This window comes from Candidatus Schekmanbacteria bacterium (assembly GCA_016219965.1).
Taxonomy (GTDB): domain Bacteria; phylum Schekmanbacteria; class GWA2-38-11; order GWA2-38-11; family J061; genus JACRJM01.
Window position 1 is genome coordinate 57672 of the sequence record JACRJM010000001.1, and the last position, 57671, is coordinate 115342.

General features: G+C 40.7%; 59 protein-coding genes and 1 tRNA gene (2 of these 60 cut by a window edge). 41 read left to right on the top strand and 19 right to left on the bottom strand.

The window, feature by feature from the left end:
* The 3 genes in view from HZA77_00275 to folD are tightly spaced (at most 16 nt apart) and all read left to right on the top strand, a layout consistent with a single transcriptional unit that may run on beyond the window.
* Positions 1-1069 carry the 3' portion of a Do family serine endopeptidase gene (locus HZA77_00275; GenBank protein MBI5373839.1) on the top strand. Its footprint begins 320 nt before the window's first position, so 1069 of the gene's 1389 nt are visible here — the last part of the coding sequence; its start codon lies off the left edge, out of view; the stop codon is at positions 1067-1069.
* Positions 1066-1494 carry a hypothetical protein gene (locus HZA77_00280; GenBank protein MBI5373840.1) on the top strand — a complete coding sequence of 143 codons (429 nt, stop codon included), beginning with the start codon at positions 1066-1068 and terminating at the stop codon, positions 1492-1494. The genes HZA77_00275 and HZA77_00280 overlap by 4 nt, the downstream gene beginning before the upstream one ends.
* 16 nt (positions 1495-1510) lie before the next feature.
* Positions 1511-2368, top strand: coding sequence for a bifunctional methylenetetrahydrofolate dehydrogenase/methenyltetrahydrofolate cyclohydrolase FolD (gene folD, locus HZA77_00285; GenBank protein ID MBI5373841.1), 858 nt, complete (start codon positions 1511-1513; stop codon positions 2366-2368).
* A gap of 18 nt (positions 2369-2386) precedes the next feature.
* On the opposite strand, the gene HZA77_00290 is transcribed toward folD, so the two are convergent.
* From HZA77_00290 to HZA77_00310, 5 genes are all read right to left on the bottom strand, one after another.
* Positions 2387-3811 (bottom strand): PAS domain-containing sensor histidine kinase, encoded by a 1425-nt coding sequence (locus HZA77_00290; GenBank protein ID MBI5373842.1) that lies wholly within the window; start codon positions 3809-3811, stop codon positions 2387-2389.
* Positions 3812-3837: 26 nt separating this feature from the next.
* Entirely contained in the window at positions 3838-5358 is a 1521-nt protein-coding gene (locus HZA77_00295; GenBank protein ID MBI5373843.1) for a hypothetical protein, read from the bottom strand.
* Positions 5359-5409: 51 nt separating this feature from the next.
* Positions 5410-6810, bottom strand: a complete 1401-nt coding sequence (tilS, locus tag HZA77_00300; protein ID MBI5373844.1) for a tRNA lysidine(34) synthetase TilS — start codon at positions 6808-6810, stop codon at positions 5410-5412.
* A gap of 13 nt (positions 6811-6823) precedes the next feature.
* Positions 6824-6897: transfer RNA gene (locus HZA77_00305), tRNA-Met, on the bottom strand.
* Positions 6898-7168: 271 nt separating this feature from the next.
* Complete coding sequence (locus tag HZA77_00310; GenBank protein MBI5373845.1) at positions 7169-7813, bottom strand: hypothetical protein; 645 nt, start codon at positions 7811-7813, stop codon at positions 7169-7171.
* 474 nt (positions 7814-8287) lie between these two features.
* Here HZA77_00310 and HZA77_00315 point away from each other — a divergent pair, with 474 nt between their 5' ends.
* From HZA77_00315 to wecC, 9 genes are all read left to right on the top strand, one after another.
* On the top strand, positions 8288-9364 hold the full coding sequence (locus HZA77_00315; GenBank protein ID MBI5373846.1) for a hypothetical protein: 1077 nt from the start codon (positions 8288-8290) through the stop codon (positions 9362-9364).
* A gap of 227 nt (positions 9365-9591) precedes the next feature.
* Complete coding sequence (locus HZA77_00320; protein ID MBI5373847.1) at positions 9592-9747, top strand: hypothetical protein; 156 nt, start codon at positions 9592-9594, stop codon at positions 9745-9747.
* Positions 9748-9809: 62 nt separating this feature from the next.
* Entirely contained in the window at positions 9810-9971 is a 162-nt protein-coding gene (locus HZA77_00325; protein MBI5373848.1) for a hypothetical protein, read from the top strand.
* Between the two features lie 47 nt (positions 9972-10018).
* A complete protein-coding gene (locus tag HZA77_00330) occupies positions 10019-13234 on the top strand; it encodes a hypothetical protein (GenBank protein MBI5373849.1) in 3216 nt (1071 codons plus the stop codon).
* Positions 13235-13398: 164 nt separating this feature from the next.
* Complete coding sequence (locus HZA77_00335) at positions 13399-14493, top strand: DegT/DnrJ/EryC1/StrS family aminotransferase (GenBank protein MBI5373850.1); 1095 nt, start codon at positions 13399-13401, stop codon at positions 14491-14493.
* A 110-nt stretch (positions 14494-14603) separates the two neighbouring features.
* On the top strand, positions 14604-15539 hold the full coding sequence (locus tag HZA77_00340) for a hypothetical protein (protein ID MBI5373851.1): 936 nt from the start codon (positions 14604-14606) through the stop codon (positions 15537-15539).
* A gap of 3 nt (positions 15540-15542) precedes the next feature.
* Complete coding sequence (gene rfaE1, locus HZA77_00345) at positions 15543-17009, top strand: D-glycero-beta-D-manno-heptose-7-phosphate kinase (GenBank protein ID MBI5373852.1); 1467 nt, start codon at positions 15543-15545, stop codon at positions 17007-17009.
* 29 nt (positions 17010-17038) lie between these two features.
* Entirely contained in the window at positions 17039-18154 is a 1116-nt protein-coding gene (gene wecB, locus HZA77_00350; GenBank protein MBI5373853.1) for a UDP-N-acetylglucosamine 2-epimerase (non-hydrolyzing), read from the top strand.
* Complete coding sequence (wecC, locus tag HZA77_00355; protein ID MBI5373854.1) at positions 18154-19398, top strand: UDP-N-acetyl-D-mannosamine dehydrogenase; 1245 nt, start codon at positions 18154-18156, stop codon at positions 19396-19398. Before wecB ends, wecC begins: the two co-directional genes overlap by 1 nt.
* Here the strand turns inward: wecC and HZA77_00360 are convergent.
* On the bottom strand, positions 19391-20521 hold the full coding sequence (locus HZA77_00360) for a DegT/DnrJ/EryC1/StrS family aminotransferase (GenBank protein MBI5373855.1): 1131 nt from the start codon (positions 20519-20521) through the stop codon (positions 19391-19393). The two genes, wecC and HZA77_00360, sit on opposite strands and share 8 nt — an antisense overlap.
* A gap of 122 nt (positions 20522-20643) precedes the next feature.
* Here HZA77_00360 and HZA77_00365 point away from each other — a divergent pair, with 122 nt between their 5' ends.
* The 5 genes from HZA77_00365 to HZA77_00385 all read left to right on the top strand — a co-directional run bounded on the left by HZA77_00365 (position 20644) and on the right by HZA77_00385 (position 25907).
* Complete coding sequence (locus HZA77_00365) at positions 20644-21675, top strand: Gfo/Idh/MocA family oxidoreductase (protein ID MBI5373856.1); 1032 nt, start codon at positions 20644-20646, stop codon at positions 21673-21675.
* Between the two features lie 7 nt (positions 21676-21682).
* Positions 21683-22390, top strand: coding sequence for an N-acetyltransferase (locus tag HZA77_00370; protein ID MBI5373857.1), 708 nt, complete (start codon positions 21683-21685; stop codon positions 22388-22390).
* Between the two features lie 18 nt (positions 22391-22408).
* The gene (lhgO, locus tag HZA77_00375) at positions 22409-23620 is read left to right on the top strand and encodes an L-2-hydroxyglutarate oxidase (GenBank protein ID MBI5373858.1); all 1212 of its coding nucleotides are present in this window, start codon (positions 22409-22411) and stop codon (positions 23618-23620) included.
* Between the two features lie 63 nt (positions 23621-23683).
* Positions 23684-24712, top strand: a complete 1029-nt coding sequence (gmd, locus tag HZA77_00380; protein MBI5373859.1) for a GDP-mannose 4,6-dehydratase — start codon at positions 23684-23686, stop codon at positions 24710-24712.
* 64 nt (positions 24713-24776) lie between these two features.
* On the top strand, positions 24777-25907 hold the full coding sequence (locus tag HZA77_00385) for a nucleotidyltransferase family protein (GenBank protein ID MBI5373860.1): 1131 nt from the start codon (positions 24777-24779) through the stop codon (positions 25905-25907).
* A gap of 8 nt (positions 25908-25915) precedes the next feature.
* Here HZA77_00385 and HZA77_00390 read toward each other — a convergent pair whose 3' ends face one another.
* A complete protein-coding gene (locus HZA77_00390) occupies positions 25916-26317 on the bottom strand; it encodes a putative toxin-antitoxin system toxin component, PIN family (GenBank protein ID MBI5373861.1) in 402 nt (133 codons plus the stop codon).
* On the bottom strand, positions 26314-26532 hold the full coding sequence (locus HZA77_00395) for a ribbon-helix-helix protein, CopG family (protein MBI5373862.1): 219 nt from the start codon (positions 26530-26532) through the stop codon (positions 26314-26316). The genes HZA77_00390 and HZA77_00395 overlap by 4 nt, the downstream gene beginning before the upstream one ends.
* A gap of 230 nt (positions 26533-26762) precedes the next feature.
* Between HZA77_00395 and HZA77_00400 the strand changes: the two genes are divergently transcribed.
* Positions 26763-27089: a HEPN domain-containing protein gene (locus tag HZA77_00400; GenBank protein MBI5373863.1), complete on the top strand. Its 327-nt coding sequence runs from the start codon at positions 26763-26765 to the stop codon at positions 27087-27089.
* Positions 27062-27382 carry a nucleotidyltransferase domain-containing protein gene (locus tag HZA77_00405; protein MBI5373864.1) on the top strand — a complete coding sequence of 107 codons (321 nt, stop codon included), beginning with the start codon at positions 27062-27064 and terminating at the stop codon, positions 27380-27382. Before HZA77_00400 ends, HZA77_00405 begins: the two co-directional genes overlap by 28 nt.
* Positions 27383-27561: 179 nt before the next feature.
* Here HZA77_00405 and HZA77_00410 read toward each other — a convergent pair whose 3' ends face one another.
* Both HZA77_00410 and HZA77_00415 read right to left on the bottom strand, forming a co-directional pair.
* Positions 27562-27882 (bottom strand): nucleotidyltransferase domain-containing protein, encoded by a 321-nt coding sequence (locus HZA77_00410; GenBank protein MBI5373865.1) that lies wholly within the window; start codon positions 27880-27882, stop codon positions 27562-27564.
* A 1-nt stretch (position 27883) separates the two neighbouring features.
* Positions 27884-28279, bottom strand: a complete 396-nt coding sequence (locus HZA77_00415; GenBank protein ID MBI5373866.1) for a HEPN domain-containing protein — start codon at positions 28277-28279, stop codon at positions 27884-27886.
* A 176-nt stretch (positions 28280-28455) separates the two neighbouring features.
* Here HZA77_00415 and asnB point away from each other — a divergent pair, with 176 nt between their 5' ends.
* The 13 genes from asnB to HZA77_00480 all read left to right on the top strand — a co-directional run bounded on the left by asnB (position 28456) and on the right by HZA77_00480 (position 41625).
* Positions 28456-31413 carry an asparagine synthase (glutamine-hydrolyzing) gene (gene asnB / locus HZA77_00420; protein ID MBI5373867.1) on the top strand — a complete coding sequence of 986 codons (2958 nt, stop codon included), beginning with the start codon at positions 28456-28458 and terminating at the stop codon, positions 31411-31413.
* 22 nt (positions 31414-31435) lie between these two features.
* The gene (locus HZA77_00425) at positions 31436-32887 is read left to right on the top strand and encodes a cobalamin B12-binding domain-containing protein (GenBank protein MBI5373868.1); all 1452 of its coding nucleotides are present in this window, start codon (positions 31436-31438) and stop codon (positions 32885-32887) included.
* On the top strand, positions 32884-34188 hold the full coding sequence (locus HZA77_00430) for a lipopolysaccharide biosynthesis protein (GenBank protein ID MBI5373869.1): 1305 nt from the start codon (positions 32884-32886) through the stop codon (positions 34186-34188). The genes HZA77_00425 and HZA77_00430 overlap by 4 nt, the downstream gene beginning before the upstream one ends.
* A 525-nt stretch (positions 34189-34713) precedes the next feature.
* Positions 34714-35637 (top strand): hypothetical protein, encoded by a 924-nt coding sequence (locus HZA77_00435; protein ID MBI5373870.1) that lies wholly within the window; start codon positions 34714-34716, stop codon positions 35635-35637.
* A 28-nt stretch (positions 35638-35665) separates the two neighbouring features.
* Entirely contained in the window at positions 35666-36799 is a 1134-nt protein-coding gene (locus HZA77_00440; GenBank protein MBI5373871.1) for a glycosyltransferase, read from the top strand.
* A gap of 21 nt (positions 36800-36820) precedes the next feature.
* Entirely contained in the window at positions 36821-38290 is a 1470-nt protein-coding gene (locus HZA77_00445; GenBank protein ID MBI5373872.1) for a radical SAM protein, read from the top strand.
* A 20-nt stretch (positions 38291-38310) separates the two neighbouring features.
* Positions 38311-39174: a glycosyltransferase family 2 protein gene (locus HZA77_00450; GenBank protein MBI5373873.1), complete on the top strand. Its 864-nt coding sequence runs from the start codon at positions 38311-38313 to the stop codon at positions 39172-39174.
* A gap of 64 nt (positions 39175-39238) precedes the next feature.
* Entirely contained in the window at positions 39239-39718 is a 480-nt protein-coding gene (locus HZA77_00455; GenBank protein ID MBI5373874.1) for a YdcF family protein, read from the top strand.
* Between the two features lie 116 nt (positions 39719-39834).
* The gene (locus tag HZA77_00460) at positions 39835-40068 is read left to right on the top strand and encodes a DUF2281 domain-containing protein (GenBank protein ID MBI5373875.1); all 234 of its coding nucleotides are present in this window, start codon (positions 39835-39837) and stop codon (positions 40066-40068) included.
* Positions 40052-40288 carry an antitoxin family protein gene (locus HZA77_00465; protein MBI5373876.1) on the top strand — a complete coding sequence of 79 codons (237 nt, stop codon included), beginning with the start codon at positions 40052-40054 and terminating at the stop codon, positions 40286-40288. Before HZA77_00460 ends, HZA77_00465 begins: the two co-directional genes overlap by 17 nt.
* Positions 40285-40686, top strand: coding sequence for a type II toxin-antitoxin system VapC family toxin (locus tag HZA77_00470; GenBank protein ID MBI5373877.1), 402 nt, complete (start codon positions 40285-40287; stop codon positions 40684-40686). The genes HZA77_00465 and HZA77_00470 overlap by 4 nt, the downstream gene beginning before the upstream one ends.
* Before the next feature lie 224 nt (positions 40687-40910).
* A complete protein-coding gene (locus tag HZA77_00475) occupies positions 40911-41231 on the top strand; it encodes a nucleotidyltransferase domain-containing protein (protein ID MBI5373878.1) in 321 nt (106 codons plus the stop codon).
* Positions 41232-41358: 127 nt separating this feature from the next.
* On the top strand, positions 41359-41625 hold the full coding sequence (locus HZA77_00480) for a HEPN domain-containing protein (GenBank protein ID MBI5373879.1): 267 nt from the start codon (positions 41359-41361) through the stop codon (positions 41623-41625).
* A 330-nt stretch (positions 41626-41955) separates the two neighbouring features.
* Here the strand turns inward: HZA77_00480 and HZA77_00485 are convergent, their stop codons facing one another.
* The 4 genes from HZA77_00485 to HZA77_00500 form a co-directional block, all read right to left on the bottom strand.
* A complete protein-coding gene (locus tag HZA77_00485; protein MBI5373880.1) occupies positions 41956-42114 on the bottom strand; it encodes a hypothetical protein in 159 nt (52 codons plus the stop codon).
* Positions 42104-42562: a type II toxin-antitoxin system VapC family toxin gene (locus HZA77_00490; GenBank protein MBI5373881.1), complete on the bottom strand. Its 459-nt coding sequence runs from the start codon at positions 42560-42562 to the stop codon at positions 42104-42106. The genes HZA77_00485 and HZA77_00490 overlap by 11 nt, the downstream gene beginning before the upstream one ends.
* 312 nt (positions 42563-42874) lie before the next feature.
* On the bottom strand, positions 42875-43234 hold the full coding sequence (locus HZA77_00495) for a HEPN domain-containing protein (protein ID MBI5373882.1): 360 nt from the start codon (positions 43232-43234) through the stop codon (positions 42875-42877).
* Between the two features lie 31 nt (positions 43235-43265).
* Complete coding sequence (locus HZA77_00500; protein ID MBI5373883.1) at positions 43266-43622, bottom strand: nucleotidyltransferase domain-containing protein; 357 nt, start codon at positions 43620-43622, stop codon at positions 43266-43268.
* 572 nt (positions 43623-44194) lie between these two features.
* On the opposite strand from HZA77_00500, the gene HZA77_00505 reads away from it, so the two are divergent.
* From HZA77_00505 to HZA77_00545, 9 genes are all read left to right on the top strand, one after another.
* Positions 44195-44473, top strand: a complete 279-nt coding sequence (locus HZA77_00505) for a UPF0175 family protein (GenBank protein MBI5373884.1) — start codon at positions 44195-44197, stop codon at positions 44471-44473.
* Between the two features lie 2 nt (positions 44474-44475).
* Positions 44476-44829 carry a hypothetical protein gene (locus tag HZA77_00510; GenBank protein MBI5373885.1) on the top strand — a complete coding sequence of 118 codons (354 nt, stop codon included), beginning with the start codon at positions 44476-44478 and terminating at the stop codon, positions 44827-44829.
* Positions 44830-44869: 40 nt separating this feature from the next.
* Positions 44870-45079 carry a DUF2281 domain-containing protein gene (locus HZA77_00515; GenBank protein ID MBI5373886.1) on the top strand — a complete coding sequence of 70 codons (210 nt, stop codon included), beginning with the start codon at positions 44870-44872 and terminating at the stop codon, positions 45077-45079.
* Positions 45080-45481, top strand: a complete 402-nt coding sequence (locus HZA77_00520; protein MBI5373887.1) for a PIN domain-containing protein — start codon at positions 45080-45082, stop codon at positions 45479-45481.
* A gap of 630 nt (positions 45482-46111) precedes the next feature.
* Entirely contained in the window at positions 46112-47416 is a 1305-nt protein-coding gene (locus HZA77_00525) for a DUF362 domain-containing protein (GenBank protein ID MBI5373888.1), read from the top strand.
* On the top strand, positions 47400-48800 hold the full coding sequence (locus HZA77_00530) for a phenylacetate--CoA ligase family protein (GenBank protein ID MBI5373889.1): 1401 nt from the start codon (positions 47400-47402) through the stop codon (positions 48798-48800). The genes HZA77_00525 and HZA77_00530 overlap by 17 nt, the downstream gene beginning before the upstream one ends.
* A gap of 61 nt (positions 48801-48861) precedes the next feature.
* On the top strand, positions 48862-51018 hold the full coding sequence (locus HZA77_00535; protein MBI5373890.1) for a bi-domain-containing oxidoreductase: 2157 nt from the start codon (positions 48862-48864) through the stop codon (positions 51016-51018).
* 9 nt (positions 51019-51027) lie between these two features.
* Entirely contained in the window at positions 51028-52644 is a 1617-nt protein-coding gene (locus HZA77_00540; GenBank protein MBI5373891.1) for an alginate lyase family protein, read from the top strand.
* A complete protein-coding gene (locus HZA77_00545; GenBank protein ID MBI5373892.1) occupies positions 52641-53858 on the top strand; it encodes a glycosyltransferase family 4 protein in 1218 nt (405 codons plus the stop codon). Before HZA77_00540 ends, HZA77_00545 begins: the two co-directional genes overlap by 4 nt.
* A gap of 1 nt (position 53859) precedes the next feature.
* Here HZA77_00545 and HZA77_00550 read toward each other — a convergent pair whose 3' ends face one another.
* The 5 genes in view from HZA77_00550 to HZA77_00570 are tightly spaced (at most 60 nt apart) and all read right to left on the bottom strand, a layout consistent with a single transcriptional unit that may run on beyond the window.
* Entirely contained in the window at positions 53860-55083 is a 1224-nt protein-coding gene (locus HZA77_00550) for a hypothetical protein (protein MBI5373893.1), read from the bottom strand.
* Entirely contained in the window at positions 55083-55772 is a 690-nt protein-coding gene (locus HZA77_00555; GenBank protein ID MBI5373894.1) for a nucleotidyl transferase AbiEii/AbiGii toxin family protein, read from the bottom strand. The genes HZA77_00550 and HZA77_00555 overlap by 1 nt, the downstream gene beginning before the upstream one ends.
* Positions 55750-56016, bottom strand: coding sequence for a hypothetical protein (locus HZA77_00560; GenBank protein ID MBI5373895.1), 267 nt, complete (start codon positions 56014-56016; stop codon positions 55750-55752). Before HZA77_00560 ends, HZA77_00555 begins: the two co-directional genes overlap by 23 nt.
* A gap of 60 nt (positions 56017-56076) precedes the next feature.
* Positions 56077-56961, bottom strand: coding sequence for a dTDP-4-dehydrorhamnose reductase (gene rfbD / locus HZA77_00565; GenBank protein ID MBI5373896.1), 885 nt, complete (start codon positions 56959-56961; stop codon positions 56077-56079).
* A gap of 26 nt (positions 56962-56987) precedes the next feature.
* Positions 56988-57671 carry the end of an SLBB domain-containing protein gene (locus HZA77_00570; GenBank protein MBI5373897.1) on the bottom strand. 1893 nt of this gene lie beyond the right edge of the window, so the window shows 684 of its 2577 coding nt (coding positions 1894-2577); the start codon falls outside the window, past its right edge; its stop codon occupies positions 56988-56990.

The following is a 57671-nucleotide window of genomic DNA, read 5'->3' on the forward strand; positions in this document are numbered from 1 at the left end:
GAACAACCACGTAGTGGAAGAGGCGACAAAGATTCGTGTGTCGCTCGCAAACGGCAGTGAATACGACGCAAAGCTTGTGGGGAAAGATGAAAAAACTGATCTTGCACTTATAGAGATCAAAGCCGAGGGGGATTTGCCTGCGGCAAAGATAGGGAATTCAGATGCGCTCTCCGTAGGGGAATGGGTCATGGCTATCGGGAACCCGTATGGTCTAGAGGAAACTGTTACAGTAGGAATAGTCAGCGCCAAGGGACGGGTGATGGGAGCAGGACCTTATGATGATTTTATCCAGACAAGCGCATCGATAAACCCGGGCAACAGCGGCGGCCCTCTTGTCAATATGAATGGGGAGGTAATCGGTGTAAATACACTTATTCTATCCCGCGGCCAGAACCTTGGTTTTGCCATTCCGATAAACATGGCCAAGAATATTTTTGAGCAGTTGAAAATAAAGGGAAAGGTTGTGAGAGGATGGCTTGGCGTCTATGTGCAGAAGGTAACGCCGGATATGGTTACTTTCTTCGGACTTGATTCTCCCAAAGGCGCTCTTGTCTCAGAGGCTACGCCCGGAGGTCCGGCTGCATCGGCAGGCATTTTAAGAGGAGATGTGATAATATCATTCAATGGTATACCAATAAACGATGTAAATGAACTTCCCCGAATGGTTGCTGGTTCTCCGGTTGGAACGAATGTAAAAGTCGGTCTCATAAGAAAAGGAAAGAAAATGGAGATTTCCATTGTCCTTGGAGAATTAAAGGAAGAGCTTTTGACAGAGGCCTATGAAAAGAAACTTCAGACTTTTGGTATGTCTGTTGATTATCTGACTTCTTCTCAGGTCCAGAAACTTGGCATTGGTGACGAGGCCGGTCTTTATGTCTTAGAGATGCAGCCAGGCCAGGCCAGTGAAAAAGGAATAAAGCGGGGAGACCAGATACTTGAAGTCAACCGCATTCGTATGAAAAGCATGGAAGATTATGAGAATATTCTTAAAGACAAGAATGCCAATGTGATATTGTTTCTTTTGAAAAGAGGAGATAATACATTCTTTGTAACCATGGAGAGAGAATGAAGATAACTGATGCTAACACTCACAGATTTATAAAGGTATTTTTTGCTCTGTTGCTGATTCTCATAAGTATTGCACCGGCGACTTCTTTTTCTAAAGAAAAGGGGAGTGCAAAAAAAGGAGCAAAAAATCTCAAGACCGGACAGGGTGAGACCAAGAAAAAAGATACAAAAAATAACGGCCACAAGAAAGTAAAAGGTATAGTCGAGGACATTGATTTTGATAAAGGGATAATAACCATACGTGATAAGAAGATGAACATCTATCATCTTGAAATGCAGGGGAGCAAGTGGGTGGATGAAAAGGGAGAGAAGATTGACAGAAAGAACATAAAGAAGGGCGAGAAGATAGCAGTAGATTATGATGTGATGAATGAGGGGAAGCTTGAGGCTGTTGAAATAAAGAAAAAACACGGGACCGGGCAGTAAGTAATAGGGGATTAAAATGAGCGCTATGATTATTGACGGGAAGAAAATCGCCGGAGAAATCCGGACTGAAATCAAAAATGAGGTAATGACCTATAAAGCACAGGGGAGAAGAGAACCGGCTCTCGCGGTTGTATTGGTAGGCGATGACCCGGCTTCATCGATATACGTTTCAGGAAAGGAAAAAGCCTGTATCGAAGCAGGCATAAAATCAATAGTAAAACGCCTTCCGTCAGATATAAGTCAGGAAAAATTGGTTTCCATAGTAACAGCGCTGAATGTTGATGATAGGGTTGACGGAATCCTTGTGCAGCTGCCGCTGCCTCATCATATTAATTCTGATATTGTGATGAAGTGCATCGACTCGTCAAAGGATGTTGACGGATTCGGAACAGACAATCTTGGCAAACTTGTGCTGAACAAACCTTTTCTTGTTCCATGTACGCCTGCGGGAATTATTGAACTTCTGAAAAGAAGCGGCTGTCGTATAGAGGGGACACATTCCGTGATAATCGGCAGAAGCAATATTGTCGGGAAACCCGTCGCACTAATGCTTATGCATCTTAATTCCACCATAACAGTCTGCCATTCAAAGACGCAGAATATCTCCGAGATAGCGAGGTCAGCTGATATTCTTATAGCAGCAATAGGAAAAGCTAATTTCGTAAGAGGAGATATGGTAAAGCCCGGCGCTTATGTGATTGATGTGGGGATAAACAGGGTGGACGGGAAGCTTTTAGGGGATGTCTGCTTTGACGAAGCAAAAGATATTGCCACGGCGATCACCCCGGTTCCCGGAGGTGTGGGACCAATGACCATTGCAATGCTCCTCAAGAATACGATTACCGCCTACAAGTCTAATGTAGGGATCTCATGATTTCTGATTTGACCGGTATTAAACTATGTTTTGTTTGTCCGGCTTTGCAGGCAGGTAAAAAAGAAATTTAGTTCCTTCGGCGATACGGCTTTCCACATTTATGACACCACCGTGGGCTTCTATTATTGATTTTGCAATTGCAAGCCCGAGTCCGGTTCCCTTTATCTTCCCTGATGTCTTTGCTCTGAAATATTTATCGAATAAGAGAGGCAGTTCACTTTCAGATATTCCGCTTCCGGTATCTGAAACGCTTGTGATGGCTCCTTCCTCCTGAGCTCGCACGTTGATGCTGATTGTGCCTCCCTTCTGGGTGAATTTTATTGCATTGTCGATCAGGTTGCTGCAGACACGCTCGATCTGGAGATGGTCTATTTCAAGGACAACCGGCTCAGGAGGAACTGTCACTTCAATATTTATCCCCTTGTTTTCCGCCTGTCTCAGGTGATTTTGTATTACATTCTTTATGAGATCTGCATAATTCACCTTCTGGAGATTGAGCTTTATTATCCCTGCTTCGATGCGTGACAGGTTAAGGAACTCATCAATGAGCTTAAGGATCTTCTTCCCGCTGTCACTGATCATCTTAAGGAATTTTTCAAAATTGTCTCCCTTGCCTTTCCCGTATTTTTCAATCAAAAAAGTAGAGTTGAGGATTATTGTGTTAAGGGGGTTCTTGATGTCGTGTGTGACCATTGATATGAAATCCGCTTTGAAACGCTCAATTTCTTTTTCTCTGGTTATGTCGCTCAACACTATTATGTTTCCCACAAGCTCGTTGGCAGTGCCTGCATTGCCTCCGGGAGGGTCGTCTTTAAGGGGTGAAACAGTCACCTTGTAAATATTCTCATCATTCTCATTTTTTATTTTAATTTCCTTGGTATGTTTTTGTTCGATTATAGATCCCATGATTTCGCGGATTTCAAAATTAGAAATAAGAGAGAATATGTCTTTCCCTGATGTGTCGGCGGCAGTGATGTAAAAAATATTCTTTGCCTGTGAATTAATGGTGAGGATCTGGTTTTTCCTGTTAAGTACCAGGATTCCTTCCGCCATGTTCTCGATTATTTTTTTTGTCTTCCCCCGCTCATGTATGATTTCCCTTGTGAACCGGTCAGACATCGAGATCTTTTCTTTTTCAAGCTCCGCTATTTTCTTTTCATAGAATGAGCGTGCCTGAAGCAGGTTGGTCGTATATGAAGCGATTGTTTCCGAGGGATTGTAGCGGTAAAGTGGATGTTGAAGCCCGCCTTCTCTCAGCAATATTCCTTTTTCTGCAAGCTCTTCAAGCTCATTTTCAATCTCAAATACATCCCTGTTTATCCATCGGCTCAAGCCTTCCGGTGAATCTATGGCGGATGGGTTCTCCTGATAGAATTTCAGGATGTCGAGTTTATTGGTGGATGTCGCCACCTTTTTTACGAAATCTTCGAATGATTTTATCATTAATTACCTTAAACTTCCCTTGGTTATTATTCCTCTGTTATCTTCTCTTTCCTTAAAGCCTTTTCATAAAGAGACATGTTCGCAAGTATTTCTTTTAACTGCATATCGACCTTTTTGGGAGAACCGCTCATCACTCCTTCGCGTCCTTCGAATTTGGTCATTACCTCGATTCCCCCGTTGTTTATCCTGTACTCGTGTATTCCCTTATCATGATCGGAGCCGCCGACTTTTATTACCGACAAAGCCCGGCGTATCTCACTTTCAAGTTCAACATAACGGAATGAGATTATTATTGGGATAAGACTGAACATCTCCCTGTGTCCTGATGCCGAATTTTCAAAAATCTCCTTCAGCTCAAGTGTAAAAAGTGCAGTTATCCTGTTCGTTGAAAAGAAGTCTACCAGAAAAAAAATAAAATTTTTAAGATAATTCTCATCCTTGATGGCATCTATGAGGTCATTCAATGAATCGAGCACGACTCTTTTAACCTCCATTTCCCTGCATATCTTCTTTATCGAATAGCCGAGCTCATCAACTATAAGGTCCATTGGCGAGCGGTACAGAATCTCGAATGTTCCCTCTCTCAAAGCATGATCGAGGTCAATGGAGTAAGATGTGGCAGAGTTTATTATCTCCTCGGGACGGTTATGAAGGGATATGAAAAGCCCTTTTTCTCCTTCTTCAAATCCTTCATTGAGAAACTGTATTCCCAGCGTCTTTTTGCCGGTCCCGCTTGAGCCTGCTATGAGAGCCGTCTTCCCTTCCTGAATGCCGCCGCCCAGCATTCTGTCCAGGCCGCTTATTCCGGTGCTTAAGCGTTTTATCATTCCTTTTGGTATGTCGCTTAAGTCATAGTTTTTAAGATAACATGAAGGGAATATATTTATTCCGCTTGTATCAAATATAAAAGAATGTTTTCCTGAAATATAATCCTGTCCGCGTGATTTCAGTATTTCCATGAATCGCTCCCTTTTCCTGTCACCGCTCGGCTCATAGCTCAGCCTGATTACGGTATCGACAACATAGTCTTCAACAGAGGAAAGGTTTTCCTGCGGGGACAACAGCAATTCTCTTGTCAATATGGTCGCAGATTCCCTGGCAGAGACTGCATATATGACCTTGTTTACCATTTCACGGTAATCGTTCGCTGTCTCCGATATCCTTTTGAACTGTGTTATGGAATCAATGAATATCCTTTTTATGCCGAGCTTTTCGTATATGCTGTTAAGATGGCTTTCAGGGTCTGAAAGCATGTCAAGAAGTGCCTTGGGGGATGTCTGTATTACATGGATGCTTCCTTCGCTTTCAAGCTTCTTCAGGTCCCATCCATAGTTGACGGCGTCGCGGTAGAGCATCTTCGGCCTTTCCTCAAGGGTGACTATGATACCTTTTTCATTGAATTTGGTTGCGCCGCTGACAATGAACTGGAGTCCGAATGTTGTTTTGCCTGAGCCGGCAGGACCTTCAAGGAGTATGCAGTTGTCGCGTGGAACACCGCCGAGGAAGATGTCATCTAACCCTGGTATACCTGAATAGAGAACTTCCATAACCCCCCCCCGCTACATTAATAACATTTTATAGAAATGAAGACTATAAAATCAAGAGATTATCTTAAGCTGAAGTACACGAGTGGTTTTATCATCAACTTTGAAATGTTCGCTTATCCTGAAACCACCTACCCATATAATATCATCACCTGAAAGAAAAATGGGTACTTTATTCCTTTTGTGACGGGGAAATTTTATGTCCACAAAAAAATCCTGTAGCTTTTTCTTTCCTCTGAATCCGAGCGGGGAAAAAAAGTCTCCTTTTTCCCGTCCTCTTATTTTTAATGGAAGCTTGAGTTTTCCGAGATCAATGAGAGCTGTATCAGAATCTGTTTTTAATGTCTTAAGGTCTTTCCGCTCTAATATCTTACCCTCGATTGTAATGCCCAACTTTTCAAGTGAGGTCTCTCCCGGAGGGGTGAAATAAACCTCAATCCCATTTACAGTTGACTTTCCTGTTTCTGCCGAGAACATTATCTTCTCATAATTGTTTGTTACCCTTACTCCTCCCGGCAGGTGGAGCATATCTCCGGGATTGGAATAAGAAATGAAGTCTATAATCTTTTTTATGTGAGCGCTTGTTATCCTTGTCCACGGTTTTTTGAATGCAGACAGGATACCGGCTACTGCTCTTCCGGCAATCGCTTTATCAACCGATGATAATGCGCTTTTCTCAACTTCAATCTCAACTTCCCCCTTTGGCTTTATCCAGTCATCTTTAAATCTCTGAGCCTCTTTTTTTATGAATTCATCTTCAATAGATGCAATCTCCATTGTCCTTTGCATTGATTCGTAAAAAGATGGAGCTAATTCAGAAATGACCGGGATGAGTTTTCTTCTTATCCGGTTCCTGATAAAATTGTCAGACAAGTTGCTTGAATCTGAGATGAAGTCTATTTTAGCTTCTCTAAGATAACTGCGGATATCATAAGCTCTTATATTGATTAATGGCCTTATTATCTTAAGCGTTTTGTTGTATGGAGAAATTCCCGTAAGTCCTGACACGCTTGTGCCGCGCAACAGGTTTATAAAGAATGTCTCTATACGGTCATCTAACGTGTGCCCTGTTGCGATCTTATCTGCCCCTGTTTTTTCCGCAGTTTCCTGAAAGAATTTTAGCCTTGCATAATGGCAGGCAGACTCAAGGGAAGTCTTGAGTCTCTTTTTCTCTTCCATGCCGTTTATTCTTCCAAATGTCCCTTCAATGCCAAGAGTGCCGGCTATATCCCTTACGAATGCCTCATCCCTGTCGCTTTCATCTCCTCTCAGAGAATGATTGAGGTGGGCTATATGGAGCTTAAGATTTAAAGGTTCCCTGAAATATGAATTCAATGCATGAAGGAGAAAGACAGAATCTGCACCACCTGAAACGGCAATGACGATTGTTTCTTCCGGCTCGATCAGGCTGTATTGAGATAGAGCCTCTCTGATTTTGGAAATGATATGGTCCATTTAAATGAAAAAATAGCGGTGCAGGGAATCGAACCCCGGACACTGCGGATATGAACCGCATGCTCTAACCATCTGAGCTACACCGCCCTGCAAAATGCAAAATCTGGCATTATACTTCGTCAGTGTCCGGTTCGCAAATGCTCACATACGGAAAAGTATGCTCCGCTTTGCTTACCGTCCACTTCCTCGTCTTCCGCTCAGATTTTGCATTTGCGGAAAACAGGGTTTTTCTAAAGGACGATACGGTATAAAATTTGCAACGGAAGTCTAAAGTTTTAAAGGCAAAAGTCAAGGAGATATTGAGAAATAAAAAAGCCCCGATTTTGCATCGGGGCTCCAAAAAGTCTTTTTAATTTTCTTATTCTGTTACAGTGAGAGTCCCTGAAATTGTCTCAACTACTTTGGTTCCCTTCTTAAGGAATGCATTCGCTGCTTCTAATGAATAATTATATGTGCCCACTTCCTGTCCTATTGTCCCGATAGCATCACTCTCCAATGTGCCAACAAGGATTTCAGAATCGATTTTTATTCCCTTGTTCCCTGCTTTTGCGAATGAGCCTGTTGCAGGATTAAAACTTACCTCTGCGACAGGATTACCATTTGAATCTGTTCCTTCAGCTTTAAAGCTTCCTGCTACTACCTGTACTTTTGTGATTTTGGTGCCAGCTGAGTTCACTGTTATCTTGACTTTTCCTGTGATTGTAACTTCTCTTGAATCACCTGTGGAAGCAAATTTCATTTCAAGGTTAGCCGTTGTTGTTGTCTTCTTGTTCCTGAGCGTACCAAAATTCATGGTAAGCACTGGGCGGCTGCCTGCAGGCTGAGAGATATTGGCAATGATTGTTTTGTCTGTTACGCCGGAAAGGCTAAGAGTTGTGGTGCCATTTTTAATATTTTTAATAACAAAATAACTGTTTTTTGCAAAGGCATCTGAACTTGAAAATGTGAATACAACACCGATCGCAAGCGCTAATAAAAGAACCAGACTTTTTCTTCTCATCATTTTCCTCCCTAATAATTTTTTAATATGGCTTACTTTATAAAATAACATTGCCTAATAAACAACAACTTCTTTTTACCACCCCCCTTTAAAATGTTCTTCAATATTTATTTCAATAAAAGGAAATTTGAAATGTTGTTTTAAAAATATGCATTTTTTTAAAATTTTGCCACACTTTAATTTTAACAATTCTATTCCTGCACATTATTATTCTTATGTCAAGTCCATTATAAATAATAAAACTTTATGTCAATTAGTGTTGTGCATATAGCATAGAATGAAATATTGCAAAATTTTAAACAACAATAAATTTCGTATTCCATGCTGTCAAGGCGTTTTTTAATTGCGAAGGTATTTTCCTGTTGACGCTATTAGCTTTTTTATGATAGCGAAACAGGCTTCCGGCGCTCCCTTCAAAACCTTATTATACATGGTGGGACAGAGGGGCTTTTATATATATAAAATGGAAGGAAACGTTTGGTACTCCGACAACTCCGTTATTATTTGTTGATAGTTTTGGTAATGATTACCGGTATTATTGCACTTCCTTTTACCGGCAATGCCATGGAACCTCCCGGAAAGCATTTTTCTCTCCAGCTTGACACTCCTATGGCTTACTCCCTCGGCAAGGGCGTTCTTGAGTTCACCCTCTTTACCGAGGCGATGAATGATACTATTGATGTTTTTGATTTTAAGCAACGCTCAGCAGGAGATAACCTTGACCTCAAATCCCTTGGAAATTTTGGAAACTATCAAAATTACGGCGGGATTTTTAATTTCGGACTTACCGACAGGATAATGCTGTCAGTGAAACTTGAGTTCCCCAAGATAGATTACGGTATTGATGACCTCGATATTACGAGGTTAAATGCAGGGCTTAAATGGACTTTCATGGAGGAAGACAACGTCCTTCCCGCGCTTGCCATTGGAGCAGGTTACAGGAATGACCGCGGGGACAATATAAAGAGACGCTTTAGTTCAATAACTATTAATGCTGAGGGCACTGAGCTTAACTTTAATTTTACCAATCCACAGACAATTACCATAAGCGGCGTAAAAGATGAGACGTTTATGGTAAACCTCTATGCAAGCAAGTATCTTTTTAATGACTTTGCAGTACATACTTTTGCAGGCTACGGCAAAACAAATGTCACGTCAGACTTTTCAACTTCCCTGAAAATAGACAAGGTTCAGAACCTGCTCAAGAACCTTGAGTATGACGAGGATGATTTTACGATAGGCCTTGGTTTCCATTATAAAATAACTGACTGGATGGTGCTTAACGGGAATTACAGGTTTGTCTACCTTGACCGCGACATAGATAGTGAGATAAGCAGCGGAGAGAAAAGGAATGACATAGTTGATGTAAAACTGAATTTCATCCTTGGAAAATATATTTCAATGACACTTGACGGCAAATATTTGAGACACAATTTTGTCGGAGAGATACCTTTTATTTATAACAAATTCACCGCAAAACAGTCATCCCATGAATACGGCTACGCCGGAGTCGGTTTTACAGTTCATTACGACTATACAGACCTTTTTGAATAAAAACTAAAAACGTTCTTATTTTCCCTTGACATAATTTATAATATTGTTAGTTAGAGTAACTATATAGCTGCTGCTGTGAAAAGTGGATATCACACTTTGATTATTGTTAATGCCGGACCTATTTCTGATGGGAAATAAAAGCAGAAGGGTCATGTGCAAAAAAAGGAAATATAGGAATAAAATGGAAAATAATAATCTTCACTAAATGTATAATATAGGGGAGGGCAATGGGAAAAGATAAAGAAACCAAAATCAATAAGTCCGAAAAAGAGAAGGAAAGAAAAAAGAAATTCTCAGAGCCTGAATTATTCGTATATGATAATCTGAGCGACATCACACTGTTTACAACTGCATCCAATGCAACAGGTACGTCATTTTTCTGATGATGTTCTTTATTTGTTTTTTTGCAGGAACTAAAACAATTTTATATGTTCCATGAAAGATTATGAAAAAAAATAAAAAAGAAAATCAGAAAATCCCATTGGAAAGAAAATCCGAATCAGGAAAAAAACAATTCCATGAACCATCTATCAGGGTTTACAGCAAACTCGAAGACATAACACTTTTCACCTCAGTGTCCAATGTTAGCGGGACTACGTTCTTTTAATATAAATATGACAGTTGAAAATAAAGAATTTATTTTAGGGGGAGGTTATGAAAAATAAGTCCGGATTATTTGTTAAGTTCTCAATATTTTGTTTGTCTTTGGCGGTGATACTCTCTGCCTGCGGAGGCGGGGGAGGTAGCGGAGGAAGCGGAGGAGCTGATTCCTCAAAGGGGAATGTCAAGACTTCATCGAATAAGTCTATACCCTATGGGACCTTCCGTGCTGATGTTAACGCTGCGACTGGAACAATCACTTTTTCATACCCTGACAGCAAAAGCTCAAAAAGGCGTTCTGCAAGGAAGAATTATTCAGATAATTGGCCAAATGATACCAGCACTCCGGGGCAGAATGTTACACTTGCAAGCAGCGGTGGGAGCTGGGATGGCACAAATAAAATATTGTCAGGCAATGTCACAATAACCAACAATACGGCTGATACTTTTTATGCAACCCATGTAGTTATAACATCTGTTTCAGGGGGTGCTTCGGCTTTAAATGAAAACGGCTATGACCCTGATGGCTATGCTTTTTTTAACCATGCCCCTAATGGTGAGAAAATAGCCCCGGCCGGCACAGGTTCTGCTGTTAATTGGAAATTTTCTAATCCCTCATCTGTCGATTTTACAATAATAGGCAAAGTCTATGCGGACAACTGGCATCAGATAGCAGGTCCGGGTGTAAGCTTTGGCTGGGACAATGCGACAGCAGAAGATGCAACGGATACAGTGGACAACTTTTTCTTTAACAGTGTAGAGAACTATAATGGTAAGGTTTATGGTGTAATAGGGAAGATGGACCGTCCAAACCGTGATGATTCAGTCAATACCCGCACCGGCGGAGAGGTTTGGGAATATGACCCGACATCAACTAATTTTACTCAGGTAAACAGCGACGGGTGGGCCAATATATCTACTGACAGTCATGCTGGTGTTTTGAACACTATGTTTAACAACTGGGGCGGTGCGACGACTGTATATAACGGCAATCTTTATGTGACCGGCGGCAAGCATAACTTCCTTGGTGGCGTAGAAGACAGGATGAATGACGGCGGTGACCTTTTCAGATATAACGGAAGTACCTGGACAAAGGTATATACAAATACAGATGCCAATGCGTTATATAATGTTTTTAGTTTTGACGGCAGTATATTTGCAGGTACCATAGGAGCAGGTTACGGCAGAACATGGCTTTCAAGCAATCAGGATGCAGACCTTGCCTATTCTATAACAGGTGATGCCGGCACATGGATACTTGTCATGACAGATGCCTTTAATGATGATTGCCCGCAGCTCGCTGCTAATAATCCCGGCAAAAGAATTGGCGGCGCGATTTTAGGCGGCGGAACAGTTAAACTTCTTGATGGCTCGACGCACGGATATACCGGGAAAGGCGGCGGTACAGCTAAGCCCGGTGTTGTCCTTTATATAGCAGATACACAAAATGGCGGAGGCGGAGGTCGTCTTGAAAGCCAATGGACGCTTGCCAATGATTTTACTTCTGATGATGCATCATCAATCGCAATAACAGCAGTAACACAGCCGTGGAATTCAGGGAGTGCTGAGTATTCTCTTACCATAAGCGGTACGACCCTTACACCCCATGCCCATGCTCATCATTTCGCGCCTATAACCCATTTAGGGGTAGAACAGGTAAATGTCACTGTAATTGACAATACGACAAACCAGCTAATTGTTGGTCTCCACGCAGGAGGATTTACACCAACAACAAGTGATACTATCAGACTTACCACCGGCAACAATGAGCGCGGCTGGGGTGAGACAGGAAATGCTACAAGTTCCCAGCTTTATGTATTTACTCCATCACGTGAAGGAGCAGCCGGAACTCAGGAGCAGTTATGGCTGTTATCATCAAACCTGCCTCAGGGAGTTGGTCCATACATAAATGCAGGCGGTGAGCTGTTTACAGTGAAGAATATGCAGTCTAATAACAGAACGAATGACAGTGACTGGATAAGAAGGATGGATAGTTTCAGTATTACAAGTGAGTATGGATATGCGACACCATCAACATCAGGCGGCACAAACAAAGGAGGCACTGTAATATCTCCTGTTCCTGTTTATGCAGGTTTTGATGCAGGGATAGATCCAAGTAGCCCCAACGATGCTTACGGAAGGAGCGAATTTACAATATTTCCGGGAACCCATCAGGGTTGGATGTATGTGACAGTCCAGCCATTCCAGAGGATTAGCTCTGGCTGCCGTATGTATAAGACAGCAGATGGTGTGAACTGGATAACAGTTACAACAGATGGTTTTGGCGACAGCCAACTGGTCATAAAGAATTACACATCTGTAGGCGGGAAGCTTTATGGAGGCGGCGGCAGGCTTGCAAGCAATGATGCGCTTTGTGTTAAGAGTCAATTATGGCCATCGCCGGGGCAGTGGATATCAAGCGGTGCTATAACACCGAGTGATAGCACTTATTTCTTACAACCGGCTGGTGCATTCCCGTCTCCGTCAGCAGAGTATCCCACAGCTGGCACACTTTTGCTTCAGGCAAGGACCCCCCTCGGTGAGCCTGTTCTGCTGAGTTACATTTATTCTGAGAAGGTGACCTATACTTCTAACAGGGTAGCAACAGCAGCAACCCTTACGAATGCACTTTCAGCAAACAATGGATACCTTGGAAGGACTCTGTGGGCTACTGACACGACATTAGTTCTAAGCAACATACCCGGAAATCTTGGGCTTGATACAAGCAAGGGAGGAGTCTGCGTAGAAAGTGAAATAATTACCTATGACGGTGTTTCAGGGAGCACTCTTGGAACCCTAACGCGGAGCGGCACTGTTGTACATCCCGACTACTCAGGAGTTGGCAATCACAACAAGGGAGCGCCTGTGTTCAGGACAACGAGGATAGGTACAACTGAAGTAGGACGTAACGACGGGATTGCCGGAGTACCATACAGTATTGTACTGGGTGGTACTGTTGCAGATATTCCTTCTAAGAAAAACGATAACCTGTCTAATATATTAATTGACAATGAAGAGATTAAATTCACGCAGAGAACCACTACAGCGGGTGTGGTTACATGGGATGCAACAGGAGTGCAGATAAGGACCCCAGTACGCGCTTTTGACAGTACAAGACAAAGCGCTCATTCAGCCGGTGCGACAATTTATCTGCCAGGTTTTGACGGAATTACAAGAGGAGTTTTAGGTACCGCAGCAACCAATTGGGAATCTGCTGAAGACGGGCTTCTCATATCAAATCCGCCAGTTGAAATGTGGGTAACAGATTAATTTTTTAGAAATATCAATAATAGGGGCCAATAATAGGGGCATGGATAAAATCCATGCCCCTTTCTTTTTCCCATCTTTATTGACTCACGTTTATTGACTCAAGTGTTTTTCTCTGTTAAATTTCATTGTAAAAAAAATTACAACTTTTAACGGAGATATGACAATTGAGCGTCCAATTCTTGAACCTTAAGAAGCAATATAATGAAATTGAAAGTGAGATAAAAGAGGCCATCGAGCCAATACTTTCGTCACAGAGTTTAATACTTGGAAAGGAAGTAAGTCTTCTCGAGGAGAATATCGCCAGATACAGCGGGACAAAATTTGCGGCTGGCGTTGGTTCCGGCACAGATGCGATACTCCTTGCCCTTATGGCTTTGCACATTGGAAGCGGTGATGAGGTGATCACTACTCCTTTCACTTTCTTTTCTACTGTTTCCTGTATTGTTCGTGTAGGAGCAAAGCCTGTCTTTGCAGATATCGACCCTCGTACATTCAATATAGACCCGGCTTCGATAGAAAAGAAAATAACCTCAAAGACTAAATGCATAATGCCTGTCCACCTTTACGGACAATGCGCTGATATGGAGAAGATAAACGCCATTGCCTGCAAGCGTGAGATTAAAGTCGTAGAAGATGCGGCACAGGCGATAGGGGCGAAGTTTAACGGCAGTCCAGCAGGCTCAATGTCGGATGCAGGGGCTTTGAGCTTTTATCCTACCAAGAACCTTGGAGCTTTCGGAGAGGCAGGAATGGTTGTCACGCTTGATGAAGAAATATATAAAAGAGTGAAGATGCTCCGCGTGCACGGTGAAGTTACCCGTTATTATCATTCAGAGGTAGGCATAAACAGCCGCCTTGACACACTTCAGGCCGCAGTGCTTCTCGTAAAGTTGAGATATCTTGCCAAATGGACAGAAAAGAGACGCGCCATAGCCGACAGATACGACAAAGCTCTTTCCGGGAAAGTCACGGTGCCATACAGAAGCTCTTCGTGTTATCATGTTTTTAACCAGTATGTGATAAGGATTAAAAACAGGAGCTCGGTTATCAATGAACTGAAAAAGGCTGAGATAGGCCATGGCGTTTATTATCCTCTGTGTCTTCACCTTCAGGAGTGTTTTAAAAATCTTGGTTACAGGGAAGGAGATTTTCCTGAAAGCGAGCTCGCCTCAAAAGAGGTTCTCGCACTTCCAATATATCCTGAGCTTACGGTTGATGAGCAGGAGCAGGTCATTGCGGCAGTGATAAAAGGGGCTTAAGAGGAATATATAAATGTGGTAACTGGTTTGACTGCTCCCGTTCCGGCACTGAACAGCAGGTGCCTTCCGCAGGAGTAGTCAAACCAAAATAAATTAATAAAGGTAAAACGATGAGTGTTAATCCAAAACCTGTAAAAAAATATTCCTTAAAAGAGAGGAAGAACCTTGTAACCTTAAAGAATTTTGCGGAAATAAAAAAAGGCAATTCTATTCCTGCACTCCTCGGTTCTTTCCCAGATGTTTTAGGTGCGAGAGATTTTAAGTTCCTTGTTGATAATATCTCTAACAGCGTACGCAAAGGAAAACCTGTCTGCCTTGCCATGGGAGCCCATGTCATAAAGTGCGGGCTTTCGCCATTCATCATTTCCCTCATCGAAAATGGAGTAATAAACTCTGTTTCAATGAATGGAGCAGGTGCAATCCACGATTACGAGATATCTTTAGCAGGCGGCACATCTGAAGATGTGGCGGAAGGGCTTGAAGAAGGGGAGTTTGGCATGTCGCTTGAGACAGCCGAAGGTCTTTCGCGCGGCGCCGAGCTAGGAGCCGAGAAAAAAATCGGATTCGGTATGGCGCTTGGAAAAATTATTGAGGAAGACAAGAATCGTTACCGTAATATGAGCATACTTGCAGCAGCAGCAAGAAAAAAAATCCCTGCCACGATCCATGTCGCACTTGGGACAGATATAGTGCATATGGACCCGCTTGCCGATGGACGATTGATAGGAGAGGCAAGCCTTCAGGATTTCAGGATAATCGCAGACCATGTAGCAAAACTTGACGGAGGTGTATGGATCAACATGGGTTCTTCCGTGATACTCCCAGAGGTTTTCCTTAAAGCCCTTACACTTTGCAGGAACAGGGGATACAAAGTCAAAAACTTTATAACAGCGAACATAGATATGATTTCCCATTACCGTCCTCTTACCAATGTCGTGAGAAGGCCTACGCTGAAAAGCGGCAAAGGGATAAATCTTATTGCGCAGTATGAAATACTTTTTCCGCTTCTCTATTTCGCATTAAGAGAGAAGATCGGGTTCAGGTGATATATGCAAAAAGAGATTGAACTTCTGCACAGCAATATTATAGCCGGCACAGTACCGCGCGTAGTAGTTGTTGGCGATATCATGCTTGATGAATATGTCATGGGGAGCGTTGAAAGGATATCTCCTGAAGCGCCTGTCCAGGTTGTGAAGATAAATAAAAAAGAATTCGTTCCCGGCGGTGCGGCTAATGTTGCCAATAATCTTGCAAGCCTCGGTGCAAAGGTGACTCTTGTTGGGGTTATCGGAGATGATCTGAACGGTGTACAACTTCTTAGAATCCTCGGCTCTTCCGGCGTTGACTGCTCGGCTGTCTTAGCAGTTTCCGGAAGAAAGACAATCACCAAAACAAGGATAATAGCCCACAGCCAGCAGGTGCTGCGTATTGACGATGAGACCTCGGAACCCCTTTCTCCGGCAGTGAGGAGTAAGATTGTATCTTATATGAAGCGTACATTGAGGCGCGCAGATGGAATAATAGTCTCTGATTATGCGAAGGGGATTGTGGATAAAAGCATATTCAGTGAATTAGTTAAAATGGCAGGCAGCTCGAAAAAACCCATCATAGTGGACCCAAAGGGGAAGGACTATTCGAAGTACAGGGGAGCATATATCGTGACCCCGAATCTCAAAGAGCTTGAAGAGGCGTCAGGTATAAAGGCTGAGACAGAGGATGATGTATCTGCCGCGCTTAAAAAAATCCTGAGTATTGTTTCCTGCGCCGGCGTGCTTGTCACAAGAGGAAAAGACGGGATGACTCTTCTGATGAAAGGTGGGAAATCCCTTAATCTCAAAGCCTCCGCCCGCGAGGTTTACGATGTTTCAGGAGCAGGCGACACTGTCATAGCATCATTCGGATACTGCCTTTTTTCCGGTATGAAGGCTGAGATGGCGGCGCTATTTGCAAACACTGCCGGCGGCATAGTGGTTGAGAAAGTCGGGACTGCCGTAGTTTCCATTGATGAGGTCATCTCAAGGATTTATGAGGAAAAGAGCGAGACAAAGGTGATAGCTCAGGGGAAACTTGCTCCCCTTATCAAGCTCCTTAAAGGAAAGCGGAAGAAAATAGTTTTTACAAACGGATGTTTTGACATACTGCACATGGGGCACATCTATCTTCTCCAGAAAGCGAAATCATTCGGAGATGTCCTCATTGTAGGCATAAATACAGACAGCTCGATACGCCGCATTAAAGGAGAGAAAAGGCCGCTAATCGGAGAAGATGAGAGGGCAAGGGTTTTGAGCGCACTTGCCTGTGTGGACTATGTGACGTTCTTTGATGAGGATACACCCATTGATATAATAAAGAAGATCACTCCTGATGTGCTTGTCAAAGGAGGAGACTACAAGAAGAATGAAGTCGTAGGAGCAGGCTATGTGGATAATCATGGAGGACGGGTTGAACTTGTCCCGGTTGTGAATGGTTTATCAACAAGCAATATTATTGAGAAGATTCTGACCCAATATAAATAAATAAAATAAATAAATGAAAAAATAAATAAATGAAAAAAATCCTTGTCGTATTCGGTACCCGTCCTGAAGCCATAAAAATGGCTCCTGTCATCCTTAAGCTGAAGCAGGAGAAAGACGCGTTCAAGACTATTGTTTGCGTCACTGCCCAGCACAGGCAGATGCTTGATCAGGTTACGAGCCTTTTCGGGATAAAGCCTGATTTCGATTTAAACCTGATGCAGGAAAATCAGGATCTTGAAGGGATAACAGGGCGCGTCATAACAGCGATGAAAGAGGTCCTGCTGAAAGTCAAACCTCACATGATACTTGTTCAGGGGGACACTACCACGACATTTGCTGCTGCGCTTGCCGCTTTTTACCAGCGCATACCGGTTGCGCATATAGAGGCCGGACTTCGCACCAATGATAAGTTCCAGCCTTTCCCGGAGGAGATAAACAGGAGGCTTACCTCTGCCATAGCCGACATACATTTCCCTCCGACTCCCGAATCAAAAAGAAACCTTCTTCGCGAAGGGATTCCTTCATCGAAGATTTACGTAACGGGAAATACAGTGATAGATGCGCTGTTCATTACGACTGAGATGATAAAAAAGCGGATAAAGAGCGTGCCCCGCGAGCTTAAGGGGATAGATTTTTCAAAGAAGGTGATCCTTGTGACTGGCCACAGGCGCGAGAATTTCGGAGAAGGCTTTGAGAACATCTGCCGTGCCTTAAAGGAAATTGCCGGGAAAAAAGGAGTTGAGGTAGTCTATCCTGTTCACATGAACCCGAATGTGCGGGAGCCTGTTAACAGACTGCTCGGGAATGTCCCGAATATAAAACTTATCGAACCGCTCGACTATTTCCCTTTTGTGTACCTTATGTCCAAAAGCTATATAATCCTTACTGACTCCGGCGGAGTCCAGGAAGAGGCTCCGAGCCTCGGAAAACCTGTCCTTGTAATGAGAAACACTACCGAGCGTCCCGAAGCTGTCAAAGCGGGAACTGTGAAGCTTGTTGGCACTGATATCAGAAAAATTACAGGTGAAGTAAAGAGCCTCCTTGACGATAAGAGGCGCTACCAGAAAATGAGCAAGGCTCACAATCCGTATGGCGACGGAAAAGCATCGCAGAAGATAGTAACGATTCTGAGGAGGATCAAGTAATGGCAAGAGCAAAGGATGGGAATATCAGACAGGTTTGCATCATGGGACTTGGATATATAGGTTTGCCTACGGCGTGTATATTCGCTACCAAGGGGCTTAAGGTCATAGGCGTTGATATAAGACACGACGTTGTAAACATTTTAAGCAAAGGTGATACTCATATTTATGAGCCTGACCTTGATATCCTTGTCAAAGCCGCCATCGGTTCGAAGAAACTCAAAGTGAGCACAGAGCCGCAGGCAAGCGATGCCTTTATGATATGCGTTCCCACTCCTTTTAAAGACGGCAAAAAGCCTGACCTCTCTTATGTGAAAAAGTGCATGGAAAGCATTATCCCCCATCTTGAGAAAGGCAACCTCATAGTCCTTGAGTCGACATCTCCAATCATGACAACTGAAAACCTTGTGGCCGGCATGGTAAGCAAGGCAGGATTTGTTCCGGGCGAGGATATATATATCGCTTACTGTCCTGAGAGGGTTCTTCCGGGGAACATATTCAAGGAACTTGTTGAGAATGACAGGGTCATAGGCGGGATAAACGAAAAATCCGCAAGGCTTGCGCAGAAGCTTTACAGCACTGTCGTTCAGGGAAAGATATACCTTGCTGATGCAAAGACAGCGGAGATGGTAAAGTTAGTTGAGAACGCATACAGGGATGTGAACATCGCCTTTGCAAATGAGATCGCAGGGATTGCCGACAAATTCGGAATAGATGTATGGAGAGTAATAGAGATAGCGAACAGGCATCCAAGGGTGAATATACTTTCTCCCGGAGCAGGAGTCGGCGGACACTGCATTGCAGTCGACCCCTGGTTCATTGTTGACAGCGCCCCCGGACAGTCAGCCCTCATAAAGACTGCGCGCAATGTCAATGACAAAAGGGCTGAGGATGTCTTCAAGAAAGTCATTGCTGCCGCTGCCTCCGAAAAAAAGAGCAGGAGCGGGAAGGTAAAGGTCGCTTGTTTCGGGTTAGCTTATAAAGCTGATGTGGATGATTTAAGGGAAAGCCCGGCGCTCAAGATTGCAAAGAAGCTGGCGGCCAGAAAAGATATAGAACTTCTTGTTGTAGAGCCAAATGTTGAAAAATGTGCCGGCCTTGAATTGACTACAAAGGAAAAAGCCCTTATAGAATGCGACATTGCAGTATTCCTTGTCAACCATTCAGAGTTTAAAGAGATTTCTTCGGAAAACCTCATAGGGATAAAGGTTATTGATGTCTGCGGACTCATGCGCGGCATCAGATAATTTTTTTTATCTCACTGCACACATATTCGACCATCTCTGATGACATTTCAGGATACATAGGCAGGCTCAATATTTCCTGCGCCGCATTTTCCGCAACCGGATAATCACCTTTTCTGCATCCAAGATATGAATAAGCCGGCTGAAGATGAAGAGGTATCGGATAATGGATTCCTGTCTCTATCCCTGCTTCTTTTAGGCGCTCTGCAAGTTTCTCTCTTTCTTTCGTTCTTATGACATAGAGATGGCAGACCGGGGTTATCCATTGAGGGGAGTAGGGGAGTCTGATCTCATCAATCCCATCAAGTAATGATTTGTAAAGCGAAGCATGTTTTCTGCGGCTCTCATTCCATTTTTCAAGCGATATAAGTTTCACTTTAAGGATTGCCGCCTGCATGGAATCAAGGCGCGAGTTTCTCCCCTCGAATTCATGTTCATACTTTTTCTTTCTTCCATGGTTGCGTGCCATCATTATGTATTCTGCCGCTTTTCGGTCGTTAGTCACAACAGCTCCTGCATCGCCGAAGGCGCCAAGATTCTTTGACGGGAAAAAACTGAATCCTGCCGCATCACCCAATGTTCCGGTGCGCTTTCCTTTATAAAGAGCGCCATGCGCCTGTGCAGAATCTTCTATTATCCTGAGAGCGTATTTTTGAGCTACCCAGCAGATTCCATCCATTTCAGCGGGCTGTCCGTAAAGATGCACCGGGATTATTGCGCGCGGCAAAGGGCTCTTGACTGAGCTTTTATCGAATCTCTTTTTCAGATAATCTTCAAGGCACTGGGGACTCATGTTCAGGGTTTTCCCGTCAGCATCTGTGAAAGTTATCTTTGCTCCTGTCATTGTGATTGCTTCAGTTGTTGCAATGAATGTGTTGGGGACTGTTATGACTTCGTCTCCTTCTCCGATGCCGAATGCCTTAAGGGAGAAATAGAGAGCATCTGTGCCGTTTCCTACGCCGACCGCATATTTTGCTCCGCAGAAGGAAGCGAATCTCTGCTCGAACTCTTCTGCTTCTTTGCCAAGTATGAAGCTGCCGGCTTCTATGACGGAATTTACAGCTTCGTTGATTTCCCTGCGAATGGAGTTATACTGTGCCTTAAGGTCAACAAATGGGACTTTCATTTTATTCTCGATCATTTAAAAATAAAAATATCATTTTTTATATAACATATCATAGAATATTTGAAGTCATAAAATATTTGATAGATGGACAATTTTTTAGAAGCAACTTTTGAGGAGCGGCAATGATAAATATCGCAGTGGCAGGATGCGGTTACTGGGGACCCAATCTCATCAGAAACTTTATAGAGAACAGGGATTGCCGGGTCACTCACTGCTGTGACAGTTCGAAAGACAGCGTAGATAAAGTAATAAGAAGCTATCCATCTATTAATGGAGTGAATGATTACGGGGAAATAATCTCATCTCCCGGGATCGATGCTGTGGTAATAGCCACTCCCGTAAAAACCCATTTTGAGCTTTCGAAAAAAGCGCTTATGTCAGGAAAGCATGTGCTTGTGGAGAAACCTCTCGCATTCACATCCGGCGAGGCAATGGAGCTTATCGAGCTCTCTGAGAAAATGGGGAAAGTCCTCATGACAGGACATACATTCGAATTTAATCCTGCCGTAAGGATGCTAAAGGATATAATCCGGTCAACTGCGGTGGGGAGCCCGCTTTACTTCTATTCAACACGGGTGAACCTCGGGATAATAAGGGATGACATAAATTCTATGTGGAACCTTGCACCCCATGACATATCAATCCTCATATATCTTATGGAAGAATTCCCTGTCGCTGTCTCGGCTTTCGGCAAGTCGTTCATCCAGAAAGGGATTGAAGACGTAGTCTTTATGTATATTGAATTTCCGTCAGGGACGGTTGCGCACGTTCATACGAGCTGGCTTGATCCTTCCAAAGTAAGGAAGCTCACAGTCGTATGTGAAAAAAAGATGGTCGTATATGATGATGTTGACAATGAGGCGAAGCTTAAGATTTATGATAAAGGCTTTGAGACAAAACTTGCAACGGACGGTGGAATCAGGGATTACATAATCCGCCCCAGAGCAGGCGCAATATTCATTCCTAAGGTCGACAACACAGAGCCTTTGAAGATCGAGTGCTCCCATTTTATTGAGTGCATAATGGGCGGTAAAAAGCCTTTGACTGACGGATTAAACGGCATGCGCGTTGTAAATGTCCTTGAGACAGCAGGTGAGTCTCTCAGAGATGGCGGAGTAAGGAAGGAAACTAATTGGAAGAGGCTCGCCCTCTAAAACATATATGATAAGCAAAACAGCTATTATTCATCCCAATGTCAGGCTTGGCAGCAATTGCACAATCGAGGACTTTGCAGTTATTGGTTCTCTGCCAAGTGGTGTTGATGAAAAGAAGCGGAGCGCTGATGAAAGAAAGCTTGAGACAATCATCGGCGACAATGCCCTCATAAGGTCCCACACAGTTATTTATGCGGGGAACAAGATAGGTGATAATTTCCAGACTGGCAATAAAGCCAACATAAGAGAGTTAAATGAGATAGGTGATAATGTCAGCATCGGCACTCTCTCGGTCATTGAACATCATGTTAAAATAGGAAACAACGTCAGGATACATTCGCAAGCATTTATCCCTGAGTTCACTGTCTTAGAAGACGAGTCATGGATTGGCCCCAATGTTGTTTTTACAAATGTCCTCCATCCCCTTTGCCCGAAGGCCAAGGAGTGCATCAAGGGAGCTACTGTAAAAAGATGCGCCAAGATAGGCGCCAATTCTACAATTTTACCTGACATAGTGATCGGCGAAGGTTCGTTGATCGGAGCAGGTTCAGTTGTCACAAAAGATGTCCCTCCTTTCAAAGTCGCTGCCGGCAATCCGGCAAAAGTCATAAAGGATGTAAACGAGCTGAAGTGCCCTTATGATTTACTCAGCAGTCATGATCAAGAGAATGATCAAGAACATGATCAAAAGCATGATGAAAAACATGAGAAGTGAGCTTTCTCCAAATCAGTCATGTTGAACACCGATATTCTGATTGCCGGCGCAGGCATCGTGGGGCTTTCCGTTGCACGCGAGATTGCCGCCAGATACCCGGATATCACGATCACGATTCTGGAAAAAGAGCCGACTCTTGCACGCCATGCAAGCGGAAGGAACAGCGGCGTTCTTCATGCGGGTTTCTATTATTCCCCTGACAGCCTTAAGGCTAAGTTTGTGGTTGATGGGAACAGGCTTCTCACTCAATATTGTCTTGAAAACGGTCTTTCAATAAACAGATGCGGCAAGGTAGTAGTCGCAAAAAACGAAAATGAAATCGAATCCTTATATGAATTGAAAAGACGGGGCGACAGCAACGGAGTTGCGATAGAAATTGTTGATGAAGCAGGGTTAAGCGAGCTTGAGCCTAATGCGAAGACGGTTGAGAAAGCATTATATTCCCCTTCAACTTCAACCATTATTCCCTCAGAGGTTGTAGAATGCATCGGCAGCAGTCTTATGAAGAAAAAAAATGTCCGGATTCTTTTTAATGAAAGACTTCTAAAAAGAAATGGCAGCGCTTCAATAACAACTAATTCCCAAAAGATAACATTCAGTCATTTAATAAACACGGCAGGGCTCTATGCGGATAAGGTAGCTCACGAATTCGGTGCAGGTATGAAATATTCGCTCATCCCTTTCAAGGGACTCTATCTGGAATATGAATCTCCTGACCTCATAAGAAAGCATATATATCCGGTCCCTGATATAGACAATCCATTTCTTGGCATGCATTTCACAAAGTCAGCGGACGGGCATGTAAAAGCCGGACCTACTGCAATACCGGCATTCTGGCGTGAGAATTATTCAGGGCTTTCCAATTTCAGCCTTTCAGAGGCTCTGGAGATCCTTCCGGTTGAGGCTAAACTTTTTGCCCATAACAGTTTCAATTTCAGGAAGATTGCCTTTGAAGAGTTGAGGAAGTATTATAGAAAAAACTTTATAAGCCTTGCATCACGCCTCGTAAAGACGATAGATGAAAGAAAGTTTGGGCGCTGGCTTACACCCGGAATAAGGGCTCAGTTGTATAATCGCAAGCAGTGCAGGCTTGAAATGGATTTTGTCGTTGAAGAGGCTGAGAACTCGACTCATGTTTTAAACGCAGTTTCACCGGCTTTTACGTGCGCTTTTTCATTCAGCAGGTTTGTAGCTGATGAAGTGGAGAAAAGGTTGAATAAAAAAAGGTAACATGGTAGAAATCTAACTTAATAAAATAATAAGACAACAGCTACTTAAAGGACAAATAATCTTATGGCAAAAAAAGCACTTATTACAGGTATCACCGGACAGGATGGAGCCTATTTATCGAAACTGCTCCTTGAAAAGGGATATGAAGTTTACGGTGCGTTCAGGAGAACTTCTGACCTCCATCTGGAGAGACTGAAATTCCTTGGTATTGATAAGCAGATCAATTATGTCCCTTTTGAACTTCTGGAGTTTACGAATATATACCGCACAATTGAGAAGCTTCAGCCTGCTGAGATTTATAATCTTGGAGCACAGAGCTTTGTTGCGCTGTCTTTCGAGGAGCCCATATTCACTTCAGATGTGACAGGCATCGGACCACTGCGCGTGCTTGAGGCGATAAGAGCCGTAAACCCTAAGATAAAATTCTATCAGGCTTCGTCGAGCGAGATGTTCGGAAGGGTTCAGGAAGTTCCTCAAAACGAGAAGACCCCCTTCTATCCCAGAAGCCCTTATGCGGTTTCAAAGGCGTTTGGGCATCACATCACTGTTAATTACCGTGAGTCTTACAAACTTTTTGCCTGCTCAGGGATACTTTTTAACCATGAGTCCCCGCTCAGAGGGTTTGAGTTTGTGACAAGGAAGATAAGCTATGGCATTGCGAAAATAAGGTGCGGGCTTGAGAAACAGATAGTGTTGGGGAACATTGATGCCAAAAGGGACTGGGGATATGCTCCGGAATATGTAGATGCCATGTGGAGAATGCTTCAGCAGAAAACTGCAGATGATTATGTCGTCGCAACAGGCGAGACTCATTCAGTAAGGGAGTTTATTGAATTTGCGTTCAAGCATATTAATATTAATATTGTTTGGAAGGGTAAAGGCGTTAACGAAAAAGGAATTGATAAAAAGACCGGCAAAGCGGTTGTAGTGCTTTCTCCGGAATTTTTCAGACCAGCAGAGGTCGATCTCCTCATAGGTGATTTTTCCAAGGCGAAGAACAAACTGAAATGGTCTCCAAAAACCAAGTTTGAAGAGCTTGGAAGGATAATGGTTGAAAGCGATATAAAAAGGATTGAGAACGAACGGCGCTGAAAAAGCAGTTAACTTAGCAGAACGGATCCTGAAGAATGCCAAAACTGTTTTGAAAAGAAAATAATTGCGGAAAGAATCTTATAATAAATTCCAGTTTTCCCCTGAATATCTCTTCCTTACAAAATTCTCTGCCTATACGCTTACGGAAAAACTTAAAGTTGAGTGCGAAGAGCTTCTCTCAGAAAAGCTCGATTGGGATTTGATAATAGAGCTTGCCAATTACCATGCAGTTTCGCCTGTCATCTATCGCAACCTCAAATATCTGGATGCCATCGCTCTTTTAGCTCCCGAACACTCAAAGGCTCTCCGCAAAGAATACCACGCCAATTTTATCAAAAACACAACGTTAATAGAGCAGTTCGGCATTCTGAAAAAAGAGATTTTTTCAGCCGGTCTTAAATTCCTTCCCATCAAGGGAATCCTTTTTTTGTATCTTTTTCCTGAGCATACGGCGTTGAGGCAGATGTCTGACATAGATATCCTGATAAACCCTGACGATGCCCGTCAGTTCATAGATATAATATCAGCACACGGCTATGTTCCCAAAGGGGATACAAATCTTTTTAAAAAATTCGGCAATGAAATTTCTCTTACCAAAGAAGTCAATAAGATCTTCATTCATATAGAATTGCAGTGCAGGGTAAAAGCCCTCAATGAGAAGCTCTGGTTCGATTTCGGCAGTGTTATGCAGGGCTCTTCATTCGATGCGGAATTAGCTTTATATCTCCCATCTCCGGCTGATTCATTCATGATGAATTTCATTCATATTCAGAAACATATCTATCAGGGGAAGGAGATATTCAAATGGATTGCCTCAGATGCTGAGTTCCTGAGAAGATATTTGTCCTCCTCTGAAATTGAAACTCTTTCAGAACGCCTTGGACTTTCGTATAGAAAAAAATTTCTCCGCTATTGCAGACAGCTTGACGCATGGTTTGATCTTGGGAAGTTTGAACACCCGGATGAGCTTGAGGTCTTATCCCCTGCATTTGATTTCTCAAAGAAAGAGGAAAAAAATTTCTTAAAACTTGCAATAGGCACTTTTGCATATACGAGAGGGTTGAAGGAAAAGATATTGTTTGCTTTCAGCAGATTATCGCCGGGCACAGGGAAAGACACAAATGGCGATGAATCAGGAATCCGCAGCCGTCTGAAGCGAATCATGTATCTGATCAAAAAATTGTTCATAAGATGAGCGTGCCGTCATATAAATAATGCTTCAAAGTCCCTTGGAGTTATGATTTTAACGTCCTCATAGTATTTTATATCCAGCAGATCAGAGTCTCCTGTTACAAGATAATCTGCCTTTGCAGCAAAGGCACAGGCGAGGATGTTGTCATCATCAGAATCCCGGCAAATGTTAGAGATTTTGAGGTTGTGTTCTATGATTTCCTCAATTGCTTCACTAATGGGTTCCATTGCTAAGCTTATGTCATTATGTGAAAAGTGAAATTTTTTTGAGAGTACTCTCCGGATTTCTGTCATAATGAAGGGACATGCAACAAGGCAAAACTCTCTGCTGCGCGCTCTGTACAATAATTTCGAGCAGACCCCTTGAGTTATAATTGACGCGACGAAAACATTTGTATCAAATACGACAATCATGATACTGCTTTAAAAACATCTTCCTCGCTGACAATGCCAACTTTTTTTGCTTTTGGACCAAGTTTCTTCTGCACTGCCCTGAGTTTCATTTCCCAAAGAAACAGACTCAGAGATTCTTTCACAATATCACTCTTGTTGCGTCCTGTTTTTTTTGCAAAACAGTCAAGTTCCTCTGAAATGTTCTTGGGAAGACTCACGGATAAAACGGTTCTCATAGTTATCCTCCTGTATGACAATACAATACAACACAGAGGCAAATATTTCAATTAATCTTTTTCATGCAGTAATGCCAGCCTCTTCCTCCCCCCAATCTCCGCCTTTGCTTTTTAAATTCTAATATCCTTATATTAATATTCTTATGTGTGGAATCGTTGCTATATAGTCTTACAAGGAGCTATCGCCTCCGGTTGACCGCGCCCAATATGATTGGGAAACTGCCAAGGCAATGTTAGATGCAGGGCGTTATGTCTATGTTGCTTTTATGTGCCAGCAGGTTATTGAAAAGAAATTAAAAGCATACATTGAAAATAATGGGATAACCCCTCCGCGCGTTCATAATCTTATCAATCTGTCAAAAATGGCTGGGAATTACGAGGAACTGCCGGACAATATAAAGGATTTCTTGCAGGATCTTACCACATATTATCTTGATTCAAGGTATAAGGAAGATATTTCAAAGTTGTCAATTTTCATGAATAAAGATAAAGCTGGAGAATATTTGCAAAAGACTCAGGAGGTCTTGAAATGGCTGACACAAAAGATGAAATTCTAATTCTTTTAAGAAAATTTCGTGAAACAATTGAAGGGATAATTCATGCAGACAAAATAATTTTATTTGGTTCTTATGCTTTAGGTTCAGAGAAAGAATACAGTGATATAGATATAGCTGTTGTTTCAGCAGATATAAATGATGAAAACTATTATGATTTGAGGAAAGCCATATTCAGAAAAGCAATGGAAATCGACTGTCGCATGGAAACCCTTTGTTTTTCAAAAGAAGAGTTTGAGAATGACTGGCTTCCAATAATTCCTGAAATTAAGCGTACAGGGGTTGAAGTACTCTAATAAATGTTTTTTCCTATCTCCTTGATCTGTCATTGCAAGCGTAGCGAAGCAATCTCATCTTTTATTCCCCCTGTAATCCTCCCCCTCAAATCTCCGCCTTTGCTTTTTGAATTCTAATATGCTTATGTGCGAAATCGTTGCTCCCCGCTGAACAGAATACATTATTATTCTAAGAAATTCTATATGGCGAGTTCAATCGAATCTTCCAGAGCACCTGATATTAACGAAGATGCATCTTTAATTTTTTTGTATTCATCAGGTGTATAGCAGATATAATCAACATGCTTTTGAAAAGGTACTTTTTTTAATATTAAAGGCATTCGTTTTAAGAACGGAATTTTTTCGAAATAATTGGAAATCACTATAATGTCAATATCAGAATCCTTTTTTGCAACACCTCTGACTCTTGAACCAAATATGATTACTTTTTCCGGCTTGAATTTCTTTACAAGAGAAGGAAATGCATCTTTTCTGAACTTATCTATCCAGCGGTCAGCCATATCATTTCTCCAGAAGCCTGTTGTATATTTTTTTTAATGACTTAAAAAATATTTTTGCCATTGTTACTTTTTCTCTTGCGATATTTTCATCGTATTCTTCATAAGGAACGTTTTCACTTACGTCCGGATACCGGGAAAATGTATAATCTGCAGTAAGTTCTGAAGCAGCATCTATGAGTCTCTTTTCTAATTTAAGTTCTCTTGCCAATTCATCAATATAATGTGTTCTTGGAATTTTCTTTCCATTGATGGCAAAAATTGATTTCAGCAGTTTTTCTACAGATTGATGAGCAAGAAAAGCAGCTACATCATAACCGCCTATAGCAATATTTTTTTCTGCCATTTCCAAATCATGCAAAGCTTGTTTAAGCCATTTAATGGCTATTTTCTCATTCATTATAATTTTTTAATTAAAATAGTATTTTTTAACAAATTGCGTAATCTAAGAAATTATTATAACCAATTGATATTATTCTTTAAAGAAGTTTTTTTTCTTATTCTCTCCTGAATTCCTCCTCCCCTCAATCTCCGCCTTTGCTTTTTGAATTCTAATATGCTTATATTAATATTCTTATGTGCGGAATCGTTGCTATATACTCTTACAGACAATCATCGCCTCCAGTTGACCGCGCCGAGCTTCTCCGCATCCGCGACCGGATGACTGCCCGCGGCCCTGACGGCTGCGGTGAATGGTATTCGGCAGACGGCAAAGTAGGCATGGGACACCGCCGCCTTGCCATCATAGACCTTTCCGAAACCGGCGCCCAGCCTATGCAAAGCTCCGATGGCAATCTCGTGATAGTATTCAACGGAGAGATTTACAATTACCGCGCTCTCCGCAGCTCCCTTGAGAAAAAGGGCTATCGTTTTCGCTCGGCCAGCGACACTGAAGTCCTGCTTAATCTCTATGCAGAAAAAGGCGCAGACATGCTGAACGACCTTCGCGGCATGTACGCCTTTGCCATCTGGGACGAGCGTGACAAGAGCCTTTTCCTTGCCCGCGACCCCTTTGGCATCAAACCACTCTACTATTCAGATAACGGGAATACGTTCCGCGTAGCATCACAGGTAAAGGCTCTCATTGCCGGCGGCGCCATAGACACCTCACCGGAGCCTGCTGGTCATGTAGGCTTCTTCCTCTGGGGGCATGTCCCGGAACCTTTCACGTTCTTCAAGAGCATTAGCTCACTTCCTGCCGGTACATATATGCAGATTCGAGGCGGACAGAGACGCACAAAAACATTTTTCAGCATAAGGGATGAGCTTGCAGAGGCAAGCCTTACTCCGCTTGAACTGCCGCGCGAAAAGATAAGGGAAAGATTGCGGGATGCTCTTCTTGACAGTGTCAGCCATCATCTTGTGGCTGATGTGCCTGTGGGAGTTTTTCTCTCATCAGGACTTGATTCGACCACTCTCACTGCGCTTGCAACAGAAGCAGGTGCGGCGCAACTTCATTCAGCCACACTTGGTTTTAGGGAATACAAGGGTACAGAAGCTGATGAAACTATCCTCGCAGCAGAGGTTGCAAGGATTTACGGGACAACACACAGCACAATATGGACAGAAAAAGCAGATTTTCAGGATGAGCTTACAAACATACTTGATGCAATGGACCGCCCTACCATTGACGGCGTTAACAGCTATTTTGTCAGCAGAGCCGCAGTGAAGGCAGGCTTAAAAGTTGCCCTTTCAGGGCTTGGCGGGGATGAATTATTCGGAAGCTATGAAAGTTTCAGACAGATACCGCAGATGGTAAGATTTCTTCGCCCATTTTCAACAATACCCGGTTTTGGTAAAGCATTTCGCGTTGTAAGTGCTCCTTTTCTAAAGCGCTTTACATCTCCCAAATACGCGAGCCTCTTTGAGTATGGGGGAACTTACGGCGGCACATATCTGCTTCGCCGCGGGATGTTCATGCCCTGGGAGCTCCCAGAGTTACTTGACGGGGAAATGGTAAAAGAAGGCTGGCAGAAACTTCAGACGTTAATCAGACTTGAAGAAATTGTAAAAAATATTAGCTCGCCTTATTTAAAAGTTTCTGCCCTTGAGATGTGCTTGTATATGCGAAACCAGCTCCTTCGTGACACTGACTGGGCGAGCATGGCTCATTCGCTTGAAGTGCGTGTCCCTTTTCTAGATATGGGATTGCTTCATACTTTAGCGCCGCTCATGGCGTCCGGACATCCGCCAAATAAGCAGGATATGGCTTCAAGCCCGGTAAAAGCCCTTCCAGAAAAAGTCCTCAACCGTGGGAAAACCGGATTTTCTGTGCCTGTCTATGAGTGGCTTTTGCAGGATCGCGAAGCTAAGGGAGAGAGGGGCTTGCGAGGATGGGCGAAGAAAGTTTATCAAAGCTATACCCCCGCAAAACAGACATCACATTATCATGCGCCAATTTTACAGGATAGCCTTCAAAGTGAAACTGTAAAGAAAAATGCTCAAAAAGAATCATTCAGTATTTTAACTCTTGTAACTGATGGCTTTGGAGGTCATGGCGGTATAGCTAAATTCAACCGGGATTTATTGACAGCGCTTTGCAAAATTTCAGGATGCAAAGAAGTAGTTGCAATTGCAAGGCTTATGCCTAATCAAAGCGAGCCAAAGCCTGCTAAACTTTCCTATGTAACAGATGGATTGAACAGCAAAACAAAGTACATGTTCACTGTTTTAAAACAATTAACCTCAAATAAAAGCTACGATATCATTATATGCTGTCATATAAACCTTCTTCCTATCGCATATATTTGCAAGCTGATATGCAAAGCTCCTTTAGTTCTTATGCTCTACGGGATAGATGCATGGAATCCTGTAAACAAATACTTAATAAACAAGATTGATGGTTTTATTTCAATAAGCGAGATAACAACATCCCGTTTTCTTGCGTGGGCAAAAATTGATAAAAATAAGGGCTTCATTCTACCCTGCTCTGTTGATATAAATAGTTATGGCTCCGGACCTAAAAATCCTGCCTTACTGAAACGTTACGGCCTTGAAGGAAAAACTGTGCTTATGACCTTTGGGCGTCTTGTATCGAAAGAAAGATACAAAGGCTTTGACGAAGTTCTTGAAATATTACCTGACCTCGCAAAAGAGATTTCCAATATCGCCTACCTTATTGTTGGAGACGGCGATGACAGAAAACGGCTTGAGGCAAAAGCAGAACTGCTTGGTGTAAAAAATAGAGTAGTTTTTGCAGGAAAAATTTCGGAAGCAGAGAAAGCAGACCATTACCGGCTTGCAGATGTTTATGTAATGCCAAGCCGTGGGGAGGGTTTTGGGATAGTCTATCTTGAAGCTATGGCATGCGGCATACCGGTCATTGGAAGTAAAGTTGACGGAAGCCGCGAGGCATTGAGAAATGGGGAATTGGGTATATTGGTTGACCCGAGCAATTGTTCTGAGTTAAAACAAGCCATTCTTACAGCCATCCTTAACAAGGAGAGGGTTGTGCCTGCCGGATTGTGCTATTTTTCTTTTGAGAGTTTTACCGGCTATTGCAACAATATAATGAAACAATTGCTTAAAGCTTAATTAATTGAAAGCATTTTTGTAAATGAAATTTAAAAAAGTCTTACTTGTTAACTCAAACTATCCTAACAGTTTTTATACTATCCCGGTATGGCCCTTAGGTTTAGGATATATTGCTGAAACTCTGAAGCAAAGAGGTATTGAGTATAAAGTGATAGACTTAGGTTTTGCTGACAACTTGAAAAACTTTCATAAAAATATTTCTGATTTCCGCCCTGATTTAATTGGTATCAGTTGCATGACGTCAAGATACAAACATCATTATGAGAAAATTAGAAATATAAAGAAAGCATTTCCTGATATCCCTATAGTCGCGGGTGGACCTCATATTTCAACTTTAAGGGAGAAAGTGCTTATTGACTGCCCAGAATTAGATTATGGGATCTCAGGGGAAGGTGAAGAAGCAATTATAGAGCTGTGCGAAGGTGCGGAGCATAAAGATATAAAAGGTCTATATTATAGAAACGGAAAAGAGGGTAAATATGAAGGTGACCGTGCGCGAATATCGGAGTTGGATAATATCCCATTTCCAACATACGACGGATTTGAAATTGAAAAATACGATACAAAATCTATGAATATTCTTTCTTCAAGAGGCTGTCCTTATGATTGTATCTATTGCTCTGTTAAACTTGCCATTGGCAGGAAGTGGAAGGCAAGAACAGCGATGAATGTTGTTGACGAGATAACATATTGGTATGAACTGGGGTATAGATTTTTTAATTTCAATGATGATGCCTTTAACGTTAATACAAAAAGGGTATATGATATCTGCGATGAAATAGAAAAAAGAAATCTGAAGATTGAACTGAATGCACCCAACGGGATGCGGGCTGACAAGGCAGACCTGGCATTACTGAAAAGAATGAAGGAAACAGGATTTAGTCATATTGCTTTGGGAGTAGAATCAGCTGATAACAGAGTGCTTGAAAATATAAAAAAGGGCGAACGTATTGAGGAAATCGAAGAAACAATAAAAAACGCTTGCAATCTGGGCTTTGAAGTTGCGCTGTTTTTTCTTATTGGTTCTCCGGGTGAAGGAGAAAAAGAAATAGAAAAGTCATTTAAGCTGGCTAAGAAATATCCAATTGTTGATGTTAGGTTCTATAATCTTGTGCCTTTCCCAAATACTGAACTATTTGAATGGATTGACAGGAACAATTATTTTGTTCAGCTCCCTGAGGATTATCTTAATGGCAACATGCAGTGGCTGAACGAGCCAATTTTCTTTACTCCTGAGTTGAGTAGAGAAGCAAGGAAAAGCACATATAAGCGGGGATTGAAGATAGGGAAAAAACTGCGACGGCAATATACATTCAATTATTATAATAAATGTCTTAAAAAACTTGGGCTGTTCAGCAAGCTATTTGCTTTCATGGCATCAAGAGATTTCGTGCAGTTTGTATTGTCTAAAAGCAATGTCCTGAAGAAGGTTAGAATCTTATTTAAAAAGTATGAAATCTTTAAAAGAGTTTGATTATTTTTAAAGAAAATAAAATAAAACTTAAATCAGCACCAATAAAAAAGCGCCTTTTGGGCGAGGGGTTATGGGTCGCATCAGGTCAAATTATGGCTGCTTTAGGTCTTCTCATCGGTACTCGTTTTTTAACAGAGTATTTCCCTCCAGCTGTTTTCGGCAAGGTTAATCTGCTTCTGGGTGTGTCCGCGTTTTTCTACAGCCTGTTATGTGTGCCTTTAATGCAAGCAATGTTCAAGTTATATCCCACCATGTCAGGGGAAGGGAAAGTGCCGCATTTGAGGCGTAACATAACCTCATTATTGTCCCGGATCACCGGTTCATTAGTTATCATTATACTTTTAACTGGCGGCATTTATAGTTTTATTTATGAGACTTCGATTTGGATATTCATTATCCTTGCTGGTTTGCTTGCAGTTGACGTGACACGTGGGACTGAGACAAATTTCTTTAGTGCAGCCAGAAGGCATAAACCTTTTGCGCTTTGGATTTCTGCGGAGGCGTGGTTGAGACCTGCAATCGCAATATTATTATTGGGTTTTTTTAATGTTGAAGCACAAACCTTGTTATTTGGATATTTAATTGCTTCTTCAATTATTATACTAATTTATTTTATATTTATAAAACGTGAAGGTGTAGCAGAGGAGGCTAACAAAGCAAAGATAGACAAACAGCTGGTTCAGGAAATAAAACAGTATGCATTACCTTTAATGCCTTTGGCTGTTTTAGGATGGATCAGTGGGCTAAGTGATAGATATTTCATTGGCGGACTTATAGGTTTCGAACAAGTTGGAATTTATGCTGCAATTTACGGGTTAATAAGCCGTCCATTCCTAATGCTAAGCACTATTATGGATTACACTTTACGACCTCTGTATTTTGATGCAATATATAAAGAAGATAAAGTTCTTGAAAAAAAGACATTTAGATATTGGATTTTGTTTGTTATTTTAGCGTGTTTTTCAGGCGTGCTGGTTGTTGCAATCTTTAGTGATACTATAGTTTATATTTTACTGGCTGAGAAGTATCGTTCAGGAAGTCAACTTATTCCATGGATTGCAATTGGCTATAGTCTGTTTGTAATAAGCCAGGTTTTTGAAAAGCCATGCTATGCTTACAAAAAAACAAATTTTATACTTGCTATACAGATAACTGGTGCAATAGCAAGTTTTTGCATAGAAATACCTGCAATTTATTACTTCGGCTTAATCGGGGCAGCAATGGCAATACCAATTTATTTCAGTATTCAGCTTGTAACATCAATCTATTGCGCTAAAAAAGTTCTTGGAGATTTTATATAGAAGGTCAGTCAACATAACTAACAAAATAAATCTATGATATATTGTATATCTATTCTAATTTTAACAATAAATCTATCATTTGTTTTTTATATATTTTTCATTAAAAAAGCCAATTTGATATTGGCATTTCATTTGACAGAGTTTTTTGTTTTATACAATCTGTTAACTGTCTTAAATATTTTTACACAGATGACAAGATATGAGCTGTCTATATATATTGGCATGTTATCTTATAGCATAATATATTCAATCATCTTTTTATTTTTATGGATGGTTTTATCAAATCATTTGCCCAAAAATTATAAGATATTAAGTTGTTTAAAAAATATTAATCTAAATATTATATCATACACAGTAAGTAGCTGGGTATTTTTCAAAGCATATCTATTTATAAAATATGGCTATAGAAGTTTAAGAATTTTCCAGCTATTCATATATAGAGGTGAGTCAGAGGCTCTTGCATATTGGGAATATGTAACAAGTGGATTATTAACATATATGGCAATTGGATGTTTTTTTGTTTTTATGGTTCATGTTCTTATTGAACCTGCCAGAACACTTAAATTAAGAAATATATTACCTCTAAGTTTTTTTGCTTTATTCTATATTTTATTGGGAGAGGCTTCAGTTGGTGCAAGGAGATTTATTTTAGCAAGCATAATTTTTTCAGTTTTAACTTATGTCTTGGAAAAAAATTATAATATTAAACAGTTTATTAAACCGAAGTATTTTACAACCTTATTACTTATCTGTTTAATTCCATTTATTTTTTCTTTCTATTACCAGCATATCAGAACAAATTTTTATAACTCGGATATCTCAGCACTTCTTGCATCTGATAGTCTTTCTAACAGGTTAAAAGGAATGGTCATGTATTTAACTCCGTCTATGGTGGAAGAAGTTACGCAAGCAGAGCAGATAACACAACTCAGAAAGGGAGTTTTTGATTTACTTTATAGCGTCGTTGAAAAACAGTGGGATGTTGGAAAAAAAGGTTATGGTGTTATTACATTAAGTACTCTTGATAACATAGTTCCGAGAGCTTTTAATTCAGAGAAACAATATAAATCTGCTGACGAGCTAACGGTAAATATTATTGGCATTTCCCCCGGAGAATTTGACTATACCGAGTTAGATCTTCCAACAAGTGTTATGTCAATTTTTGAGGCGGATTTTGGGCTGATAGGGCTTTTATTTGCGCCAATTCTTTATTTTGTATTTATAGTTTTTTATATTTTGCAGTTTGTAAAATACAATGACAAAAATCAGGTTATAAGTCTTGCTGCATTGGGCTTGCTATTAGTTACTGCAAGCAATATAGAAGTTCAAATAGATACCTTCTTCTCAAATTTAAGAGATTATATATTGCTGATAATTATATTAACAATTTTAAGCTTTTTAAAACTTAGTATCTTTGAAATATTTAATCAAAAGAAAGTTGCTAAATAGTCATACAAAATAATTTTAATAAATAGAAATGAAAATCCTTATTCATGCTCTCGGCGCAAATATGGGCGGCGCAATGCGTCATCTCACCAACTTCATACCTGAACTTGGCAGTCAGGATAAAGAAAATGAATATGTTTTTCTGGTGCGAAACTCTTTCCCTGAAATTCACTCATCTCAAAATATAAAAATTGAGCTCACGGCAGATTCAAGAGCATCCTCCCCATTTGCCCGTCTGATTGATGATATATGGTATTTGCCTAAGAAAATAGAAAAAGAAAACTTTGATGTGGTTGTCTCATTGACTAATTTTGGTCCTGTGTGGTGCCCGGTGCCGCATATATTTTTTCAGCGGAATCCTCTTTATTACTGCAAATATTATCTTTCACAGATCAAGGGGAAAACAAAAAGGGAAATTTTTCTTAGGAGAAAAGTAGCTGTTGAATCAATAAAACGGGCTGATTTGGTTGTAACGCCAAGCGATGCTATGACTGACATGATAAAAGAAACATGTCCATCAGTAAGGAATAAGAAATTTAAAACACTTTATCATGGATTTGATAAGCAATCTTTGCAGGAACAGCTTGATGAACAATATGCGAAGCTTCTTAAAGTCAATGGATATAAAATTCTTTATCCCACGCATCCGGGACTGCATAAAGGATTTGACGTATTATTTGAAATACTCGCTTCTCTAAAAAATGAGGGATTGAACTATTGTTTTTTCTCAACAATAGCTCATGAAGATTTGCCCCGTGAAGTGGAACGGTATGAAAGAATAATAGATAAACTTGGTATTAATGACCGCGTTGTTTTTATGGGCAGAGTCCCGCAAAGACAAATGGGAACTCTTTATGAGCAGTGCGATTTAATGCTTTATCCTTCTTTGTGCGAGTCTTTTGGATTCTCAATGATTGAAGCAATGGGGCATGGGTTGCCTATAGTTGCAGCAGAGACCGCTATCAACAAGGAGATTTGCGGCACCGGGGCAAATTATTATGAACCTCTTGATGTACGTTCAGGGGTAGAAGCTGTTTTAAAAACTTTAAAACCTGATGCTTCAGAGGCGCTTAGAAAAAATGGCGAAGCAAGAGTAAAGTCATTTGACTGGAGCTGGAAGAGATATACAAGAGAGTTTATTGAAACAGTATCAAGTGTCTTATAAACAAATTTATTGATTAGAGATATGAAAATACTTTTCTATTATCCGACATCCTGTAGCACAGAGCCTGAACCTACCGGCGGTATCGGAATCTTAATTGCCATAGCACGCGAGTTGGGCCATGAAATTGAATTCTATGATTATGACCATCATAGAAAGCTTTTTAACTTTGAGGATATTTTTAAAGAATTCAATCCTGATGTTTTTGCCGTTAGCTGCATGACGCCGCAGTATTATTTTGCTCAGCAGGCTATCAGTTTTGCAAAAGAAAAATCTCCATCCTGTATTACGATTATTGGGGGTCCTCATGCATCAGCATTACCGGTTGAGACACTTCAGGAAATCAATGGGCTGGATTTTCTGTGTGAAGGGGAAGGAGAAAAAACATTTAAAGATTTTTTAAATTACCTTGAGCAAGGCCAAAACTCTTCTCCTGATATTAGTGGTCTTTATTATAAAAAAAATGGGAAAATCATTGTCCCAAAACCACAGACATTATTGACTTCAGCTGAATTAGACAATCTCCCAATGGCTGCATGGGATGTCATTTTTAAGCATGGTCCTTACAAGCAAAAAGTCAATTATACAGAAGATGCAGTGCCTGTATTTTCCGTAATTACAGCGAGGGGTTGTCCATATGAATGTACTTTTTGCGATGAAAAAAGTATTTGGAAAAGGAAAATCAGGGAAAGAAGCATTGAGAATGTAATAAAAGAAATTCAGTACTTAGTACAAAACTATAAAGCGGAACATTTTAATATCCTTGATGATACTTTCACTATGAAAGCAGAACGGGTGAAGGAGTTCTGCAGTAAAGTTAAAGCTCTTAACATCTCTTACAGGATAACTGCGAAAGTGAATACAGTAAATAGTGAGATGCTGGAAGCACTCGCAGGAAGCGGCTGTAAACTGGTTGCATATGGCGTGGAATCGGGGGATGAGAATGTTTTAAAGATAATGAAAAAACACCAAAGCCTGGACAGCGTACGGAAGGCTTTTGAGCTGACCAATAACGCAGGCATGACATCTTATGCTTTATGTATGGTGGGAAATATTGGAGAAGACTTTGAAGCAGTAAAAAAGACCGCGCAGTTTGTTAAGGATATCAATGCAACGCTTTTTTCAGCAGCAATTATGACGCCCTATCCCGGCAGTGAAAACTATAAAATTTGCGAGCAAAATAACTGGATCATCACAAAAGATTGGAGCAAGTGGTGCCCTTCGCCTATCAGACTGAAAAATTGGGAACCGGTGGCAAGAACTGACAAGATGGATAAGGAATTGATGCTTAAATCTTACTACTATTTGAATAACAGGTTCATGTATATACGTTTTCGCAGAAGGTATGGGACATTTTATTTATTGAATCCTAATTTTTACAGAACAGAAATTTTAAAAAGACTTCAGGGAATTGGGTTAACAGCATTTCTTAAACATATCATACAACTCATAAAAGTTTCTTTTTCAAATAATAGTACCAAACAGGAATCATAACAGATAAGAGTTTTTTAAGAATGAAGACTAATCTTTCAGTAATTATTTTAACCTATAACGAGGAACAAAACATCGCTCAGGTGCTTGGTTCAGTCTGCGGGTGGGCTGAAGATGTTTTAATCCTTGATTCATTCAGTACCGACCGCACTCTCGAAATTGCGAGAGAATTCAAATGCTCTATATCCCAGAATAAATTTGAAAACTATGCAATACAGAGAAATTATGCACTTCAAAAACTTCCTGTCAAAACTGAATGGGTACTTTTCCTTGATGCAGATGAATGGGCACCGGATGATTTAAAAAATGAGATAACATCTCTGATTGCTTCTAATCCTGAGGAGAATGGGTATTTTATTAAATGGCGGCTTATATGGATGGGAAAATGGATAAAACGCGGCTATTATCCAACATGGATGCTGAGATTATTTCGTTATGGCAAAGCGCATTGTGAAGGGCGTTCCATGAATGAACATATTATAGTTGAAGGAAAGACCGGATACTTGAAGTTTGATTTTATCCATGAGGATAAAAAAGGAATAACTGACTGGATTGAAAAACATAACAAATATGCAAGCCGCGAGGCTGAGGAATTATTTAAAAATCCTGAAGAGGAAGGTCAGATTGATGTAAGCTTATTTGGAACACAGGCTCAGAGGAAACGATGGCTGCGTTATAGAATCTGGAACAACCTGCCTCCATTGATAAGACCATTTATATATTTTTTCTACCGTTATGTTTTGACGGGTGGTTTCCTTGACGGGCGCGCCGCATTCATTTACCACTTTCTGCAGGGACTCTGGTTCCAGTTTCTCATAGATGTAAAGTATCTGGAACTGAAAACAAAGCGGAGGGTTGATAGAGGCGACAGGGTGGATAACAAATGAGACTGCGTCGTATTTTTTTTTTGTTATTCTTCTGCTTCTTTGCTGGGGCTTAATAGGAAGCTTGATGTCAGGTGAAGATCCGATTGAGAAGGCTGATGCAATGGTTATATTGGGTGGCGGCAGCGGCGGCGAGCGGGAGGAAAAAGCCTGTGAGATTTACAGCGCAGGTTATGTTAAAGGAAAGGTTATCCTGACAGGAGGGAATAGAGAAGATTTTATCTCTGACAGGCAGGCTTTTATGAAAAATTGCGGTGTACCAGCAAGAGATATCTCTGTATGGCAACAAGATAAAAATACTTATGAAGAAATGCTGTCTGTAAAAAACTTTATTCAGTCAGAAAAAATCAAAAAAGTTATTGTAGTAAGTGATGCCCCACATATGCCAAGACTGAGGTACTTGAAAAAAGTATTAGAGCTTGAAGAAAATGTGATTTTACAGGAAAGCACCCTTGTTTATTATCCGACAGTTTTCCGTACGACTGTTATGCTGTCTTTCTGGTACCGTGAGCCACTTGCCTATCTTTATTACAGGATAAGGTATTGATGGGTTAATTATCCTGATTTTTTCGTGTTCTCTAAATTATTGTTTGTTGCAAAAAACTAAAAGTAGTAATATTTAAATATATAACAAGTGAAAAAATCTTTAAGAGAGGAATTGTCATGAACTTGCAGCAATTACTTCAAGAATTATCTCCCGAGATGCAAAAAGAAGTTGAGGATTTTGCTAAATTCTTGTTAGCAAAAACAACAAAACAAGTGCATCGCAAACCTTCCTTTTCCTGGGCCGGAGCACTTGAAGATTTGAAAGAACAATACACCTCAGTTGAGCTTCAACATAAGATTTCAGAATTGCAAAGAATTCAAGGAGGAAATAACAGTGCTCATAAATGTTAGAGCAAGGATTTCGAAAGGCATAATAGAACCGGATGAAAAGATAAACATTCCTGAAGGAACCAAGGTCATTGTTACAATAAAAGAAATAACTGCCAAGTCAAGAAAGGATGCGTTTGATAGAGCGGCTGGCTCTTGGAAAGGAACTATTGATGCTGAAAGGTTAATCAAAAATATTTACGATAGCCGTTGTGTCTCAACAAGGAAGTTGCCCAGGTTATGAAACTGGCTTATCTAATTGATACTGACTGGATAATTCACTATTTGAATGGGAATGAAGGAATTGTTGGAAATCTTAAGGAATTAAAAATAGAGGGTTTATCAATCAGCGTTGTTTCCTTGGCTGAAGTTTATGAAGGTATTTATTATTCTACTAATCCTATTGATAATGAAAAAGGATTAAACGATTTCTTGACAAGAGTCTCAATTCTGGGAATTGACAACGAGATATGTAAAGTTTTTGGTAAAGAGCGAGGGCGATTGAGAAAAACAAAAAACTTGATAGATGATTTTGACCTTCTGATAGCCTCAACCTGCCTTTGCCATAAACTCACCTTACTAACCAATAATCGAAAACACTTTGAGAAAATAGACGGGCTAAAAATAATATCTTTTCCATAATGCATTAATTCCTAAGAAGATTCCTTCAACTGTTGCTTCCGCGAACCACTTGCCTATCTTTATTACAGGATAAGGTATTGAGGGGGATGTCATTGCGAACGAAGTGAAGCAATCTCATAAAGCTATACTATAGAAAAAATAACTTTACCTACGCGCTCCATTGTAATTATATTATATTTGATTATAACTTTTATCCTTACCATTTAAGGAGAAGAAGAAAAGCAATGAATGAAGTTGAAAGAACTATACTTGGCAAATTTAAGTCGCTCATTATGAAAAAAATCAATTTATATAAGATGATTTTGTTCGGCTCGAGGGCACGTGGTGATGCTTTTGCTTTTTCAGACATGGATGTGATGATTATAATAAATAATTCAGTTTCTGAAAATGAACTTGATTATATTAGTGATTGTGCATGGGAAGCAGGCTTTGAGTATGGAATTGTTGTAGTTCCTGTAGTTTTCAGCAGGGATGAATGGGAAAACAGCCCGGAACGTTATTCACTACTTGCTCAAGCCATAGTCACTGATGGCGTGCAATTATGAAAGATGATGAAATAGCAAGCCTTATACAATACAGGTTGGAGCAGGCGCAGATTGCCCTCGATGATGCACGCTTTTTATTTTCTGGGAACGCAGTCCCCAGAGCATTGTAAACAGGGCTTATTATGCAATGTATTATGCGGTTCTTGCTTTACTTCAAAAGATAGGCAAGATTCCATCAAAACACACTGGTGTGATTAGCCTATTCGACACTGAATTTGTCTTAAAAGGAATTTTCTCAAAGGAACTCTCAAAAGATTTTCATAAAGCATTCGAGCTCCGTCAGGTTTCTGATTATAAAACATTAACGCCAATATCACTGGACAAGACAGAAGATACTTTAAACAAGGCAGAAAAGTTTGTCGCAGCCGTTCGATGCTATCTTATTAAGAGATAATTTTTTTCATCCCCTCACCTTAATTCTCTCCCCGGAGGGGAGAGGAAAAAAGAGGAAGCACGAAGACCCTTCACCGTCTGTCATTCTGAGCCCTTCGCTTGTCATTCTGAGCGTAGCGAAGAATCTCATATTTCGGCTCAGGATAAACTCCGTGAAAAATCTAAATAATAAGAGGAAGAACGAAACCCTTCGTTGCACTCAGGGTGACAGAAAAAATGTGACAGAAAAAAATCAAATATGGGAAACGGTTTCGCCGCGATGTTCCTCGCAGTGACAGGACGTAGGATGTCATTGTGTGCGGCAGGTTCTGTAATTAAAGCCAATATCAGGTCAGCCAGCATGTGTCTTCAATTTCTTTTCCCGCAAATGTCCATACTTCTTCTTTAACAACTTAAGCTGTTCGATTTCAGACAACGCAGATAATTTGATTTCTGCTTTAGCTTGAAGATTGCGCTTCATTTCTACGGCATTAAGTTTATTAACTTTCATAAAGCACCTCTCTCGGGCTCCTAATCTCAATCATAGGATATCCAAGTTTAAGATTCAATGAGTTTATCAGGTGAATACGGTTTAAATTTACAATGTGTTTGAAATTCCAACTAACAAGAATGTCTGCTTTTTCCACAGTTGCTATCGCAATATGACGTGCATCTGAAAGACTATTTTCAGTTACAGCGCCGTTTTTCAAGTAAGCCCTTGCAAGTTCAATTGACTCCTCATTAAGAAAAACATATTCGGTATATTTATAAGGTACATCATTCAAGACGCTTTTAACATTTTCAGGGGCTTCTTCAAGTTCGAATAATACCAAATCTGATATCACAATTCTCTTCTTGCCTGAAATAAACTCGGAAAAAAGCTGGTTGGAATAGTCTTTAAATTCATCGTCAAAACATCCTCCGATTACAGATGTGTCAACATATACGCGAGGTTTAATCATCACTGATTCCAATCAGGAATTGAATCCTTATAGTAAATTATGACTGAAAAATCTGTTAATTGGTTAAAATTATAATAAATTAATAATCTTCTTTAAAGAAGTATTTTTACTAAGGCAAACAACTTTTTTATATTTTTCCGATCCGGTTGAGGTAATTGTTGTTTTAAGAGACAAAAAAGCACTCTTGTTTATTATCCCGCATTTTTCCGCACGTCTGTTATGCTGTCTTTCTGGTACCGCGAACCTCTTGCCTATCTTTATTACAGGATAAGGTATTGAGGGGGGATGTTGTTGGTTACGTAAGTCATCCTATGATAATATATATTTACTCGCCCATTTCAATATCTTTTCAGCGAGTTCAATTGATTCATCGGCATCTTCATTGGTAAGATCTCCCCAATAACCGGGATAACGCGTTTCAACAGCATAAGGAGTTAGTTTACCTGCTTCAGTAAGCATTGAAATGAGTTTAATGCCTGAGTTCTCTAATATATCTAACAGTTCTTCCAAATCATGTGTAAGTGGAAAATCAATTTCTTTGAACAGCAAAACTGCTTTCACTGCTTTTTCAGCACACTGCTGAGAGTGAAAACAAATTTGTTCATTCATGACCATTTTGCTTTTTCTTCCCAGTTTGGCAAGTTCCAAATCGCTTTGGGCATGCTTCATCCATTCTTCAGGCGAAGACGGCAGTCTCTTTTTAGGCGGCGGATTCATAAACCACTTTCCCAGTTCTAATGGCTTCTCTATAGATCAAGCCCGGAGTATTAGCAAGTTCAGTGAATTTACTTTCAGGGATAACTATAATATCAATTGAAAGCAATATTCCCTTTAAAGCGCGCCTTATGCGCACGCTTTCTTTTCGCGGATTTTCGATGCTATTATTAACTACTACAAGTACATCGAGGTCGCTATTCAGGTTAATTTTCCCTTTAGCATATGAACCAAAAATAATAAGTTTGGAGGGATTGCTTATCTCGATGATCTTCCTTATTACCTGCTCTACCTTTTTAGAAGTTATCATCCATGAAATATTGTTTATTTTATTGGCTTTCACTTATATCCCCATAATAATTTTTCCTTGTAATAATTTTAGCTTTAAAACTCTTTGTTAATCAAGTTCTTTTAATCAAAAGAAATATTTGTAGTTCTGCATAGGGGTGAATTATTATCATTTTTTTATGTCATCCTCGCAAAAGCGGGGATCCAGAAATAATGAGCAAAACTGGATTCCGCATCAAGTGCGGAATGACAACCTTGCATTAGCATTTGGATGCCTCGTAGCTCTGCATACGAGAAATGCCATTTAAATTATAATTAATAATCTTCTTTAAAGAAGTATTTTTACTAAGGCAAACAACTTTTTTATATTTTCCCGATCCGGTTGAGGTAATTGTTGTTTTAAGAGACAAAAAAGCACTCTTGTTTATTATCCCGCATTTTTCCGCACGACTGTTATGTTGTCTTTCTGGTACCGCGAACCTCTTGCCTATCTTTATTACAGGATAAGGTATTGATGGGGGATGGCATTGCCACTTGACAGCTTTTATTATTCAATTAAACTATAAATCAATATAGATGGTTGATATCTGAATAAGAAGTTTATTCTACACTTCGGAGGAAACAACAATGGCAAAGGAATATGTGTTTAAATTAAAGATACCTGATGAGACTTTTAACAGGAAATTTAAAGAGGAAGAATTCACAGCGAGGGTACGAGAAAGAGTCGTAATGGATTTGTTACGAGATAGGAAAATATCTCAAGGCAAGGCAGCTGAACTCTTAGTGATAAGCAGGAGTGAACTTGTGGACTTGATGACTAAATATAATATCCCTGCTTTTGTAGCGGCGTCAGATGAACTTAAGGAGGGACTTAAGAATCTGAAAAGTGCTTTAGGAGGAAAATAAGATTGCTCATTGCCGATTCTAGTTCTATCATTTCTTTTGCCAGGGCTAAGAAGTTGGAGCTATTAAAAAAGGTAGTTCAAAAGTTAACCATCCCGGAAGGAGTTTACAAAGAAATTGTATTTAAAGGCAGAGGAAAGCCAGGCGCCAAAGAAATCGCGACTGCATCCTGGATTGATGTTAGAAAAGTCAAAAATAAAGAGAGGCTGGCAGATTTATCTGCAAAATTAGGCCAGGGCGAGAAAGAGGCAATTGTTTTATGCGAAGAGTTAGATGCCGTTCTCTTAATAATTATCCTGATTTTTTCGTGTTCTCTAAATTATTGTTTGTTGCAAAAAACTAAAAGTGGTAATATTTAAATATATAACAAGTGAAAAAATCTTTAAGAGAGGAATTGCCATGAAATTACAGCAATTAATTCAAGAATTACCTCCTGAGATGCAAAAAGAAGTGGAGGATTTTGCTAAATTCTTGTTAGCAAAGACCACAAAGCAAGTTCGTCGCAAACCTTCCTTTTCCTGGGCCGGTGCACTTGAAGATTTGAAAGATCAATACACCTCAGTTGAGCTTCAGCATAAGATTTCAGACTTGATGATCGGCGGGAAATAATTGAAGTTACTAATAGATACAAATGTGTTTCTTGAGATTCTTCTTCAGCAGGAAAAAACGGAGGAAGCACGCAAGCTATTATCAATGGTTGAAAAACATGAATTTTATGTTACTGATTTCTCTTTTCATTCAATAGGTGTTCTTCTTTTCCGTCGTTCCCAGCATCAAATATTTCGAAAGTTTGTAAATGAAATGATACTGGAGATGGGAGTGACATTAATGGTTCCAACATTGGAAGAGATGGATGCGATAACTAATATTGCCGAAGAATTTAAGCTCGATTTCGATGATGCCTACCAATATGCATGTGCTAAGAAATATGGATTAACAATTGTTAGTTTCGACTCGGATTTTGATCGTACAAGACTTGGTCGAAAATCTCCAGTAGAAATACTTTCTTAATTTTTAAAAAATAGAGTTCAATAGATTTTATCCAACAATTTCCCACGCGTCTGTTATGTTATCTTTCTGGTGCCGCGAGCCACTTGCCTATCTTTATTACAGGATAAGGTATTGAGGGAGATGGTCAATGCAAATTCGACCCCTTGTCGTTGCGAACGAAGTGAAGCAATCTCATTGCTATATTACAGCGGATTATTCTGGCTTTAGATATTGATAGATTATTTTGAGTAAATATTTCTTTTCTCAGAAAAATTTGTTAAAATATTATAATGATTCAAAAAATTATTACAAAACGGAGCGCTCGGGAATCTTCAGATGTACAAAGCGACCTTGCCTACTGGTTGAGTAAAATGCCTGAGGAACGCGTCGCTGCCGTTGACTATTTGCGCAAACAATACTATGGAAGCACAACCAGACTTCAGAGAGTTACTCGCGTTATTCAACGTCCATCACGTTGAATATCTGATAGTGGTGAGGTAAAACACAATTCATTGCAAACAAACGTGCCATAGGCAGAAAAAAGGATATGGCAGACATTGAAGCGCTAGAAGAAGATTAGGTCCATGATTATATAGCGTAAATCTTGCCCCATTTATTAATGATTCCATTATTGAGGTGAACATCTAAAACATGAACGTCTATATTTACAGAGAGAAGATAGATTTATCATTTATAAAAATCATTCCCGGCGACAGTGTGGTGATCAAGCCGAACCTCATCAAAGAATCTAAAGAAACTGACCCGAATGAGTGGGAGTCGGTTATAACCTCGCCTAAAATCATTGAGCTTGTCTGCGAAGACGCCTGCAAAAAGCTTTCAGGGAAAGGGATGGTGACTATCTGCGATGCACCTCAGACAGATTCTTCTTTTGCTAAGATAGCAGAGAAAACCGGACTTTATGGAATAGCAAAACGCTGCTCTGAAAAATACTCCGTGAAAGTCGAAGTCCTCGATTTAAGGAATGAGGAATGGGTTAATGAAGGAGGCGTCATCACTGAACGGCGCAAGCTCCCCGGAGATCCAAAGGGGACTATTGCATTCAATCTTGGCAAAGACAGCTTTTTTTACAAGTTCAAAGGTGAGGGACGTTATTATGGGGCTGACTACGATACAAGTGTTGTGAACAGGCATCACCGCCGAGAAGTGCAGGAATATTTGATCTCTGCTACTCCGGTTCTCGCTGATGTTTTTATAAATCTTCCAAAGATGAAAACACACAAAAAAACCGGTGTGACTCTGAATCTTAAAAATCTTGTCGGTATAAACGCTGATAAGAACTGGCTGCCGCATCATACTGAAGGACACCCTGAAAACGGAGGTGACCAGTTTCCTGAATTCGCTCTTAAGAACTTCATTGAACAATGGTCGGCAAAATTTACAAGATATCTTGCGCTCAATCTGCCATTCATTGGAACAGGAATAGCAAAGAAATTAAGAAGAGCGGGGACAAGCACTTTTGGAGACGGAAGACAGGTAATCAGAAGCGGTAACTGGCATGGCAATGACACGACGTGGAGGATGGTGCTCGACCTTAATAAATGCCTGCTTTATGGAAATGCAGACGGCACATTAAGGAAGGAGAATCCGAAGCGCTATTATTCATTGATTGATGGTATTAAAGGAATGGAAGGGATGGGTCCCATGCAGGGAGAGCCTGTTAACAGTAATATAGTGATTGGAGGAAATGACCCTGTGGCTGTTGATACAGTCGCGGCAAGGTTAATGGGATTTGACTGGCGCAAAATCCCGGTGATCCGGGAGGCTTATAATCTAAACAGACTGCCCATAACTAATATTTCGCCTGACAGCATTAATGTCATCAGCGATGTTCCGGAATGGAATGGAAAATTTTCTGATATGGAAGAAAAAACCTTTTTCAATTTCAAACCTCATTTTGGCTGGGCAGGACATATAGAGTATGAAAAAAAATATTGATACTGAAGCGATTTACCTGAGTTTGCCTGTTCCCTTTCAAAATCTCCTGATAACACTGGAAGGGTGGAGATTGAAAAAACGGCGCTATGGGAATGAGTATGAGAATGTATGCAGGGAAGTCCTTGAGCGAAGCCTTTTTAATGATGAAAAGCTCATTCAATATCAGGATAAGAGACTGCGCGTATTTCTTGCTCTTGCTACTAAGTCTCCTTTCTGGAAGAGACGTTTCAGCGAATACAAAATCAGAATAGATGGCGAAGATATTTTCTCTGAAATAAAGAAACTCCCTGTTCTTACAAAAGATGAAGTGAAGAAACATGCTGATGAAATCCTGGATAAAAGCACTTCGCAGAGTGAGTGTATCTCATGCCATACAAGCGGAACCACAGGAAGCGGACTTGTTTTCAAGACCACCAGAAAGGCTGAGATGGAGCAGTGGGCGACATGGTGGCGTTACAGGAGCTGGCATAATATCAGCTTTGATACATGGTGCGGATACTTCGGTGGAAGGTCAATCGTTCCATTAAAGCAGAAGACACCTCCTTTCTGGAGAGTTAACAGGGCAGGAAAACAGCTTATGTTCAGCACCTATCACCTCAGGGCAGAAACATCTGTGCATTATTTTAAAGCCCTGCGCGAACATAAAATCGAATGGCTCCACGGATATCCTTCAGTTCTGGCACTGCTGGCATCTTTTTTTCTGGAGCTGAAAATGCCGCCGCTGTCTTCACTGAAAATTATCACTACAGGAGCTGAAAGCTTATTGCCGCAGCAGAGAAAGATTATTGAAAAGGCTTTTGAGGTTTCAGTCCGCCAGCATTACGGGCAGGCAGAAGCAGTCGCCAATATCTCTGAGTGTGAGGAAGGGGATTTCCATGTGGATGAAGACTTTTCTCTTGTGGAATTTATACCGGTTGATGCAGATTCTAAAAAATACAGAATTGCCGGAACCAACTGGACCAATCCGGTTTTCCCTCTTATCAGGTATGATACCGGAGATATAGCGACATTGGGCGATGACAGGTGTTCATGCGGGAAAGTGGGAAGGATGGTTAAAGAGATTGACGGTAGAATAGAAGATTATGTCACTCTTCCTGATGGCTCAAAAGTTGGTCGTATGGACCATATCTTTAAAGACCTTATCCATATAAGGGAAGCGCAAGTTTACCAGAAAGAAGCAGGAGAGATTATCTTCCGGGTTGTAAAAGGTGATGGCTATGATGAATGCCGTGAAGAACAGAAGCTTATTTCTGAAGGAAAAAAACGACTCGGAAATGATATTAAAATATCTGTTCATTATGCAGATAAACTTCCAAGAACATCGAGCGGAAAACTGCGGCTCGTAGTTTCTGAAATAAGCAGGATTGAAAGCAATATAGAATAACGCCTCTGATTATGCTGGTCAGTTGACTTTGCAGGGTCAATATGTTTTTATTTATTCTCAAATGAAACAACTTATTCAATCATACAAAACCGGTGAGCTTGGGATTTTTGATGTCCCTGCGCCGACCTGCGGCAAAAACGGAATCGTCATTAAAACTTCAGCCTCACTTGTCTCTGCAGGCACGGAGAAGATGATAGTTGACCTTGCCAAAAAATCCCTGGCTGGAAAAGCGATGGCAAGACCCGACCTCGTAAAGCAGGTTATTGATAAGATGAAACAGGAAGGGATAATGAATGCGCTGGAGAAGGTATTCACCAAACTCGATAATCCCATTCCTCTTGGCTATAGCTGTGCCGGCAGGGTTGTCCATGCAGGCGAAAATGTGAGCGGTGTTTCTGCCGGCATGAGAGTCGCCTGCGGAGGTGCAGGTTATGCAAATCACAGCGAGATAAATTTTATCCCCAAGAATCTGTTTGTAAAAATCCCTGATGGCGTAGATGACATTGATGCGTCATTTGTCACTGTCGGAGCCATAGCCCTTCAGGGTGTTCGTCAGGCAGAGCCGTCTTTGGGGGAGATATTCGCTGTCATAGGATTGGGGCTTATCGGGCAGATAACAGTCCAGCTTTTAAAAGCAAATGGATGCAGGGTTCTTGGTGTTGATGTTGACCCTGAGAAACTTGCGCTGGCAGAGAAATTAGGCGCAGACATGACATGCAGTGCAGATGAGCTTGTTGAGGCCGCTAAATCATTCAGCAGCGGATACGGTGTTGATGCTGTCATTATCACGGCATCGACGTTGAGCAACCAGCCCATAGTTGATGCAGGCGAGATAACGCGTCTTCGCGGCAGGGTGGTTGTTGTAGGTATGGTGGGGATGGATATACCGAGAAACATCTATTATAAAAAGGAACTCGATGTCAGACTGTCAATGGCGTACGGCCCCGGCAGATACGATCCTGAATATGAAGAAAAAGGAATAGACTATCCTTACAGTTATGTAAGATGGACTGAGCAGCGCAATTTCGAAGCTTTCCTCGCACTCGTAAACGAGGGAAAGATCACTCCCAAGGAATTGATCACTCACAAGTTTGATTTTAATGATGCGCTTAAGGCTTATGAGTTGTTTGAAGGAAAGATCAAAGAGAAATATCTGGGGATTGTCCTTTTATATCCTGATAAGGCCGGCATTGAAGAAGACCGGGTAATAAGGCTGTCAGAGAGAATTACACCGGCAGGGGATGTATCTGTCGGATTGATCGGAGCAGGTAATTTCGCAAAATCCGTTATCATTCCGACCCTGAAAAAAATAGATGGGATTCAATTGACCGGGCTTTGCACTTCCACAGGTGTTAGTGCGCAGGGTGCCGGCAGCAAACATGATTTTAAATTCATAACAACTGATAGCAGAGAGATTTTAGCAAACAATGAGATTAATTCAGTTGTAATCACCACAAGACATAATACCCATGCAAAACTGGTCTGCGATTCTCTAAGGGCCGGAAAAAATGTATTTGTGGAGAAGCCTCTCTGTATAAATGCGCTGGAGCTTTTAGAGATTGAGAAGATATATTATTCCTTTAGCTCCGGCCAGTCTGTTCCTCTCCTGATGGTTGGCTTTAACCGCCGTTTTTCCCCGCTCATCCGGAAAATGAAATCAAAGGTTAATGATAAGCCTCTCTCTGTTGTTTACAGGATAAATGCCGGCGTGATACCGCGTGAAAGCTGGATTCAGGACTTTGAGACAGGAGGCGGCAGGATAATCGGTGAAGTATGTCACTTTATAGATACCTGCTCATATCTTGCGGGAGCAGACCCTGTTGCAGTTTACGCAAGATGCGTAAATAAAGATGACAGGTCAATCCCTGACGAGGATAATGTGAATATAGTTTTAACCTACGAAAATGGCTCAACTGCTTCCATCAATTATTTTGCTTTCGGGAACAAGCAGATGCCAAAGGAATATATCGAACTCTTTGCCGGGAATATCTCGATGCAGATGAGGGATTTCAGGGAACTGACGATATACAGCGGAAATAAAAAGGAACAGATAAAATCATCCAATCAGGACAAAGGATTTATAAACGAGTTTACCGCATTCAAAGAAGCGCTTAAAACCGGAGTACCTGCTGTTTCATTTGCATCAATCTGCAAGACTACGAGGACTACTTTTAAAATATTGGAGTCTCTCCGTCTCAATCAGGCTGTCTCCATCTAACTTTGTGTCATGGAGAAAATATTTCTCTACATCAACACAGTAAAATTCCTTAAGACAGAGCAGGTCTGTTACAGGATTTATTACATCGCACGAAATCTTCTAAGAAGACTGACAGGATACAGATATAAACTTTCTATTGATTCTAATTTAAGCAATTCTAATTCAAGCGATTCTGATTCTATTGATGCTGATTTAAAAGAGTTAGTTTTAGAAAATACTATTTCACGAAGCTCGTCTTATGCGAATGGCACCTTCACATTCCTTAACCTTTCAAAAAAGTTCGATGGTTCTGTTGATTGGCAGTATTCCGGGCATGGCGCTCTATGGGCTTATAACCTCAATTATTTCGATTACCTGAATCAGTCTGATATAACCCGTGAAGAGGGGCTAAGACTTATCTACGGTTTCATTGAAAAACTTCCCGGCAACAAAACAGGACTTGAACCATATCCAACATCATTAAGGATTATTAACTGGATAAAGTTTCTCAGACGCAACAAAATCAAAGATAAGAAGATAGATGCAAGCCTCCATGCTCAGGGAATGATTTTGACAGACAACATTGAATATCATCTACTTGGCAACCATCTTCTGGAAAATGCCTTTGCTCTTGTTTTTGCTGGCTATTACTTTGGAGATGAATTTATTTATCAGAAAGGGAAGGAAATCCTTGTAAAAGAACTGCCGGAACAGGTACTTCCCGACGGGGGGCATTTTGAATTAAGCCCCATGTATCACCAGATAATTCTTGAGAGGATTCTTGACTGCATAAATCTTGTTCAAAACAACGAGGGGTTTCGCAGGGAACTCAATAGACTGCTATCTGAAACGGCTGAGCTTATGCTTGGCTGGCTTAAGAATATGACATTCAGGAATGGTGATATTCCTCTTGTCAATGACTCTGCAAATGGGATTGCAGCGACGAGTGCAGAGTTGTTTGATTATGCAGGGAAGCTTGGAATAAAAGAAAAGGTCCTGCCTCTTGGCGAAAGCGGTTACAGGAAGATAGAGCGGAATAAATATGAGGCAGTTGTTGATGTTGGTCCTATTGGTCCTGATTACCAGCCCGGTCATTCACACAGCGATACTTTTAGTTTTGTCCTTTATGCTGATGGAAAGCCATTCATTGTTGATACAGGAGTTTCAACTTATGAATCCAATGAAAGGCGGCTTTCGGAGAGGGGGACCTCAGCGCACAATACTGTGCGTATTGAAAACACTGAGCAAAGCGAAGTATGGGAAAGCTTTAGGGTAGGACGAAGGGCTTCTGTAAGGAAGCTGAAAGAAGCGCCTGACAGCATTACTGCAGAGCATACCGGGTATATGAGGATAGGCGCTGTACACCGGAGGGAGTTTGAATTCCATGATACTAAAGTAGTGATAAGTGATTCGATTATTTCAAATCGAAAATATTTAAGCTTTGCATTCCTTCACTTTCACCCTGAAGTGAATGTAAATGTTGAGAACAACATGGTGATTGCAGATGGTAAACAAATTATAATTACCGGTTATGAAAATATTGAAATGAATGATTTTGATTATGCTATCGGGTTTAACAGACTTCTCAAGGCAAAGATGGTGAAGGTGTCTTTTTACAAAAATTTAACAATTGAAATCCTTGTATGAAAATCCTTTTCATTACAGATAATTTTCCCCCTGAAACTAATGCGCCTTCTTCAAGGACCTATGAACATTGCAGGGAATGGGTAAAGCTTGGAGCTGATATAACGCTAATAACCTGCGTGCCTAATTTTCCTCAAGGTAAACTTTATAAAGGCTACAGCAATAAACTTTATCAGACAGAAAATATGGATGGGATTAAAGTCATAAGAGTTTGGAGCTATATCACTGCAAATGAAGGTTTTTTAAAAAGGATTTTGGATTATGTAAGTTTTGGATTCACTTCTTTTATGGCAGGCTTATTCGTTAAAGCGGATGTCATCATTGCCACATCGCCTCAGTTTTTCACTACAGTTTCTGCATTCTGCCTTAGCGCGCTTAAAAGGAAACCATGGATATTTGAGTTAAGAGACCTGTGGCCTGAATCTATAAAAACTGTGGGAGCAATGAAAAATGGGACAGCCATACGTTTTTTAGAACGGCTGGAGCTTTATCTTTACAAAAAATCTGACATGGTTATTGCAGTCGCCTATGCATTGAAAAAAAATCTTGTTTCAAGAGGGATTGATGGTGAGAAGATAAATGTTGTTACAAATGGTGCCAATCTTGAGCTGTTCTCGCAGCGTGTGAAAAATCAGGAGATTTTGAATGCGCATAATTTAGAAAATAAATTTGTGATAGCATATATTGGCACACATGGAATGGCCCACAGCCTTGAATTCATTGTAAAGTGCACTGATAAGATTCCGGATGAAGATATCCGTTTCCTATTTATTGGAGACGGTGCAAGAAAATCAGAAGTTCTTAAAATCGCTGAAACAAAAAAAATAAAAAACTGCATATTCCTGAACTCAGTGCAAAGGGATGCGGTAGCCGACTATTTGTCAGTAACGGATGTGTCACTGGTACCTTTGATAAAATCTGATACATTCAGGACAGTAATCCCTTCAAAGATATTTGAGTCATGCGCTATGGGAAAGCCAATACTTCTTGGAGTGGAAGGGCAGGCAAAGGAAATCATAGACAAGTATGATTGCGGTATCTGCTTTGAGCCTGAGAATGAAACTGATTTTATCGCGAAGGTTATGATGATGAAAAAAGATAGCGCATTATATAAAAGACTTCAGGATAATTGTGCAATATTGGCGAAGGACTATGACAGACAAAATCTTGCCTCTGAGATGTTTGTTTATATAAATAGACTGGTACGTAAGTCTTGAGCTAATTGTTCTTTTTATTCCGGATGCTGTTTATATATTCAATGAAAAAAGCAATGAAAATTCCCAATAAAATCGAAATCATGCCTGCAATGAAAACCATCATTGTTCGTGCAGGCTTATATTTCAGTTCCGGCACTCTCGCGCTGTCTATTACAATGAAATCTACAATTTCTTTTGTTTCCTCTATCTTGGCAAGTTCGTACTGTTGAGTAAGAAGGGCAAAGATGTTCTCGTATCTTGCGAGGTCCCTTCTAAGTCTCAGGAAATTGAGTCCAACATCCGGAAACTCTGAGATCGGTGTGAATATATCTGAACTATCAGATTGCTTCCCCGCCGGTTTCTGTTCTGATTCTATCATTGCTATCTGTTTATTGATTTCCCTTATTTCATCGTTTAATGCTATGACATCCGGATTTTTATCAGTGGCATAGCTTTTGAGTACACCAAGCTGCATTTCCTTGGAAACTAACGACGACTTCAATACATTTAAAGCCCCGATAACAGTGCCAAGTTGTGCGTCCGGGACAACAACCTTAGATTTACCCTGGAATTTCGTGAAGTTCTGTTCTGCATCGTTAAGGGATTTTTGAGTTTCTTCAAGTTTTTTCTCAAGCTCTATTCTGTTCTTCTTTGCTATGGAGAAGGTTTTTGTGCGAAGAACATTCTGACATTCCAGTAAATATTGATTGGCTGTCTTTGCAGAAAGCTCTGCATCAGGAAATTCTATGGCGAGTGTAATAAGCCCAGTTCTGTCTTCTTTACTCATTGCTGTGATACCTTTAAGCTTCCTTAGAGCAGTATCCATCAGAGGTTCTTTTTTTATCCACTTGTTGTTTTTACTGTCCCATGCGCTTTCAAAGAAAACCTTTTTTAAGTCAAGGGAGTTTATAACGCTTTCAGCAACAGTCCTGCTTTTAAGGACATTGAATATCTTGTTCAGGTTTCCGGTTTGGGCTCCTCCACCTGTCAGCAGATCACCTAACGGGTTTTCACTTAATTTTGCTGCAAGCGCCTGCTGGGCACCTCCGGGAGCTAACGGCATGAGCGTTGTCTCGGCGCGGTAGATGTTTTTCATGAAAAGGCTATATACAGCAGTAAATATGACAGTGATTAAAAACAGGTTTCGGATAAGTTTCCGGTGTTTGACGATGACCTTCCAGTATGAAAGAAGGTCTATCCCTTCATCCTCAGACTGTTGAACGGTCTTTTCTTCAGGCTGTTCCATTAAAAGCTCACTTGTTTATATAACCACTTAATCAAACCGTCATAAAAATGATAAAAATCTTCTCTGCTAAAACTCTTTGTTAAGAGAGGTATAACTCTCTCATTGTCTCTTAAAAATTTAAGCCCTTCTTCTATTTGAAACGCGACGGTTGGAACATCCTCAAATATAGCATCTTTCTTTTTTGCATTCTTATATATTTGCTCAATATTACTTTCATTTAACATTTTTTGTATGAAATAGAAATCAATAAAGTCCTTTGGTTCAGTTCTGCTGACTAATGTGCAAAATTTGTTTGAAACAATATTATCAATTGTATCAAGTAGAAGGGTGTGCCCGTTCTCAAAGTGAAATTTGAACCGTGATTCTGCGATTGAAAGAGGGTCGATAACAAAATCAACTTTTACCTCCCTTATCATCAAGGAAAGAAAATGCGGACCTTCTTTTAGTTTCGTGCATTCATTGACCCATTCTCTTCTGATCCAGAAATCTATTTCTGAAAGTTGTTCCCGTTCCAGTGTAAAAAAATCAAGGTCGTTTGATATTCTATGGTGCAGATAAAAAACTGAAAGAGCAGTACCACCTGTCAAAAAAAAAGTCTTTTCTATATCCGGGTTAGTTATTAAATGGAGAAGCACTTCTCTCTGTGCTTTTGATGCGTAACAATCTTTATTCTCTGAGGGAAGTGCCATAAACTTCTATCATTCTCCTCCATTTTTTTGCTGCATACTTGCTTAATCTGAGTTTTTGCAAATTTACTGCAATTTCTTCGAGACTAAAAAAATTCAAAGTGTCAATAACTCTACCATACTCAAGAAATCTTTTCAAAACCCATAAATAAATACTATTGTTTTTATTTTCAGCAATAAGCTTTTTCAGCTTTTGCAAGTCTGTGAATTCTGGATAATCCCAGAATACTGCATTAAGATAGTTCATAATATGAATTAAATATTACATCATCCCTCTGATTGTCAACGGGAATGAAGAAGGATTGGGTTACTTCACATACATGCTGAGGTATTTTTTCAGCGATTCTTCCCAATGGGGCATCTGGTTTATGCCGAGCATTTCAAGCTTCATGTTTACCATAGCCTCAGACCTTCCGCGCGGCGCGGACAGAGGGAAATGCGCTGATGAAACCGGTATTACCCGTTTTTTATCTTTCAACCCCATAAGTTCTAAAAGCTTTAAAGCATATTCATACCTTGAACACATCCCTTTGTTTGCGGAATGATACAGCCCGGGCCTGCCATTTTTTACGATTCTTACGATTGATTGTGCTATGTCAAAAGTGAAGGTGGGGCTTCCAACCTTGTCTGAGACAGCCTTTATCTCATCCTGCGTGCGGAGGAGTTCTATTATTTTCCTTGTGAATTTCTTGTCAATGTCCCAGCCGCCTACCATCCATCCTGCCCTTATGATGAAATGATTCTTTATGAAACGTTCCACTACAAGTTCGCCTGCATATTTGCTTCTTGCGTAAATATTGGAAGGATTAGGTGTGTCGAATTCAGTATATGGTTCCGGGGATGTCCCATCAAAGACAGCCGAGGTTGATATATAGACCATAGGAATATTGAGCGCACTGCAAGTGAGGGCTATGTTCTCTGTGCCTATGGAATTGGTCATATATGAATGACGGTGGTCGCGCTCGCAGAGGTCCACATCCGTTTCCGCCGCAAGATGAAACACTATCTCAGGGGAGAAACTTTTAATCGTGTTTTCCACACTTTCTTTTTCCCTGATGTCGAGCTTACTGATACTCTTGTCGCGAAGATTTATATCAGTTTTGAGAATCTCATAACCTGCATCGCAAAGTACGGGACAAAGGTCATTGGCTAACATCCCGGCTGCACCTGTCACTAATGCTTTTACTGGCAAAATATATCTCCTTCAATTTATTGCATTTATCTCACTACTGCCCCGATTACAATACCTGCTGACAATGCTATGTTTCCTATTGTCCTTGCTACAGTATCTGCAACTTTAAGAAAATCAATTTTTTCAAACTGCTGAGGAACTATGACAGTGTCTCCCGGTTCGACCTTTATGTTCATGAAACCCGGTGTGAACCAGCCGAATCCTTCCGAATTCCACGAGCTCCCCTGAAGCCTTGATATGGTCGTGCCGTCTGCCCGTACAAGATATATCTCATCAGTATTGGCATTCTGCGTAGGTCCTCCGACCTGGCTGAGATAATAAGAAACTGTTTTCCCTTTCTTGAAAAGCAGTGCCTGTCTGGTATAAACCTCTCCGAGTATTCCGACACTGTTTGATACTTTCGGTATATTGAGGGAATCGCCGGGTTCCATCTCAAAATCAAATGGCGAGCCTTCAAACTGCTCTAAAGGCATTAGCTTTACTACCATTCTCCCTGTAACTGCAGTTAGCTTCAATTTGCCCAGAAGCTGTTCTTTGTATTTGAGCTGGTCCTGTTTTGCAGCGACTTGTTCCGGTGTGCTTTCAGCATACTCTCCTGTAATTGATGACTGTAAAATATCTTTTTCAAGGTTCGTGATTAATTCATCCACTTTTGACCTTACCTGTTCTTCCACAGATTTTCTCGAGAAAAATGCACCCTTCAAATAGGC

What these genes read in the sequence shown, in the direction of transcription:
- HZA77_00280 (MBI5373840.1), top strand. Translation starts at nt 1,066, where the DNA reads ATGAAGATAACTGATGCTAACACTCACAGATTTATAAAGGTATTTTTT.
- folD (MBI5373841.1), top strand. Translation starts at nt 1,511, where the DNA reads ATGAGCGCTATGATTATTGACGGGAAGAAAATCGCCGGAGAAATCCGG.
- HZA77_00290 (MBI5373842.1), bottom strand. Translation starts at nt 3,811, where the DNA reads ATGATAAAATCATTCGAAGATTTCGTAAAAAAGGTGGCGACATCCACC.
- HZA77_00295 (MBI5373843.1), bottom strand. Translation starts at nt 5,358, where the DNA reads ATGGAAGTTCTCTATTCAGGTATACCAGGGTTAGATGACATCTTCCTC.
- tilS (MBI5373844.1), bottom strand. Translation starts at nt 6,810, where the DNA reads ATGGACCATATCATTTCCAAAATCAGAGAGGCTCTATCTCAATACAGC.
- HZA77_00310 (MBI5373845.1), bottom strand. Translation starts at nt 7,813, where the DNA reads ATGATGAGAAGAAAAAGTCTGGTTCTTTTATTAGCGCTTGCGATCGGT.
- HZA77_00320 (MBI5373847.1), top strand. Translation starts at nt 9,592, where the DNA reads ATGGGAAAAGATAAAGAAACCAAAATCAATAAGTCCGAAAAAGAGAAG.
- HZA77_00325 (MBI5373848.1), top strand. Translation starts at nt 9,810, where the DNA reads ATGAAAAAAAATAAAAAAGAAAATCAGAAAATCCCATTGGAAAGAAAA.
- HZA77_00330 (MBI5373849.1), top strand. Translation starts at nt 10,019, where the DNA reads ATGAAAAATAAGTCCGGATTATTTGTTAAGTTCTCAATATTTTGTTTG.
- HZA77_00340 (MBI5373851.1), top strand. Translation starts at nt 14,604, where the DNA reads ATGAGTGTTAATCCAAAACCTGTAAAAAAATATTCCTTAAAAGAGAGG.
- rfaE1 (MBI5373852.1), top strand. Translation starts at nt 15,543, where the DNA reads ATGCAAAAAGAGATTGAACTTCTGCACAGCAATATTATAGCCGGCACA.
- wecB (MBI5373853.1), top strand. Translation starts at nt 17,039, where the DNA reads ATGAAAAAAATCCTTGTCGTATTCGGTACCCGTCCTGAAGCCATAAAA.
- wecC (MBI5373854.1), top strand. Translation starts at nt 18,154, where the DNA reads ATGGCAAGAGCAAAGGATGGGAATATCAGACAGGTTTGCATCATGGGA.
- HZA77_00360 (MBI5373855.1), bottom strand. Translation starts at nt 20,521, where the DNA reads ATGAAAGTCCCATTTGTTGACCTTAAGGCACAGTATAACTCCATTCGC.
- HZA77_00365 (MBI5373856.1), top strand. Translation starts at nt 20,644, where the DNA reads ATGATAAATATCGCAGTGGCAGGATGCGGTTACTGGGGACCCAATCTC.
- HZA77_00370 (MBI5373857.1), top strand. Translation starts at nt 21,683, where the DNA reads ATGATAAGCAAAACAGCTATTATTCATCCCAATGTCAGGCTTGGCAGC.
- lhgO (MBI5373858.1), top strand. Translation starts at nt 22,409, where the DNA reads ATGTTGAACACCGATATTCTGATTGCCGGCGCAGGCATCGTGGGGCTT.
- gmd (MBI5373859.1), top strand. Translation starts at nt 23,684, where the DNA reads ATGGCAAAAAAAGCACTTATTACAGGTATCACCGGACAGGATGGAGCC.
- HZA77_00390 (MBI5373861.1), bottom strand. Translation starts at nt 26,317, where the DNA reads ATGATTGTCGTATTTGATACAAATGTTTTCGTCGCGTCAATTATAACT.
- HZA77_00395 (MBI5373862.1), bottom strand. Translation starts at nt 26,532, where the DNA reads ATGAGAACCGTTTTATCCGTGAGTCTTCCCAAGAACATTTCAGAGGAA.
- HZA77_00400 (MBI5373863.1), top strand. Translation starts at nt 26,763, where the DNA reads ATGTTAGATGCAGGGCGTTATGTCTATGTTGCTTTTATGTGCCAGCAG.
- HZA77_00405 (MBI5373864.1), top strand. Translation starts at nt 27,062, where the DNA reads ATGGCTGACACAAAAGATGAAATTCTAATTCTTTTAAGAAAATTTCGT.
- HZA77_00410 (MBI5373865.1), bottom strand. Translation starts at nt 27,882, where the DNA reads ATGGCTGACCGCTGGATAGATAAGTTCAGAAAAGATGCATTTCCTTCT.
- HZA77_00415 (MBI5373866.1), bottom strand. Translation starts at nt 28,279, where the DNA reads ATGAATGAGAAAATAGCCATTAAATGGCTTAAACAAGCTTTGCATGAT.
- asnB (MBI5373867.1), top strand. Translation starts at nt 28,456, where the DNA reads ATGTGCGGAATCGTTGCTATATACTCTTACAGACAATCATCGCCTCCA.
- HZA77_00425 (MBI5373868.1), top strand. Translation starts at nt 31,436, where the DNA reads ATGAAATTTAAAAAAGTCTTACTTGTTAACTCAAACTATCCTAACAGT.
- HZA77_00435 (MBI5373870.1), top strand. Translation starts at nt 34,714, where the DNA reads ATGGTTCATGTTCTTATTGAACCTGCCAGAACACTTAAATTAAGAAAT.
- HZA77_00440 (MBI5373871.1), top strand. Translation starts at nt 35,666, where the DNA reads ATGAAAATCCTTATTCATGCTCTCGGCGCAAATATGGGCGGCGCAATG.
- HZA77_00445 (MBI5373872.1), top strand. Translation starts at nt 36,821, where the DNA reads ATGAAAATACTTTTCTATTATCCGACATCCTGTAGCACAGAGCCTGAA.
- HZA77_00450 (MBI5373873.1), top strand. Translation starts at nt 38,311, where the DNA reads ATGAAGACTAATCTTTCAGTAATTATTTTAACCTATAACGAGGAACAA.
- HZA77_00455 (MBI5373874.1), top strand. Translation starts at nt 39,239, where the DNA reads ATGTCAGGTGAAGATCCGATTGAGAAGGCTGATGCAATGGTTATATTG.
- HZA77_00460 (MBI5373875.1), top strand. Translation starts at nt 39,835, where the DNA reads ATGAACTTGCAGCAATTACTTCAAGAATTATCTCCCGAGATGCAAAAA.
- HZA77_00470 (MBI5373877.1), top strand. Translation starts at nt 40,285, where the DNA reads ATGAAACTGGCTTATCTAATTGATACTGACTGGATAATTCACTATTTG.
- HZA77_00475 (MBI5373878.1), top strand. Translation starts at nt 40,911, where the DNA reads ATGAATGAAGTTGAAAGAACTATACTTGGCAAATTTAAGTCGCTCATT.
- HZA77_00480 (MBI5373879.1), top strand. Translation starts at nt 41,359, where the DNA reads ATGTATTATGCGGTTCTTGCTTTACTTCAAAAGATAGGCAAGATTCCA.
- HZA77_00485 (MBI5373880.1), bottom strand. Translation starts at nt 42,114, where the DNA reads ATGAAAGTTAATAAACTTAATGCCGTAGAAATGAAGCGCAATCTTCAA.
- HZA77_00495 (MBI5373882.1), bottom strand. Translation starts at nt 43,234, where the DNA reads ATGAAGCATGCCCAAAGCGATTTGGAACTTGCCAAACTGGGAAGAAAA.
- HZA77_00505 (MBI5373884.1), top strand. Translation starts at nt 44,195, where the DNA reads ATGGCAAAGGAATATGTGTTTAAATTAAAGATACCTGATGAGACTTTT.
- HZA77_00515 (MBI5373886.1), top strand. Translation starts at nt 44,870, where the DNA reads ATGAAATTACAGCAATTAATTCAAGAATTACCTCCTGAGATGCAAAAA.
- HZA77_00525 (MBI5373888.1), top strand. Translation starts at nt 46,112, where the DNA reads ATGAACGTCTATATTTACAGAGAGAAGATAGATTTATCATTTATAAAA.
- HZA77_00530 (MBI5373889.1), top strand. Translation starts at nt 47,400, where the DNA reads ATGAAAAAAAATATTGATACTGAAGCGATTTACCTGAGTTTGCCTGTT.
- HZA77_00535 (MBI5373890.1), top strand. Translation starts at nt 48,862, where the DNA reads ATGAAACAACTTATTCAATCATACAAAACCGGTGAGCTTGGGATTTTT.
- HZA77_00540 (MBI5373891.1), top strand. Translation starts at nt 51,028, where the DNA reads ATGGAGAAAATATTTCTCTACATCAACACAGTAAAATTCCTTAAGACA.
- HZA77_00545 (MBI5373892.1), top strand. Translation starts at nt 52,641, where the DNA reads ATGAAAATCCTTTTCATTACAGATAATTTTCCCCCTGAAACTAATGCG.
- HZA77_00550 (MBI5373893.1), bottom strand. Translation starts at nt 55,083, where the DNA reads ATGGAACAGCCTGAAGAAAAGACCGTTCAACAGTCTGAGGATGAAGGG.
- HZA77_00555 (MBI5373894.1), bottom strand. Translation starts at nt 55,772, where the DNA reads ATGGCACTTCCCTCAGAGAATAAAGATTGTTACGCATCAAAAGCACAG.
- HZA77_00560 (MBI5373895.1), bottom strand. Translation starts at nt 56,016, where the DNA reads ATGAACTATCTTAATGCAGTATTCTGGGATTATCCAGAATTCACAGAC.